The organism is Labrys okinawensis, from assembly GCF_047345005.1.
Classification (GTDB): Bacteria; Pseudomonadota; Alphaproteobacteria; order Rhizobiales; family Labraceae; genus Labrys; species Labrys okinawensis.
Map to the genome: position 1 here is coordinate 450,907 of NZ_CP178864.1, position 55,304 is coordinate 506,210.

The 55,304-nt window shown below is 65.3% G+C and carries 54 protein-coding genes (2 of these 54 only partly in view); 27 read left to right on the top strand and 27 right to left on the bottom strand.

Features of this window, described 5'->3' with window-relative positions:
* Positions 1-383: the 3' portion of a hypothetical protein gene (locus tag ACMDCR_RS02170; protein ID WP_413990944.1), read on the top strand. Its footprint begins 34 nt before the window's first position; only the last 383 of its 417 coding nucleotides appear in the window; its start codon lies beyond the left edge, outside the window; the stop codon is at positions 381-383.
* 155 nt (positions 384-538) lie between these two features.
* A complete protein-coding gene (locus ACMDCR_RS02175; protein WP_413990945.1) occupies positions 539-1,177 on the top strand; it encodes an AcvB/VirJ family lysyl-phosphatidylglycerol hydrolase in 639 nt (212 codons plus the stop codon).
* 35 nt (positions 1,178-1,212) lie between these two features.
* On the opposite strand, the gene hemW is transcribed toward ACMDCR_RS02175, so the two are convergent.
* From hemW to yghX, 3 genes are all read right to left on the bottom strand, one after another.
* Complete coding sequence (hemW, locus tag ACMDCR_RS02180) at positions 1,213-2,373, bottom strand: radical SAM family heme chaperone HemW (protein ID WP_413990946.1); 1,161 nt, start codon at positions 2,371-2,373, stop codon at positions 1,213-1,215.
* Between the two features lie 129 nt (positions 2,374-2,502).
* The gene (gene nadE / locus ACMDCR_RS02185; RefSeq protein ID WP_413990947.1) at positions 2,503-3,324 is read right to left on the bottom strand and encodes an ammonia-dependent NAD(+) synthetase; all 822 of its coding nucleotides are present in this window, start codon (positions 3,322-3,324) and stop codon (positions 2,503-2,505) included.
* A gap of 98 nt (positions 3,325-3,422) precedes the next feature.
* The gene (gene yghX / locus ACMDCR_RS02190) at positions 3,423-4,313 is read right to left on the bottom strand and encodes a YghX family hydrolase (protein WP_413990948.1); all 891 of its coding nucleotides are present in this window, start codon (positions 4,311-4,313) and stop codon (positions 3,423-3,425) included.
* 220 nt (positions 4,314-4,533) lie between these two features.
* Here yghX and mutS point away from each other — a divergent pair, with 220 nt between their 5' ends.
* Both mutS and ACMDCR_RS02200 read left to right on the top strand, forming a co-directional pair.
* Entirely contained in the window at positions 4,534-7,239 is a 2,706-nt protein-coding gene (gene mutS, locus ACMDCR_RS02195; protein ID WP_413990949.1) for a DNA mismatch repair protein MutS, read from the top strand.
* Positions 7,240-7,382: 143 nt separating this feature from the next.
* A complete protein-coding gene (locus ACMDCR_RS02200; protein ID WP_413990950.1) occupies positions 7,383-10,154 on the top strand; it encodes a [protein-PII] uridylyltransferase in 2,772 nt (923 codons plus the stop codon).
* Positions 10,155-10,288: 134 nt separating this feature from the next.
* On the opposite strand, the gene ACMDCR_RS02205 is transcribed toward ACMDCR_RS02200, so the two are convergent.
* From ACMDCR_RS02205 to ACMDCR_RS02215, 3 genes are read right to left on the bottom strand one after another with little or no spacing between them, the layout of a single operon-like run.
* A complete protein-coding gene (locus ACMDCR_RS02205) occupies positions 10,289-11,719 on the bottom strand; it encodes a hypothetical protein (protein ID WP_413990951.1) in 1,431 nt (476 codons plus the stop codon).
* On the bottom strand, positions 11,716-13,062 hold the full coding sequence (locus tag ACMDCR_RS02210; RefSeq protein WP_413990952.1) for a hypothetical protein: 1,347 nt from the start codon (positions 13,060-13,062) through the stop codon (positions 11,716-11,718). Before ACMDCR_RS02210 ends, ACMDCR_RS02205 begins: the two co-directional genes overlap by 4 nt.
* A gap of 2 nt (positions 13,063-13,064) precedes the next feature.
* Complete coding sequence (locus ACMDCR_RS02215) at positions 13,065-14,201, bottom strand: trypsin-like serine peptidase (RefSeq protein WP_413990953.1); 1,137 nt, start codon at positions 14,199-14,201, stop codon at positions 13,065-13,067.
* 299 nt (positions 14,202-14,500) lie between these two features.
* Here ACMDCR_RS02215 and ACMDCR_RS02220 point away from each other — a divergent pair, with 299 nt between their 5' ends.
* Positions 14,501-15,946, top strand: a complete 1,446-nt coding sequence (locus ACMDCR_RS02220; RefSeq protein WP_413990954.1) for an MDR family MFS transporter — start codon at positions 14,501-14,503, stop codon at positions 15,944-15,946.
* Between the two features lie 190 nt (positions 15,947-16,136).
* Positions 16,137-16,652, top strand: coding sequence for a lipocalin-like domain-containing protein (locus ACMDCR_RS02225; protein ID WP_413990955.1), 516 nt, complete (start codon positions 16,137-16,139; stop codon positions 16,650-16,652).
* Positions 16,653-16,750: 98 nt separating this feature from the next.
* Here the strand turns inward: ACMDCR_RS02225 and ACMDCR_RS02230 are convergent, their stop codons facing one another.
* Complete coding sequence (locus ACMDCR_RS02230; RefSeq protein WP_413990956.1) at positions 16,751-17,587, bottom strand: glucose 1-dehydrogenase; 837 nt, start codon at positions 17,585-17,587, stop codon at positions 16,751-16,753.
* A gap of 194 nt (positions 17,588-17,781) precedes the next feature.
* Between ACMDCR_RS02230 and ACMDCR_RS02235 the strand changes: the two genes are divergently transcribed.
* From ACMDCR_RS02235 to ACMDCR_RS02245, 3 genes are all read left to right on the top strand, one after another.
* Positions 17,782-18,804, top strand: a complete 1,023-nt coding sequence (locus ACMDCR_RS02235; RefSeq protein ID WP_413990957.1) for a sterol desaturase family protein — start codon at positions 17,782-17,784, stop codon at positions 18,802-18,804.
* Positions 18,805-18,892: 88 nt separating this feature from the next.
* Positions 18,893-19,150: a type II toxin-antitoxin system Phd/YefM family antitoxin gene (locus ACMDCR_RS02240; RefSeq protein ID WP_413990958.1), complete on the top strand. Its 258-nt coding sequence runs from the start codon at positions 18,893-18,895 to the stop codon at positions 19,148-19,150.
* Between the two features lie 4 nt (positions 19,151-19,154).
* Positions 19,155-19,556 carry a type II toxin-antitoxin system VapC family toxin gene (locus ACMDCR_RS02245; protein WP_413990959.1) on the top strand — a complete coding sequence of 134 codons (402 nt, stop codon included), beginning with the start codon at positions 19,155-19,157 and terminating at the stop codon, positions 19,554-19,556.
* Positions 19,557-19,601: 45 nt separating this feature from the next.
* On the opposite strand, the gene ACMDCR_RS02250 is transcribed toward ACMDCR_RS02245, so the two are convergent.
* The 8 genes from ACMDCR_RS02250 to ACMDCR_RS02285 form a co-directional block, all read right to left on the bottom strand.
* The gene (locus ACMDCR_RS02250; RefSeq protein WP_413990960.1) at positions 19,602-20,630 is read right to left on the bottom strand and encodes an ABC transporter permease subunit; all 1,029 of its coding nucleotides are present in this window, start codon (positions 20,628-20,630) and stop codon (positions 19,602-19,604) included.
* Between the two features lie 48 nt (positions 20,631-20,678).
* Positions 20,679-22,223 carry a sugar ABC transporter ATP-binding protein gene (locus ACMDCR_RS02255; RefSeq protein ID WP_413990961.1) on the bottom strand — a complete coding sequence of 515 codons (1,545 nt, stop codon included), beginning with the start codon at positions 22,221-22,223 and terminating at the stop codon, positions 20,679-20,681.
* A 44-nt stretch (positions 22,224-22,267) separates the two neighbouring features.
* Positions 22,268-23,743 (bottom strand): mannitol dehydrogenase family protein, encoded by a 1,476-nt coding sequence (locus tag ACMDCR_RS02260; RefSeq protein WP_413990962.1) that lies wholly within the window; start codon positions 23,741-23,743, stop codon positions 22,268-22,270.
* A gap of 379 nt (positions 23,744-24,122) precedes the next feature.
* On the bottom strand, positions 24,123-25,082 hold the full coding sequence (locus tag ACMDCR_RS02265) for an ABC transporter substrate-binding protein (RefSeq protein WP_413990963.1): 960 nt from the start codon (positions 25,080-25,082) through the stop codon (positions 24,123-24,125).
* Between the two features lie 97 nt (positions 25,083-25,179).
* On the bottom strand, positions 25,180-26,274 hold the full coding sequence (locus ACMDCR_RS02270; protein WP_413990964.1) for a LacI family DNA-binding transcriptional regulator: 1,095 nt from the start codon (positions 26,272-26,274) through the stop codon (positions 25,180-25,182).
* Between the two features lie 9 nt (positions 26,275-26,283).
* Positions 26,284-27,210 carry a PfkB family carbohydrate kinase gene (locus tag ACMDCR_RS02275; RefSeq protein ID WP_413990965.1) on the bottom strand — a complete coding sequence of 309 codons (927 nt, stop codon included), beginning with the start codon at positions 27,208-27,210 and terminating at the stop codon, positions 26,284-26,286.
* Positions 27,211-27,216: 6 nt separating this feature from the next.
* Positions 27,217-27,765, bottom strand: a complete 549-nt coding sequence (gene hxlB, locus ACMDCR_RS02280; RefSeq protein ID WP_413990966.1) for a 6-phospho-3-hexuloisomerase — start codon at positions 27,763-27,765, stop codon at positions 27,217-27,219.
* Entirely contained in the window at positions 27,708-28,367 is a 660-nt protein-coding gene (locus tag ACMDCR_RS02285; RefSeq protein WP_413990967.1) for an orotidine 5'-phosphate decarboxylase / HUMPS family protein, read from the bottom strand. The genes hxlB and ACMDCR_RS02285 overlap by 58 nt, the downstream gene beginning before the upstream one ends.
* Positions 28,368-28,585: 218 nt before the next feature.
* Here ACMDCR_RS02285 and ACMDCR_RS02290 point away from each other — a divergent pair, with 218 nt between their 5' ends.
* On the top strand, positions 28,586-28,816 hold the full coding sequence (locus ACMDCR_RS02290) for a hypothetical protein (protein ID WP_413990968.1): 231 nt from the start codon (positions 28,586-28,588) through the stop codon (positions 28,814-28,816).
* Between the two features lie 177 nt (positions 28,817-28,993).
* On the opposite strand, the gene ACMDCR_RS02295 is transcribed toward ACMDCR_RS02290, so the two are convergent.
* The 8 genes from ACMDCR_RS02295 to mdcA form a co-directional block, all read right to left on the bottom strand.
* Positions 28,994-29,770, bottom strand: coding sequence for an alpha/beta fold hydrolase (locus tag ACMDCR_RS02295; RefSeq protein ID WP_413990969.1), 777 nt, complete (start codon positions 29,768-29,770; stop codon positions 28,994-28,996).
* A 96-nt stretch (positions 29,771-29,866) separates the two neighbouring features.
* Positions 29,867-30,796, bottom strand: a complete 930-nt coding sequence (locus ACMDCR_RS02300) for an acyltransferase domain-containing protein (protein ID WP_413990970.1) — start codon at positions 30,794-30,796, stop codon at positions 29,867-29,869.
* A complete protein-coding gene (gene mdcB / locus ACMDCR_RS02305) occupies positions 30,796-31,635 on the bottom strand; it encodes a triphosphoribosyl-dephospho-CoA synthase MdcB (RefSeq protein ID WP_413990971.1) in 840 nt (279 codons plus the stop codon). Before mdcB ends, ACMDCR_RS02300 begins: the two co-directional genes overlap by 1 nt.
* Positions 31,632-32,276 carry a malonate decarboxylase holo-[acyl-carrier-protein] synthase gene (gene mdcG / locus ACMDCR_RS02310; protein WP_413990972.1) on the bottom strand — a complete coding sequence of 215 codons (645 nt, stop codon included), beginning with the start codon at positions 32,274-32,276 and terminating at the stop codon, positions 31,632-31,634. The genes mdcB and mdcG overlap by 4 nt, the downstream gene beginning before the upstream one ends.
* Positions 32,269-32,988 (bottom strand): biotin-independent malonate decarboxylase subunit gamma, encoded by a 720-nt coding sequence (locus tag ACMDCR_RS02315; protein WP_413990973.1) that lies wholly within the window; start codon positions 32,986-32,988, stop codon positions 32,269-32,271. Before ACMDCR_RS02315 ends, mdcG begins: the two co-directional genes overlap by 8 nt.
* Positions 32,975-33,883 (bottom strand): biotin-independent malonate decarboxylase subunit beta, encoded by a 909-nt coding sequence (locus ACMDCR_RS02320; protein ID WP_413990974.1) that lies wholly within the window; start codon positions 33,881-33,883, stop codon positions 32,975-32,977. The genes ACMDCR_RS02315 and ACMDCR_RS02320 overlap by 14 nt, the downstream gene beginning before the upstream one ends.
* Entirely contained in the window at positions 33,880-34,197 is a 318-nt protein-coding gene (mdcC, locus tag ACMDCR_RS02325; protein ID WP_413990975.1) for a malonate decarboxylase acyl carrier protein, read from the bottom strand. The genes ACMDCR_RS02320 and mdcC overlap by 4 nt, the downstream gene beginning before the upstream one ends.
* 15 nt (positions 34,198-34,212) lie before the next feature.
* The gene (gene mdcA, locus ACMDCR_RS02330; protein WP_413990976.1) at positions 34,213-35,859 is read right to left on the bottom strand and encodes a malonate decarboxylase subunit alpha; all 1,647 of its coding nucleotides are present in this window, start codon (positions 35,857-35,859) and stop codon (positions 34,213-34,215) included.
* Between the two features lie 215 nt (positions 35,860-36,074).
* Here mdcA and ACMDCR_RS02335 point away from each other — a divergent pair, with 215 nt between their 5' ends.
* The 10 genes from ACMDCR_RS02335 to ACMDCR_RS02380 all read left to right on the top strand — a co-directional run bounded on the left by ACMDCR_RS02335 (position 36,075) and on the right by ACMDCR_RS02380 (position 43,067).
* Complete coding sequence (locus tag ACMDCR_RS02335) at positions 36,075-36,776, top strand: GntR family transcriptional regulator (protein WP_413993806.1); 702 nt, start codon at positions 36,075-36,077, stop codon at positions 36,774-36,776.
* Between the two features lie 103 nt (positions 36,777-36,879).
* Entirely contained in the window at positions 36,880-37,347 is a 468-nt protein-coding gene (locus ACMDCR_RS02340; RefSeq protein ID WP_413990977.1) for an EF-hand domain-containing protein, read from the top strand.
* Between the two features lie 41 nt (positions 37,348-37,388).
* Positions 37,389-37,931 carry an RNA polymerase sigma factor gene (locus ACMDCR_RS02345; protein ID WP_413990978.1) on the top strand — a complete coding sequence of 181 codons (543 nt, stop codon included), beginning with the start codon at positions 37,389-37,391 and terminating at the stop codon, positions 37,929-37,931.
* Positions 37,924-38,256, top strand: coding sequence for a hypothetical protein (locus ACMDCR_RS02350; RefSeq protein WP_413990979.1), 333 nt, complete (start codon positions 37,924-37,926; stop codon positions 38,254-38,256). Before ACMDCR_RS02345 ends, ACMDCR_RS02350 begins: the two co-directional genes overlap by 8 nt.
* Positions 38,249-38,692: a hypothetical protein gene (locus tag ACMDCR_RS02355; protein WP_413990980.1), complete on the top strand. Its 444-nt coding sequence runs from the start codon at positions 38,249-38,251 to the stop codon at positions 38,690-38,692. The genes ACMDCR_RS02350 and ACMDCR_RS02355 overlap by 8 nt, the downstream gene beginning before the upstream one ends.
* Positions 38,693-38,694: 2 nt before the next feature.
* Entirely contained in the window at positions 38,695-39,135 is a 441-nt protein-coding gene (locus tag ACMDCR_RS02360; RefSeq protein ID WP_413990981.1) for a periplasmic heavy metal sensor, read from the top strand.
* Between the two features lie 134 nt (positions 39,136-39,269).
* A complete protein-coding gene (locus ACMDCR_RS02365) occupies positions 39,270-39,497 on the top strand; it encodes a GCG_CRPN prefix-to-repeats domain-containing protein (protein WP_413993807.1) in 228 nt (75 codons plus the stop codon).
* 264 nt (positions 39,498-39,761) lie between these two features.
* Positions 39,762-41,249 (top strand): DUF1800 domain-containing protein, encoded by a 1,488-nt coding sequence (locus tag ACMDCR_RS02370; protein ID WP_413990982.1) that lies wholly within the window; start codon positions 39,762-39,764, stop codon positions 41,247-41,249.
* Positions 41,250-41,254: 5 nt separating this feature from the next.
* Positions 41,255-42,487 carry a DUF1501 domain-containing protein gene (locus ACMDCR_RS02375; protein WP_413990983.1) on the top strand — a complete coding sequence of 411 codons (1,233 nt, stop codon included), beginning with the start codon at positions 41,255-41,257 and terminating at the stop codon, positions 42,485-42,487.
* A gap of 208 nt (positions 42,488-42,695) precedes the next feature.
* On the top strand, positions 42,696-43,067 hold the full coding sequence (locus ACMDCR_RS02380) for a hypothetical protein (protein ID WP_413990984.1): 372 nt from the start codon (positions 42,696-42,698) through the stop codon (positions 43,065-43,067).
* A gap of 144 nt (positions 43,068-43,211) precedes the next feature.
* Here ACMDCR_RS02380 and ACMDCR_RS02385 read toward each other — a convergent pair whose 3' ends face one another.
* Complete coding sequence (locus ACMDCR_RS02385) at positions 43,212-43,775, bottom strand: NifU family protein (protein ID WP_413990985.1); 564 nt, start codon at positions 43,773-43,775, stop codon at positions 43,212-43,214.
* A gap of 52 nt (positions 43,776-43,827) precedes the next feature.
* A complete protein-coding gene (locus tag ACMDCR_RS02390; RefSeq protein ID WP_413990986.1) occupies positions 43,828-44,613 on the bottom strand; it encodes an alpha/beta hydrolase in 786 nt (261 codons plus the stop codon).
* A gap of 116 nt (positions 44,614-44,729) precedes the next feature.
* Here ACMDCR_RS02390 and ACMDCR_RS02395 point away from each other — a divergent pair, with 116 nt between their 5' ends.
* From ACMDCR_RS02395 to cysK, 7 genes are all read left to right on the top strand, one after another.
* Positions 44,730-45,992, top strand: a complete 1,263-nt coding sequence (locus tag ACMDCR_RS02395; protein ID WP_413990987.1) for a glycosyltransferase family 4 protein — start codon at positions 44,730-44,732, stop codon at positions 45,990-45,992.
* 147 nt (positions 45,993-46,139) lie between these two features.
* Positions 46,140-46,679 carry a translation initiation factor IF-3 gene (infC, locus tag ACMDCR_RS02400; protein WP_413993808.1) on the top strand — a complete coding sequence of 180 codons (540 nt, stop codon included), beginning with the start codon at positions 46,140-46,142 and terminating at the stop codon, positions 46,677-46,679.
* 165 nt (positions 46,680-46,844) lie between these two features.
* The gene (locus ACMDCR_RS02405) at positions 46,845-47,660 is read left to right on the top strand and encodes an AcvB/VirJ family lysyl-phosphatidylglycerol hydrolase (protein ID WP_413990988.1); all 816 of its coding nucleotides are present in this window, start codon (positions 46,845-46,847) and stop codon (positions 47,658-47,660) included.
* Between the two features lie 161 nt (positions 47,661-47,821).
* The gene (coaBC, locus tag ACMDCR_RS02410; protein ID WP_413990989.1) at positions 47,822-49,084 is read left to right on the top strand and encodes a bifunctional phosphopantothenoylcysteine decarboxylase/phosphopantothenate--cysteine ligase CoaBC; all 1,263 of its coding nucleotides are present in this window, start codon (positions 47,822-47,824) and stop codon (positions 49,082-49,084) included.
* 220 nt (positions 49,085-49,304) lie between these two features.
* Positions 49,305-49,775 (top strand): dUTP diphosphatase, encoded by a 471-nt coding sequence (gene dut / locus ACMDCR_RS02415; RefSeq protein WP_413990990.1) that lies wholly within the window; start codon positions 49,305-49,307, stop codon positions 49,773-49,775.
* A gap of 124 nt (positions 49,776-49,899) precedes the next feature.
* Positions 49,900-50,346, top strand: a complete 447-nt coding sequence (locus ACMDCR_RS02420; RefSeq protein ID WP_413990991.1) for an RrF2 family transcriptional regulator — start codon at positions 49,900-49,902, stop codon at positions 50,344-50,346.
* 94 nt (positions 50,347-50,440) lie between these two features.
* Positions 50,441-51,400: a cysteine synthase A gene (gene cysK, locus ACMDCR_RS02425; RefSeq protein WP_413990992.1), complete on the top strand. Its 960-nt coding sequence runs from the start codon at positions 50,441-50,443 to the stop codon at positions 51,398-51,400.
* 167 nt (positions 51,401-51,567) lie between these two features.
* On the opposite strand, the gene ACMDCR_RS02430 is transcribed toward cysK, so the two are convergent.
* Positions 51,568-52,272, bottom strand: a complete 705-nt coding sequence (locus ACMDCR_RS02430) for a DUF2076 domain-containing protein (protein ID WP_413990993.1) — start codon at positions 52,270-52,272, stop codon at positions 51,568-51,570.
* A gap of 240 nt (positions 52,273-52,512) precedes the next feature.
* Positions 52,513-55,304, bottom strand: partial view of a DNA polymerase I gene (gene polA / locus ACMDCR_RS02435; protein WP_413990994.1) — the 3' portion only. It continues 187 nt past the right edge of the window; 2,792 of the gene's 2,979 nt are visible here — the last part of the coding sequence; the start codon falls outside the window, past its right edge; it ends in the stop codon at positions 52,513-52,515.

Consider the following 55,304-nt stretch of genomic DNA (forward strand, 5'->3'; position numbering starts at 1 on the left):
TTCATCTCTTCGGCCTTGCTGATGAGGATGCCGCCGACGAACTCCTCGACGACATCGAGGAATTCGCCGACGGCATGACCTGGCCGCTCGGCCAGCCGGATGCCTACAAATACCTGGAGGATGAGGCGGATGATGTTGTCAAATGCGCCGTCGAATTCAAAGTGAGGGCAGCTATCGCCGGGAGTGCCATCGAGGCGGAGAAGCGCGACTTCGAGGCGGCCATGGCGCTGATCGAGTATCTGCGCCAGCTCTCGCTCAGTCATTCCCTCGATATCGAGGTCGACTTCGACGACGAAACGATCGGCTCGATCGACAAGGGCATGTTCAGTGCCTCCCTTCATGCAGGGTTGATCGAACCCTGGGCCGCGGCGCTCGCCTCGTGAGGGCTTTCGCAGGTTCAAATGAAGGGCGCGCGCCGGTGGGCCGATTTCCAGATCGGCCCCGGTCCTTTCCCTCTGGAGGGCGTTTCCAAAAGGGGCCACCCACCAGGGCGCTCCTTACTATCCTCCTCCTCGCCTTCGCCCTGCTCGCGTCCGCTATGGCTTGTGCCGAGGGGGGCCCTCTGGGCCTGCCTCTGGAGCTCTACAAGGCGGCCAGGCCGGACGGCAGGCTCATGCTCCTGCTCTCCGGCGACACCGGCTGGGGCGATCTCGAGGAAGCAGTGGCTGAGCGCGCCAGCCAGGCCGGCGTCAGCGTAATCGGGCTGGATTCCCGTCGTTATTTCTTCTCTGGCAGAACGCCCGGGAAACTTGCCCTGGATCTGCAGCGCATCCTCGGCTTCTACGGCCGGGCCTGGCATGCCCCTCGTTTCGTGCTGGCCGGTTATTCCTTCGGTGCGGACGCGTTGCCCTTTGCCTGGAAGCACCTGCCGGCCACGACCCGCCGCCGGACCTCGCTCATCGTCCTGATCGGCCTGCAGCCGGCCGCCAATTTCAGCATCTCGATCTGGGAGATGCTGGACTTTCCGGCGCCCGACGACGTGCCGGTGGATATCGCCATCAAGGACCTGCCCAAGCACAAGGTGCTCTGCATCTACGGCGTGGACGACGGCGAGGCCTGCGGCCTGCCGGTCCTCGATCGCGCCATGCGGGTGCCGCGTCCGGGCGGCCATGATTTCGGCGGCGATTATGCGGCCGTGGTGGACGCCATCCTGAAGCGGTCGCGCGCCGCACGGTAGCATCAGGCGCGAACGCCGCCCCATTCCCAAGCCTTTTAGGCCGCGAGCTCGCCGATGACTGCATCGAGCAGAGGAAAGCCCGCCCTTGTGACGCGGATATGCGAGCCGCGCCGTTCGATCATGCCACTGGAACCGAGGGCGGCCAGGGTGGCCTCGGGCACGCCGCGCCCGCGCAAGCCGGCTAGTCGGCCGATATCGATGCCCTCGGCCAGGCGCAGGCCCATCAGCAGCATCTCATCGCCCTGCTCGTTCGCCGTAAGAGACTGGTCGTCGACGAGGCCATGGCCGTTTGCCCTGACACCGGCGAGCCATTTCTCCGGGTTGCGTTCGGTGGAGAGCGCGCGGCGCCGGCCGTTGGCGTCGACGAGGCGGCCATGCGCGCCAGGGCCGATGCCGGCATATTCGCCATAGCGCCAATAGACGAGATTGTGCCGGCACTCGGCGCCGGGCCGGGCGTGGTTCGAGATCTCATAGGCCGGCAAACCGCGCTTTTCACAGGTCTCACGCGTGATATCGAAGAGCACGCGAGCCTCCTCGTCCGGCATCGGGATGAGCTTGCCGGCGGCCACCAGGCGTTCATACATCGTATCGGGCTCGATGGTGAGCTGGTAGAGCGATAGATGCTCGGCCGCCCGGTCTATCGCCTCGTCGAGCTCGCGCTGCCAGTCGTCGGGCCGCTGATCCGGCCTGGCATAGATGAGGTCGAAGGAATAGCGTTCGAAGTGCCTGGCCGCGATCTCGACCGCCGCCATGGCCTCCGCCACCGAATGCATGCGGCCGAGGCGCTTGAGGTCGGCGTCGTTCATCGCCTGCACGCCGAGCGAGACGCGGTTGACGCCGGCGGCGCGATAGCCGGCGAAACGCGTGGCGTCGACGCTGGTGGGATTGGCCTCGAGCGAGATCTCGACATCAGGCGCAACCGTCCAGGCCGCGCCGATCGCGTCGAGAATGGCGCCCACCGTCGCCGGCTCCATCAGCGAAGGCGTGCCGCCGCCGAAGAAGATGGAGTCGACGGTCCGCCCCGGCGCAATCGCCGCCATGTGGGCGATCTCACGTCGATAGGCATCGAGATAGCCGGTCTGGTCGACGCCACCCTGGCGCACATGGGAGTTGAAGTCGCAATAGGGACATTTGGCCAGGCAGAACGGCCAGTGCACATAGACGCCGAAGCCGGGCTCTTGGAGGGAGGAGGTCATGGCGCTCAAGTGGCACCGCGAGGAAGCCGCGTCAATGGCCGCCTCCGGGTGCATGGGCATCTTGCCCGTTCTTCCCTGGTTGCCGAGCGCTTCATCGCGAAGAACCGGCAAGATGCCCATGCGCCCGGATTACGCCACGAAATCGTCCGGCGTCACCGGCAAGGCGCGTTTGTGCATGGTGGCGCGATGGGTCGCAAGGATGCGTTCGCGGCCGGCCGGTGTGATCGTCTTGCCTTCCAGGAAATCGTCGATCTCTTCATAGCTCACGCCATAGACATCCTCGTCCGGCTTCAACGGAGCGTCGGATTCGAGATCGGCTGTCGGCACCTTGAACACAAGCTCCTTTGGTGCGCCGAGATGACTGGCCACGGCGCGCACCCGGCGCTTGTTGAGGCCCGAGAGCGGCAGGATGTCGGCGGCGCCGTCTCCGAATTTAGTGAAGAAGCCCATCACGGCCTCGGCGGCATGGTCGGTGCCGATGACGAGGCCGCGCACCGCACCGGCGAGGCCATATTGGGCGATCATGCGCTGGCGGGCCTTGATGTTGCCGAGATGGAAATCCGCGCGCTCGCGTTCGAACAGGTCGCCGGCATCGCGGATAAGCTCGGTCATCATCGCATCGGCCGCCGGCTTGATGTTGACGGTCGCCACGCGGTCCGGGCGAATGAAGGCTATGGAGGCCTGCGCATCGCTCTCATCGGCCTGCACGCCATAGGGCAGGCGCATGGCGATGAACCGCGCTTCGTAGCCCTCCCCGCGCAGCCGCTCGACGGCAGCCTGGGCCAAGAAGCCGGCGGTCATCGAATCGACACCACCGCTGATGCCGAGCACATAGGTGCGGCAGCCCGAGGCCCTGAGGTAGCCGGCAAGAAACGCGATGCGTCGCTCGGCTTCGACGGCTGCATCGAAAACGGCGGAAACGCTCATGTCCGAACTGATGTGCTGATCCATTCCCGTTCTCGTTTTTCAGACGCCTGCACGATTCAATCATGACGTAGGGGATTAGGCGAAACAGTAGATCTCAATGGATCAGCGACCCCCTCGCGCAATCAACTCGCCAGATAGCGGTTGAACCAGGCGATGGTGCGCTCCCAGGCGAGCTTGGCTGCCGCCTCGTCGTAGCGCGGCGTCGAATCATTGTGGAAGCCGTGATTGACGTTGGGATAGATGTAGGCCTCATAGACCTTGTTGTTGGCCTTCAGGGCCGCCTCATAGGCCGGCCAGCCATCGGTGATGCCCTTGTCGAGGCCGGCATAATGGAGGAGCAGTGGGGCCTTGATGCGCGGCACGTCCTCGGCCTTGGGCTGCCGGCCATAAAAGGGCACCGCCGCAGCGAGTTCGGGATAGGCGACGGCCGCGGCGTTGCAGACGCCGCCGCCATAGCAGAAGCCGACGATGCCGACCTTGCCGGAGGTCTGATCGGGCTGCATCAGGAATTCGACGCCAGCGAAGAAATCATTCATCAGCTTGACGGGATCGACCGTCTTCTGCAGCTCCACCCCCTTCTCGTCATTGCCGGGATAGCCGCCGACGGAGGTGAGGCCGTCCGGAGCGAGCGCGACGAAGCCAGCCTTGGCCACAAGCCGGGCGACGTCCTCGATATAGGGGTTGAGACCGCGGTTCTCGTGCACGACCACCACACCGCCGACCTTGCCGGTCGCCTTGGCGGGCTTGACGCGATAGCCGCGGACCGTACCGTTGCCGTGAGGCGAGGGGTAGGTGATATATTCGGGCACGATATCGGGATCGGTAAACTCGACCTGCTGGGCCAGCGCATAGTTCGGGCTCATCGAGGCGAGGATTGTCGCCGCCGTCAGGCCGCCGACGGCGTATTTGGCCGCACGGTCGAGGAACTCGCGCTTGCTGATCCGGCCATGCGCGTAGAAATCATAGAGTTCGAGCAGTTCCTGAGGAAAATCCTTCGCGGTCAGACGTGTCACGGCTCGGCGTCCTTTCTGCGTTCTTCCTGGGAGAGGGACTATAGGCAGGTGCGGGCGAGGGGGCCATAAGGGCAACGATGACAAATTGGAGAGGTCGGTCGGGCCTCGGTGATTTGTGCAGGAAGGCGCGACCCGAAGCGGCGTCCCTGTTAACCCGCTATCCACAACCCTGCGCCCCGCCTACCGTGCCTCCTGCCTCGCATTCTGCTAGCCTCACGCCATGACCACCTCGCCCCAGAAGATCGAACCGGCGGACGCGCAGAACGTCACGCCGATGATGGCGCAATATCTCGAGATCAAGGCAGGCCATCCCAATGCCCTGCTGTTCTATCGCATGGGCGATTTCTACGAATTGTTCTTCGAGGATGCCGAGGTTGCCTCCAAGACGCTCGGTATCGTGCTCACCAAGCGTGGCAAGCATCAGGGCGAGGATATCGCCATGTGCGGCGTGCCGGTGGTGCGCGCTGATGAATATCTGCAGCGCCTGATCGCCTACGGCCACCGCGTCGCCGTCTGCGAGCAGATGGAGGATCCGGCCGAAGCGAAGAAGCGTGGTTCGAAATCGGTGGTCAAACGCGGTGTGGTGCGCCTCGTCACGCCTGGCACAATCACCGAGGAAACGCTGCTGGAGCCGACGCGCGCCAACCTCCTCCTGGCGGTGGCGCGGCTGCGCATCTCGGACGACGAGGCGCGCTTCGGTCTCGCCTTTGCCGATATCTCCACCGGCGAGTTCGGCTTATCCGAATGTGATGTTTCGGGTTTGGCCGCCGAAATCGCCCGGCTCGACCCCTCCGAGATCGTGCTGGCCGAGAGCGTGCATGAGGGTGGCGAGCTTGCAGCGCTCTGGCGCGAGCTGCGCGCGGCGGTGACCCCGGTCGGCCGCGACGTCTTCGACGGAGCGCAGGCCGAGCGGCGCCTTGCCGCCTTCTACAATGTCGGCACCATCGACGGTTTCGGTGCCTTCTCGCGCGCCGAGCTGGTCGCCGCGTCCGGCCTCGTCACCTATATCCTGCGCACGCAGGTTGGCCAGAGGCCGGCGCTCGATCCGCCTAGACGCGACCGGGCCAGCGCCCATATGGCGATCGATGCCGCCACCCGCACCAATCTCGAACTGTTGCGCACCACGAGTGGCGAGCGCGCGGGATCGCTGTTCGATGCCATCGATCGCACGGTGACGGCTGGTGGCGGGCGCCTGCTGGCGCAATGGCTGGCGAGCCCGTTGGTAAAGCCCGAGGCGATCATGCCGCGCCAGGATGCGGTGGCCTTCTTCGCCGAACAGGCGCTGCTGCGAGGCCAGATTCGGGCCCGGCTGAAATCGGCGCCCGACATCGCCCGCTCGATGGCGCGCCTCGCCCTCGACCGCGCCGGCCCGCGCGACCTTGCCGCCCTGCGCGAAGGGCTTGCCGGCATCGCCCTCCTCGAGGGCCTGCTGCACCGTCAGGCCGATCTGCCGCCGGTCGTCGCCGGGATCCTCACGGCGCTTGCGCGGCCCGACCAGAGCCTGGCACCGCGCCTCACTGCCGCCCTGCAGGACGACCTGCCGCTGCTCAAGCGCGATGGCGGTTTCGTGCGAACAGGCTTCAGCGCCGAGCTCGACGAGACCAGGGCGTTGCGCGACGAGAGCCGGCGCGTCATCGCCGGGTTGCAGGCGCGCTATGCCGAGGAGAGCGAGGTCCGCCAGCTCAAGATCAAGCACAACAACATGATCGGCTATTTCGTCGAGGTACCGCAGCAGGCGGGCGAGGCATTCCTGCAGCCGGGGCTGCGCGAGACCTATGTGCATCGCCAGACCATGGCCGGCGCCATGCGCTTTTCCACGGCCGAGCTCTCGACCCTCGAATCGCGCATCGCTTCGGCGGCCGACCGCTCCCTGGCGGTGGAATTGCAGGTCTTCGCAGATCTTGCGCAGGCCCTTCTTGCCGATGGCGCCGCCATCCGCGCCGCCACCGAGGCGCTGGCGCTGCTCGACGTCATCGTGGCGCTCGCCGTGCTGGCGGAAGAGGAAAATTACGTCCGTCCGCTGGTCAACACCTCGCTCGCCTTCGCCGTCGAGGGTGGCCGCCACCCGGTGGTGGAGCAGGCGCTCAAGCGTGAAGGCAAGCCCTTCGTCGCCAATGACTGTGATCTCACCGGCGAGAAATCTGGTGCGATCTGGCTGCTTACCGGCCCCAACATGGCCGGTAAGTCGACCTTCCTGCGCCAGAACGCCCTCATCGCCGTGCTCGCGCAGATCGGCTCCTTCGTGCCCGCGAGGAAAGCCCATATCGGTGCTGTCGATGCGCTGTTCTCGCGCGTGGGGGCGGCGGATGACCTTGCCCGGGGCCGCTCGACCTTCATGGTCGAGATGGTCGAGACGGCGGCGATCCTGAACCAGGCCGGCCCGCATGCCCTCGTCATCCTCGATGAGATAGGCCGCGGCACCGCCACCTTCGATGGCCTCTCCATCGCCTGGGCGGCAATCGAGAACCTCTCCGCCATCAATCGCTGCCGGGCGCTGTTCGCCACGCATTATCACGAGCTCACGCAGCTGACGAAGAAGCTGCCGCGCCTTGCCAACGCCACCATGCGCGTCACCGAATGGCATGGCGACGTCGTGTTCCTGCATGAGGTGGTGCCGGGCGCCGCCGACCGCTCCTACGGCATCCAGGTCGCCAAGCTCGCCGGCATGCCGGCGGCGGTGGTGGAGCGCGCCCGCACCGTGCTGGCGCAACTCGAGGCAACGGACCGCCAGGCGCCGGCCGCCAGGCTGGTCGACGACCTGCCACTCTTCGCCGCCGCGCCGCGCCCGGCGCCGCAGCTGGCTGCGAAGCAGAGGGACGAACTCGGCGAGGCGCTCGATGCGCTCGATCCCAACGATATGAGCCCGCGCCAGGCCCTCGACGCCTTGTTTTCCTTGAAAGCCAAACGAGATACAGCGAAGAAGTAGCTGGGAGCGCGGACGTCTCGTCCGCTCTTGAACCGCAACCCAGGCAGAATTCAGTGCGTCGTCGCCGCCGCGCCTTGTTCTTCGGTGGCAAGGTTCAAGAGCGGACGAGACGTCCGCGCTCCCAGCAGTTCCCAGGACACCCCATGCTCGACAAGCCCGACCGCGAATTCAATCTCGTCATCGACCGCATGGCGCTCGAAGCCGAGATCGATGCGCTGGCCCTCGAGCATGAGGGCAATGCCGACGCCCTGCGCCAGGCCGTGGTCAGCCTGCTCAAATCCGCGCTGAAGGATGGGCGCGACAAGGTCTATCGGTGGTTCAAGGAGGACCGGCTCGGCACGGCCTGCGCCCAGCGCCTGTCCTGGCTGGAGGACGAGATCATCCGCGCCACCTATGCCTATGTGACGCGCTACGTCTATATCTCGCACAACCCCAGCGCCGGCGAGCGCATGGCCATCATCGCGGTCGGCGGCTATGGCCGCGGCACGCTGGCCCCCGGCTCGGACATCGACCTGCTCTTCCTGCTGCCGGCCAAGCAGACGGCCTGGGGCGAGAGCGTCACCGAGGCGATCCTCTACGTGCTCTGGGACCTCGGCCAGAAAGTCGGCCACGCCACCCGCTCGATCGACGACTGCCTGCGCCTCGCCCGCTCCGACATGACCATCCGCACCACCATCCTGGAGGCGCGGCCGATCCTCGGCGACGTGGCGCTCGCCCATGACCTCGCGACGCGCTTCGACAAGGAACTGGTGCAGTCGACCGCTGCCGAATTCGTCGCCGCCAAGCTTGCCGAGCGCGATGACCGCGTGGTCAAGGCCGGCAATTCCCGCTACCGCGTCGAGCCCAATGTCAAGGAAGGCAAGGGGGGGCTACGCGACCTCAACACGCTCTACTGGATCGCCAAATATGTCTACCGCGTGAATGATTCCGCCGCCCTCGTCGAGGCCGGCCTCTTCACGCGGCGGGAATATCGCCAGTTCGTGCTGGCCGAGGATTTCCTCTGGGCGACGCGCTGCGCCATCCATTTCCTCACCGGGCGCCCGGACGACCGGCTGACCTTCGACCTGCAGCGCGACATCGCCAGCTTCCTGGGTTACGCCGATCGCGGAGGCCTTCGCGGCGTCGAGCGCTTCATGAAGCACTACTTCCTGGTGGCCAAGGATGTCGGCGATCTCACCGCCATCGTCTGCGCCGCGCTGGAGGAACGCCAGGCCAAGCCCAAGGCGATGCTGGACCGCTTCATCGCGCCCTTTCGCCGCTCACAGCGCCAGGCGCTCACTGGAACCAGGGATTTCGTCATCGAGACCGGCCGGCTCAACGTCGCCAATGACGAGGTGTTCGCGCGCGACCCCGTCAACCTGATCCGCCTGTTCCATCTCGCCGATCTTCATAGCCTCGCCTTCCATCCGGATGCGATGCGCCTCGTCACCCGCTCGCTGAAGCTCATCAATGCGGGTCTGCGCGAGAACAAGGAGGCCAACCGCCTCTTCCTCGAGATCCTCACCTCCCGCAACGCGCCGGAAACCGTGCTCCGGCGCATGAACGAGACCGGCGTGCTCGGCCGCTTCATCCCGGATTTCGGCAAGGTCGTGGCGATGATGCAGTTCAACATGTATCACCGCTACACGGTCGACGAGCATCTCCTGCGCTCGGTGGGCGAGCTTGCCGATATCGACCGTGGCGACGGCGCGGATGAGCATCCGCTCTCCAACGAGATCATGCCGACGATCCAGAACCGCACGGCGCTCTATGTCGCCACCTTCCTTCACGACATCGCCAAGGGACGGCCGGAGGACCATTCGATCGCCGGCGCCAAGATCGCCAAGAAGCTCGGCCCGCGCTTCGGCCTGACGCCGGCGCAGACCGATACGGTTTCCTGGCTGATCGAGCAGCATCTCGTGATGTCGATGACGGCGCAATCCCGCGATCTATCGGACCGCAAGACCATCGAGACCTTCGCCGGCGCGGTGCAGACCCTGGAGCGCCTGAAGCTCCTGCTCATCCTTACGGTCGCCGATATCCGCGCGGTCGGCCCCGGCGTGTGGAATGGCTGGAAGGGCCAGTTGCTGCGCTCGCTGTTCTGGGAGACCGAACTGGTGCTCGCCGGCGGCCATTCCAATGCCGACCGGCGCGCCAGCGTGCGCCAGTCGCAGGAGGAACTGCGCGCCGGCCTGACGGACTGGACCAGCGAGGAGATCGAGGCCTATATCGCCAAGCATTACGCACCCTATTGGTTGAGGGTCGACCTGCCGCGCCGCCTGCGCCATGCGCGCTTCGTGCGCTCCATGCTTGAGCGCGGCGAGAGTCTGGGCACCGAGGTCGATACCGATGCCTTCCGCGGTGTGACCGAGCTGACGATCCTTGCGCCCGACCATCCAAGGCTCCTCTCGATCATCACAGGAGCTTGCGCCGCCTCGGGCGCCAATATCGTCGACGCCCAGATCAACACCACCACGGACGGCCTGGCGCTCGACACCATCTTCGTCTCACGCGAATTCCCCCGTGACGAGGACGAACTGCGCCGCGCCGGGCGCATTGCCAAGGCGATGGAACAGGCCCTGCAGGGCACCATCCGCCTGCCGGATGCCGTGGCCAAGCGTAGCGCCATCTCGGTCAAGCCGCGCCACAAGGCCTTCCAGGTGGCGCCTGAAGTGGTGGTGGACAATGAATGGTCCAACCGCCACACGGTGGTGGAGGTTTCCGGACTCGACCGTCCGGGCCTCCTCTACGACCTCACCACCGCGCTCTCGCAGCTCAACCTCAACATTGCCTCGGCTCACATCGCGACCTTCGGTGAGAAGGCCGTGGACGTGTTCTACGTCACCGACCTGACCGGCGCGAAGATCATCTCGTCCGAGCGCCAGGACAGCATCCGCAGCAGCCTTTTGGAGGCGTTCAGGACGGAGGGGAAGTAGTGGGGCTGGAGGGATAGTCGATTAGGAACTGGTGGCAGAGAGTGCTTCTGTCATCCCCGGCCGAAGCACTCTTGAGCGAAGCGAGGGAGGCGAGGAGAAGGGGATCCAGGGACCGTAGGGCCTGCCTGCGGCCGCTATCCCGCGCCGGGGGCGCAGCGGGCCGTCGTGCTGCCCGCCAGCCAGACCTCGAGTGTCCCGGCCGGGATGCCCGGCTTCATCGGCGCCGGTGTGATCTCGAAACCGCACTTGCGCAGATCGGCGGCCAGCAGCGTAGCCTGGGCCGCGTCCTTCGGCGTCCCATAGCGAACCTCGCTGGCCGGCATGTCGGGTGCGGGTTCGGGCGCGGCCTGCACCTGCCACGCCAGGTTCTTCAGGCCCTGCGTCACATCCGCGGCATTGGCCTTCGCGGTGTCCGCGAAATGGAGGGAAACGCGCCCGGTGGGGGGCGGCGTGAGGCCAATGTTCCTCTTGAGCGTATCGAACAGCGCTTGCGCCTGCTCGTTCAGGGAGAAGTCGTCTTCTCCGGCCGCCAGGAGCCATGCCGCGGCCCTTCGTGCCCCGGCGCGGGCATCGTTCCAGGCCGGGTTCGCCCATTGGCTCGGGGAGATCGCCGAGAGAACCGAGAGCAGATTCTCGACCCCCGAAGGCGTGAGGCCGTCGACGGAGGGATGCATCAGATTGCCGACCAGCGCGTCGCAGACCCGGATCTGCACCCCCTGGGGTTCGGCTCCAGGCTTCAGCGCACCGACAAGGGTTTTGCGAACCGCTTCGAGCTGCTGGGCCCGTGGCGGATCGATCAGGGCAACCTGGCCCAGCAGGGATTGTACGGCACTGGTGTCACCCTGCGAGCTGATCTCGATATTCTCAGCCGCCCTGGTCGCGATCTTGTAGTAGCGCCGGTAGTTCAGGTCCGCTTGCTTGCGGCTGATTTCGGTCCGATAGAACTGATAGCCGCCGAAGGCGAGTACGGCGAGCGTACAGATCGCCGTTACGCCCACTCGCCAGATCCGGCGCCTCTTGCGCTCGCGCACCCGGCGTTCGCTGGCGGCGACGAAGGCCTCGATCTCCGGATCGTTCTGACGAAAGGCCGCGGCCCGGGACAACGCCGCCCCAGAGAGGAGATAGCTCGCCACCCGGTTCGACTGGCGCCATTGCCGTGCCAGGGCGCTGAGGCGCAGCTGCTCGCTCGCTTCGATATTCTTCCTGATGTCCTTGCTGTCGAAAGCGGCTTCCGGCTTCGGTTCGGACGGCGGTGCGGCAGCCACGGCCGGACTGCCGACATCCGGCTGGAAGGGCGCGAGCTGCAGGTCGAGCTGCGGCGCGCCGCCGCCGTCTGTGATAGAGAGGAGCTGAGCGTCCCAATAGTCCAGGAAATCCTGTGCCGTCTCGCGATCCGCCTCATCGCTCAGCACGGCGCCGGTTGCAGCAATCCGCCTGCGAAAGGCGACGATCACCTCGGCATCCGCACCTTCCGACCGGCGCCAGGAGCGCAGCATGCCCAGATGTTCGGCACGCAATTGCGCGAGCGAGCCATAGGCAAGCTCGTCGGCGGCTTCCTCAATCATTGCAGGCCTCCGAGGGTCATGCCCAGGCGCTCGCTGATTCGGAAGATACTATCGAAATCCGCCTTCAATTTGCAGTCGATCTCGAAGAACTGCACATTGGCCTTGCGCTGGAAGCTGGCAAGCGCCTGCTGCAGGGACTTCACCGAGATTGCGGTCCTCGGATCGAAATCGGGCTGGTTCTGCGCCTGCTCGACCTGCAGCAGGATGCCGTCCACCTTATCGCCATAGATATCGATGGCGTTCGTGGCGGGCTCCAGGCCATAGCTGCTCACGGTCAGGACAGCCGTGCGTGTCTCCGGCCACAGATCGGTCATCTCCGAGAGGATCTGGTCGTTCGGGTTGTCGAGGCAGCCGGCCAGCAGGGAAAGGTTCTCCTGGGCGGCCTGCAGCCTGTTATGGGTGGCAACGCGGCCCATCAGGCTGCGCTGCAGGTCGCCGATGGCCGCGATGGCGGGCCGCAGGGAAGGTTCGATATCCCGGTCGGTCTCGCCGATGGCCGACAGGGCGCCCGCGAGGTCTGCCAGGGGCAGCTTGGTGGCGGCGTTGAAAATGCCCTTGTTCAGCAGGGTCGACTGGCTGTCGGCGATACCGGCGATGCGTTTGACGGCATTGCGCACAGCCCCGGTCTGGGCGGTGTCGAGACCGTCCTGGCAGCGCAGCGCCACGGCCCGCATCTCGTTGATCCAGCTCAGGTCGAAGCCCGCGATCACCGCGATGGCATCGGCATTCGCCACCAGGGTCTGGGCCGCCGAGACCGTGTGGAAGACATTGTCGATATGCGCCTGGACGACTTCGAGGTCGGCGGGATCGCGGGCCGCGGATGCCGCGGCCTGGAGCAGGGTGCGCGTCTGCGTGATCTGCAGCCGGTGCAGATTGTCATGCAGGCCCTTGTAGACAGCCAGGAGGTTGATGCGCTGACGCACATCGGCAAGATTCTGGCGCGACTTGTCCAGCTGTTGACGGACATGGTCCTTGTTGAGATGGGCATTGAGCTGGTCGAGACCGGAAATCACGGTGTCGACACCGGAGAGCACACTAGGCGGGGCGGCGAGCGCGGCGGGGATAACCTGCTCAACCAGGGCCTTGAAGGCCGCGAAGCGCTGATCCTCGCTCTTGGCGCGGAGCACGATGGCAACAAAGTTCTCCAGGATGCCGCATTTCAGCGCCCAATCCACGCATTCGCGAGCGATCTGGTGGCGCGGCTGCTGCTCGTAGGAGATGGCGAAGATGGATTCGCCGTAACAGATGCCGATGAGGTCGCGCAGTTCAGCGAAGTCGCACATCTCGCCGATGGCGCGGGACAAAGCGAAGATGTTCTCGCCAGGCAGGTCGGTGCGCCCCATGGCTAGCCTCCGGCTTCGATGGCGCCGCCGTGGCCTGCGGCGATGATATCAGCCCGGATGAGACCGGCAGGAATGCCTTGGTTGAAGCGCGGTGCGGCCCAGATCGGGTCGCCATAATGGTGCAGAGCGACGAGCTGCCAGTCCATGGTGAAGCAGGGCGAGCCGGACGAGCCGGCGTCGGTGTTGGTGGCATAGCGCAGGCGCGGCCGCTCCGGCGCGCCGGGCGTCGGCAGCACTGCCTCCGTGTCGATCGCCAGCTTGATCGGACCGCCAAGCGGATGCTGCACGATGATCAGGGGAGACTTCTCAGGTAGGACCTCGTCGCGCGCGGGCAGGGAGAGCCAGCCTCGCGCCTTTCCGACTGGCGTGGCCAGAAGCAGCAAGGCGAAGTCGAGCTCGCTGGCAAGCGGCGGCGGCTGGTCCGGCGTGCCGGATACCTCGGCTGGTGCATAGGGGCGATGATGCAGCAGGCCGCCGTCGGCCAGCGCGATCTCCTCGCCCGCATCGAAGCCGCCGCCGGGCAGCTTGGCATAGCCAAAACGGCATGAGATGGACGCCTGCTTGCCAAGTCTGACGGCTTCCTCGATAACGTGCCAGTTCGTCAGCACGGCAGTGGGGCCGACGAGAAAACCCGTGCCCGCCGGGCTTCCGGCGATGTCGACGCGGCAGACCTGTCGGCCTGTCGCAGCCATGCCGGTCGCCCACAGGCGCAGATCGAGCATGTTCAGGTTGGGCTTGATGTTGCGCTGCAGACCGGGCGCCAGGGTTTCCGCGGCGGGTTGCGTGCCACGATGCGCGCTATCCTGCACGACGAAATCGAAGGAATTGCGTAACTCGTCGACGGCGGCTTCCGGCGCCAGGCTGGCGATGAGGTCGCGAATATCCTGCCGGCGCGGGCGCTTGGCATAGACGGTCTTGAGGAAAGCGACGGTCTGCCCGTCCTCCTCGAGCCGGACCAGGAGCTCGCGCAGCACGACCACCAGCGGATTGGCCGTGTTGGCCCAATAGCCGTCGAGCGGGTCGCCGGTGGCGATATGGACGAACTCCCTGACGTCGTTGAGATTGAGTGTCTTCATCAACGATCGCGAAAGCTGCGATATCTGCTCGCCCGTTAGTTCCTGCACGCTGCCCTCCCTCATGACGTGCTGCGATGGTACAGTGGGCAGCTTAGAGCGAACTAGATCCCCTGCGCTGTACGTTTTCGCTCATGCTTGCCGACCCTGCTTGATCTCGACGGCCCGCCGGCAGGTCGAAATGCCGAACAACTGCTCGCAAAAAGGGCAAATACTTCAGGCCAGTGAACATCCAGACTCTAGAAAAAGCACGTGAAATCTGCGTGAATCACATGAATACAGCTCTGGAGCGCTCTTTCCGACGCCGATGACTTCTCACGCTTAAGTTGGTTGTCGCTCCCGTACCCTTCCGCTAAATCGCCTGCATGCTTGAAAACCGGCGCCCTGCTTCGATTTCGGAAGAATTCGCGACGCAGCACGATCCTCGCCTCAGGCTGCTTATTCCGCTGGTGGTCGGTATCGCCTTCCTGATGGAACAGCTCGATTCCACCATCATCGCCACCGCCATTCCCCAGATGGCCGACGGCCTTGCCACCACGCCCGTGCGGCTCAACCTCGCCATTACCGCTTATGTGCTGGCGCTGGCCGTGTTCATACCCGTCAGCGGCTGGTTCGCCGATCGCTTCGGGGCGCGGCAGGTCTTCGTGCTGGCGCTCTCCATCTTCACGGTGAGCTCCGCCTTCTGCGGCATCGCCCAGAATTTCGAGACGCTGCTGGCGATGCGCGTCCTGCAGGGCCTGGGCGGGGCGATGATGACGCCTGTGGGCCGGCTGATCCTGTTGCGCAGCTTTCCGCGCAAGGAACTCGTCACCGCCATGACCTATACGACGCTGCCCGCCATCATCGGTCCAGTGATCGGGCCGCTGCTCGGTGGTCTCCTGACCCATTATCTGTCCTGGCGCTGGATCTTCTATGTCAATCTCCCCTTTGGCGTGCTCGGCATCATCCTGGCGCTGCGCCATGTCGGCGACATCCACGGCAGCCGCGACGTCAAGTTCGACTTCCTCGGCTTCCTGACCGTCGGCGCCGCGTGCGCCCTCCTGCAATTGGGCATCGAAAATGTCGGTCGGCCGATGATTGCCATTCCCTGGGTTGTCACGGTGCTTGCCGCCTCCGTGCTCCTCCTGCTCGCCTTCGGCTGGTATGCGCGACGCGTGCCCGATCCTGCCGTCGATCTCACGCTCTTTCGCCTGCGATCCTTCAGCGTCGGCACGCTGGCCGGCGGCATCTGCCGCGTGGGCCTGAACGGCGTGCCCTTCGTGCTGCCGCTGATGCTGCAGGTGGGTTTCGGCATGAGCGCCATCGAGTCGGGCTCGATCACCTTCGTCAGCGCCCTCAGCGCGCTCCTGGTGCGGCCGATCTCCAAGCACATGCTGCGCTTGTTCGGTTTCGGCTCCGTGCTGTTGTGGAGCGCCGTCATCGGCTCCGCCCTCGTTGCAGGCTTTGCGCTGATGCAGGCCGATACGCCGCGCCTTGTGATCGCCGGTTACGTCTTCCTGTTCGGCCTGGCGCGCGCCTCGCAGTTCATGACCTCGAACACATTGTCCTATGCCGACATGCCCTCGGCCCAGCTCAGCAGCGCCACCAGCCTTGGCGGCGTGCTGCAGCAGCTCAGCGTCAGCTTCGGCGTGTCGCTCGGCGCCATGTTCCTCGGCATCGTCACCTGGGACGGCTCTGCGCTGACCCCCGAGCATTTCCACCAGGTCTTCCTCCTGATGGCGATCATCCCCCTCGTCTCTCTGCCTGGCTTCTTCTTCCTGCGCCCGGAGGATGGCGTCGAGGTCAGCCAGCACAAGCGCAAACCGCGCTGAGAGGATGGCGGCGTGTCGGGTCGCCGCTCTCCGCCTGCGCAAAGCCCGTGTAGATCGCAAAGCGCTTCAGGTGCTTGATCCCGGGGCTTGATGGATTAAGCTCAGCTTGGCTGCCCCGCCCTCATGCTGCCAAATCGGTTTTGTTTCAGGCCGTGCCTGTTATACAACTATAGCGGGAAAATTACATGCAATGCCCGAAACTGTCACAACCTCAGAGGTGGGTGTCATGTCGCAACTGGGAAGTTTGCTGCTCGGGTCGTGGAGAATGATTTCATGGACCTATGAGGTCCTGGAAACCGGTGAAGTGAAGGACGCGTTGGGGAAGAACCCTCGTGGCATCATCAGCTATGGCTCGGATGGCAGAATGACGGTCTTCGTCTTTCACCCTGAACGCATCACGCCCAGGGATCTCGTGCCCACTGCAGAAGAAAAGATCGATCTTTACGACACCATGTTTGCCTATACGGGGACATACACAGTCGAGGATGATCGAGTTATCCACCACATCGATATGAGTTGGAATAAGGCGTGGGAGGGTACCGAGCAAATCCGTTTCATCGAAACAGACGGCCGAGAGCTTGCGTACAGATCGGCCCCGGCAAAAAACCCCTTTGACGGGCGTGATTGCGTCCACATCGTCAGGTTCGAGAAGACACCTTTGCCTCAGAATTCACCACGCGACGCCAGTGCGTCCGCGACAGCCTAGAGCAAAATGCGTTCAGGTAGGAGCGAATTTCGGAATTAACTGACTGGTATCAAAAGCATTTTGCGATTCTTGGTGATTCCGCGTAAAGACAGAGCGCTCTAGCGCAGGGCCTCTAACGCAGATCCAAGCTGGGTCCAACCTGCCATGGCGGCCGACCAGCGGCGGCCGAGGGTCAGGCCGCCATCGATGGCGATGGCCTGGCCGGTAACGAAACTCGCCTCATCGCTGGCAAGCCAGAGTGCGGCTTGGGCAACATCCTCCGGCAGGCCGGCCCGAGGGATCGGCTGGTTGGTGGCGAGCACCGTCTTCATCAGCTCGACGCTGCGGTCGGCCGCCTCGATGTCCAGGCCCACCGCCCTGCCGAAGAGCGGTGTTGCGGTGCCGCCCGGGCAGAGGCAATTGACGCGGATGTTGTCCTCCCCCAACTCGTTGGCCACCATCCTGGTGAGATGGATCACGGCTGCCTTCGCCGTGCTGTAGATGTGGGAGGCGTGCCCGGCGCCGACGCCGGCAATCGAGGCCGTGGAGAGGATGGAGCCGCTCTTGCGTACCTGCATCACGGGGGCGGCATGTTTCATGCCCAGGAAGACGCTTCGCAGCAAGACGGCCAGGCCGGCGTCGAAATCGGCGGCCGAGATGTCGGCGATCGGGCCGCCCGGGGCGGGCGCGCCGGCATTGTTGAACAGCACGTCGAGCTGGCCGTGCCGATGGACGGCATGAGCGACAAGGGCGGCGATATCGTCCTCGACGGTGACGTCGGCATGGCGATAGTCCACCGCGGGGCCGAGCCGCTCGGCCAGCCTCTCGCCCTTGCCGTCCTGGAGGTCGGCGATGACCAGGCGGGCGCCCTCCCGGACGAACAGCTCCGCCGTGGCGAGCCCGATACCACTCGCGGCGCCCGTGATGACGGCGACTTTCCCGCTCAATCGGCCCATGGCTGCCTCTCCTATGCCCGATGCCAGCCATCGGAAATGCGGACTGCGCGTCTTCGACCTTACCAGAAATCGGCTGTGGGCCGTGCTCCTCCGGTCACCTTCGGAGAAGGGTGCGACAACACCCTGTATTCTCCGCTCCTTGCGGGATAACCTGCCATGCAAGACGGTCGGCGGCAGGCTCCGGGATTACAGGGATGGATGACACGCTCCATGGCAAGCGCGACAAGCGCGGGGACTGGAAGCCTTTCAAGTTCCTCGAATATCCGCCCGTCTTCGTCTGGCCGGCCCAGCCCAGGCGCTTCCTCCGCTGGTTCTTCGGCTATCCCGGCTACATCCTGCCCTGGAATCTCGGCTATGCCGCGCTGAGCCTGGTGGTCTGGCTCTATCTGACGCCGCCAATGACCGAAATGGAGAGCTTTGCGCCAGGCTGGATCCTCTTCCTTCTCATCCGCAACGCCCTCATCGTGCTGGCGGTGTTCGGCGCCTTCCATCTCAGGCTCTACTGGCTGCGCAGGCAAGGCACCGCCTTCAAATACAATGCCAAATGGCCCGCGACCGGCAACCCCGTCTTCCTGTTCGGCAACCAGACCGTCGACAACATGATCTGGACGCTTGGCAGCGGTGTGCCCGTGTGGACGGCCTATGAGGTCTTGACGCTCTGGGCGTTCGCCAATGGCGTCATCCCCTATGTAAGCTTTGCCGAGCACCCGATCTACTGCACGGTGGTCCTGCTGCTGGTCCCGTTCTTCCGGGAGGTGCATTTCTATGTCGTGCACCGGATGATCCACTGGCCGCCGCTCTATCATTCGGTGCACAAGCTGCACCACAACAACGTCAATCCGGGGCCGTGGTCAGGACTCGCGATGCATCCGGTTGAGCACCTGCTCTATTTCTCGGGCGTGTTCATCCACTGGATCGTGCCCTCGCACCCCTTCCACGCCATCTTCCATCTCCAGCATCTCGGCCTGGTGCCGGCGCAGGGCCACGCCGGTTTCGACAAGATCGTGGTGGGCGAGCGTTCGGCCATCGACACCCACGCCTATGAGCACTACCTCCACCACAAATATTTCGAGTGCAATTACACGGACGGCGCCATCCCGATCGACAAGTGGCTCGGCACCTTCCATGACGGCTCGCCGGAGGCGCAGGAGCGCATGGACAAGCGCTTCATGGAAAGAGCAGCGAAGCAGGCAGCCAAGAGGGCGAGGAAGGGCTGACCTTAAAGACGAATTTCTCCTTGCGTCTTGACGACAGGCAACAGATGACTAGTTATATGACTAGTTAGAATGTCGGAGGATGTCTGTTATGAAGGCTTGGCCTGTACAGGATGCAAAAGCGCACTTCAGCGAGCTGCTCGACAGCTGCCTAAGTGAAGGGCCGCAGCTGGTAACCCGGCGCGGTGCCGATATGGCTGTACTTGTGCCCGTTGCAGAATGGCAGCGCCTGACCAGGGCTGCCCGGCCCACGCTCAAGGAATTGCTGCTCGCTCCTTCGCCGCGTTTCGACATTCCCGTACCTCCCCGGGGACGGCGGGCACGGCGCACTCCGACGGAACTTGGTTAGACGGATGTTCTTGCTGGATACCAATGTAGTTTCGGAACTGCGTCGTCTGCGGCCCCATGGCGCTGTACTGGCTTGGCTTGCACGGACGTCAGATGCGGATTTGCATATCTCGGCTGTCACCATCGGCGAGATTCAGGCAGGGGTCGAAATTACAAGAGAGCAGGATACGATCAAGGCCGGCGAAATAGAGCATTGGCTTGAGGCAGTTTGCCTGACTTATAACATCCTTCCCATGGACACCGCGGTCTTCCGCCAATGGGCGCGTCTCTTGCATCGGCGTTCGGATGATCTCATTGAGGATGCCATGATCGCGGCGACGGCCATGGTTCACGGATTGACGGTCGTGACGCGCAACACCATCGATTTCGATGCCTTTGGTATGAAGACCTTGAACCCGTTCGTTTGACCGCAAAGGCGCAAATTGGGTGCCGACCTGGGGGTCGGCACCCCCTCAGGTCCGCGTTGCGCCGCTCGACATCCTGATCCGATCCAGCGCCACGGCGCCGATGATCACCAGGCCCTTGATGATATATTGCCAGATGTCGGAGATGCCGATCAGCACCAGGCCGTTGGAGAGCACGGCGATGATGAGGGCACCGATCAGCGTGCCCCAGATCGAGCCGACACCGCCCACGAAGGAGGTGCCGCCGAGGATGACGGCGGTGATGGCGTCGAGCTCGTAGGTGAGGCCGAGCTGCAGGCCGTTGGCGGCATAGAGGCGGGCTGCCGACATCGCGCCGCCGAGGCCCGCGCACAGGCCGGACATGCCGTAGACGAACAGCAGGATGAACCAGACCTTGATGCCCGACAGGCGCGCCGCCTCGGCATTGCCGCCGACGGCATAGATGCGCACGCCCAGCACCGTGCGGCGCAGGATGAGCCAGGAGACGATCACGGTGGCGCAGGCGATCACCATCAGCCAGGGAATGCCGAACAGCGAGCCGTTGCCGATGAAGTCGAAGGGCAGGCTAGAGTTGAAGATCGTCTTGTCCTCGCCAAGCAGACGGGCGAGGCCGCGCACCGCGGTCATCGAGCCGAGCGTGACGATGAAGGGCGGCAGACGCAGGAAGGCGATCAGCGCACCGTTGATCAGGCCGAGGATGCCGCCTGTCACCAGTGCGGCGACCAGGCCCATCATGCCCCAGTTGGGGATGAGGGAGACGATCAACGCCACCATGGCCGCGGCGGCCAGCACCGCGCCGACCGACAGATCGATGCCGCCCGTGAGGATCACGAAGGTCATGCCGGCGGCGAGCACCGTGTTGATCGAGGCCTGCTGCGCCACGATCGACAGGTTGTTCCAGGACATGAAGCGACCCGCGCTCCATGACAGGCCGCCCGTTTCGACATAGGCCGAGAGCAGCTGGAAGAGGATCGCGATCAGGAGGAGGGCCGGCAGCATGCCGAGCGCCCGGAAGGTGCCGGCAAGAACCACCTTGCGGCGCTGGGCGTCCGTGGCGGACGTGTTGGTTGAGGTCATCGCACTGTCCTGTCTGGTATCGGTTGTCGCCCGGCTGTCGAACCGGCCTCAAGCTGCTTCCCTGTTCGTTGCCGCCGAGGTGGCGATTGCCATGATGTTCTCCTGGCTGATCGGCTGCGACCCAGGGGTGCCCCCCAGCTCCCCGGCTATATGGCCTTCGCGCATCACCACCACGCGGTCGCAGATGCCGACGATCTCCGGCAGTTCGGAGGAGATCACGGCGACGCCGACGCCTTCGCGCGCGAGCTTGTCGATCAGGCGATAGATTTCCGACTTGGCGCCGATGTCGACGCCGCGTGTCGGTTCGTCGAGGATCAGCACGCGCGGCTTGGTTTCGAGCAGGCGGGAGAGCAGCACCTTCTGCTGATTGCCGCCGGAAAGCCCTCCAACCGTTGCATCGGGTGTGGGCGTGCGGATACCGGTGGCCTGAATCGCCGCCAGAGCGCGTTTCCTGGCCTTGCCAAGGTTGAGCAGGCCGCCGGGCAGGGAATCCCGGGCGATCACGCCCAGATTTATGTTCTCGGAGACCGTCATGTCGAGCATCAGGCCGAGCAGCTTGCGGTCCTCGGTGAGGTAGGCGATGCCGGCATCCAGAGCGTCGAGCGGGGTCTTGATGAAGACTTGCTTGCCGTCGACCGCAACCGTACCCGACACCTTGGGATCGGCGCCGTAGACGAGGCGGGCGAGTTCGGTGCGGCCGGCGCCGACCAGGCCGGCGATGCCGAGCACTTCGCCCTCGTGGATCTCGAAGGAGCAAGGCTGGATGCGTCCGCCATCGCTGATGTTCTTGACGGAGAGGATGGCCCGGCCGCGACATTGATCGGCGTCATGCTCCTTCTTGTAGAAGGAGGAGAGGTCTCGCCCGACCATCATGCGCACGACGGCTGCGGGGGTGATGTCGGCATGGTCGAGCGTGCCGACATAGGTGCCGTCACGCAGCACCGAGACACGGTCGGAAAGCTCGTAGACCTCCTTCATGCGGTGGCTGATATAGACGATGGCGAGCCCCTCGCCTCGCAGCTGCCGCACCAGAGCGAACAAGCGTTCGGTTTCGCGCTCGGAGAGGGTGGTGGTCGGCTCGTCCATGATCAGCACGCGCGAGTGGGCATGCACGGCGCGTGCGATCTCGACAAGCTGCCGCTCGGCGATCGACAGATCCTGGACATTCTCGCGGGCCGTGAAGGTGGCTCCGAGCCTCTGCAGCAAGCCCTCGATGCCTGCATTCATGGTGCCGCGGTCGATGAAGCCAGCCTTGCTCAGCTCGCGGCCGAGGTAGATGTTCTCGGCGACGGTGAGGTTCGGGGAGAGGGCTAGTTCCTGGTAGATGATGGCGATGCCGAGCTGCTTGGCGGCCATCGGGCCGTTGATCACCACTTTCTGGCCATCGATCAGGATCTCCGAACCCTCGTCCGGCACATAGGCGCCCGAGAGGACCTTCATCAGGGTCGACTTGCCAGCGCCGTTCTCACCCATCAGGGCATGAATCTCACCCAACCGCACGTCCAGGGAGACGTTCCTGAGAGCCTGTACCCGGCCGAACGTCTTGGAAACATTGCGCATTTCCAGAAAAGGGTGCGTGTCAGCAGCGTTCATCCACCTCTCCCTTCCCATCGCTCTTGACGGCAAGTTCCGATTGGTCAGACCAGAATTGCGTCCAGTGTCGCAGCAGTTCCCCGTTCTGCCAATAGTTTCGACAGGGACTGGTAAATCTCGACGAAGGCCGGACTCTCTCTCAAGCCGAGGCCCCGGAAGGCGGTGATGTCGAGCACTGCCATCGGGCCGCCGGCGCGCACTTTCTGCCAGTCCTCCGCGCCGATCTGCGGCTCGAAGATCTCGTAGGCCACACCCTTGTCGTCGACACCGCCGAGATAGCGCGCGAAGCAGGCGATCAGGAAGGCTTCGCGCGTCAGATCGGCCTTTTCGGCGATCAGCTCACCGATGGTTTTTCCGTGGAAGACGTTGATCTTGGAAGCGCCGTCACCTGCCACGCGCAAGAGCGTGTCCTTGATGGCGGGATTGGCGAAGCGCTCGATGACCTTGTCGGTGAAACCTTCGACATCGTATCCCGCGGGCGGTTCGACCAGGCGGCGGGAATCGAGGTCCCAGAAATTCTTGAGAAGGCGGGAGATGCGCCCGTCCCGCATGCCTTCGTCGACGTAGCGTGCTCCCATGAGTAGCGAGGGGTAGCACATCAGCATATGGGCAGCATTGGAGAGCCGGCCCTTCACCGCGACATAGGCGCCGACCTGGTCACTGAACACCACGTCGCCAAGTTCCAATTGTGGACGGCCGGCGCTGAAACGGTCCTCGACCACCCATTTGGTATAGGTCTCGCAGGTGGCGGCGAGAAGATCATCGACACCGGTCGCGGCAACGATGCGCTTGCGCTCTTCCTCCGAGATCTGCGGCGCGATGCGATCGACCATCGAGTTGGGGAAAGCGCCGTTCGCCTCGATCCAGACGGCGAGGCCGGGATCATAGGCACGGGCAAAGCCCAGCACCGCCCTGCGGCTGGTATCGCCATTGCGCTGGAGATTGTCGCAGGACATCACCGTGAAGGGTGGCAGGCCAGCGGCGCGGCGGCGCGCAAGGCCGGCAACGATATAGCCGAACGCAGTCATCGGCGGATAGCCGGCAAGGTCACCAGCGACATCCGGCGTGTCGAGGCGGAACTCGCCGGTGACCTCGTCGATATTGTAGCCGCCCTCGGTGATGGTGAGCGAGACGATGCGCGTGAGAGGATCGGCAAGGCGTCGGAGCACGGCTTCAGGATCGGCCGGAGCGTGGAGATATTCGACCATGGCGCCGACGATCTGCGTCTGGCTCGGCGTCGGCGACGTCAGCTCGGTGACAGAATAGAGATTGTCCTGGCGCCGGTAGGCCTCGGCTTTCGCCCGTGACGATGCGCTGTCGAGCAGGCCGACGCCCGAGATCGCCCAGTCCTCATGGCCGGGGTGATGCAGGCAGGTCTCGACGACGAGAGCCTGGTGCACGCGGTGGAAATTGCCGACGCCGAAATGCACGATGCCCGGTTTCAGGCGGCTGCGATCATAGGTCGGCCTTGCGACATTGGAGCCGAAGGAGGCGAGCGTCTCGCTGCGAAGTTCGGTCACGGAGAGTTCTTCCTCTAAGGCGCCTTGTGATCTGAAGGCACTGTCGCCAATCGCAAAAGCGCGTCGAAACAAGGAGTTATGGCAAAGCAGATTTGCGCGTAAGTGAGTTTTGCTCCAGGAAGCTCGCGCCTTTCCCCGGATGAGAATCCGGCAGGATAGGCGCCCCAATCGAGATGGACGGCATCCCGTCAGAAGGTCAGCCAGCACTATCCCAACCGCTCGGGGGCCAATCTCCGTAGGAACCCGGCCGAAATCCGAAGTAACCTCGACTTTTGTCATTGCCGGGCTTGTCCCGGCAATCCAGGGAAGCGCCAACCTCGGAAAGCGCTGCAACTGGATGCCCGGGACAAGCCCCGGGCATGACAAAATCTATGCCCTTTCAGTCGTCGTGCTTGGTGTTCCAGCCCTTGTATTCGTTGACGTTCTCTCGCGTCACCAGCGAGGAGGGAATGAGCGTCAGCGTGTTCTCGGGCTTCTTGCCATTGATGAGATTGAGGCCGATCTCAACGGCGGTCTTGGGAATGGCGTAGAAGTCCTGGCTGGCCGAGGCCTTGATCATGTCGAGGCCGGGATCCTTCAGCGCCGCCTCGATATCCGGCGAACCATCCACCGAGGTGATGAAGAATTCGCTGCGGCCGGCCTGCTTGGCGGCGAGCGCCGTGCCGATGGCCTGCGGATCATTGATGGTGAAGATGGCGTCGATCTTCGGGAAGCGGGTCAGGTAGCCCTGGGCCGTGGCGAGGCCGCCGTCACGCGAGCCCTTGCCGTCCTGATCGTCCGAGAGGACCTTAAGGTCGGGGTATTTGGCAAAGACCTCCTTGCAGCCGACCACGCGGTCGACCACGGCGGAGACCTGCGGGCCATTCTCGATGATGACATTGCCTTTGCCGTTCAGCTTGTCGGCGATGTACTGGCAGGAAATGCGTCCGGCCATGACGTTGTCGGTTGTGATGGCGGCGTCCGCGCCATCAGCCACGGTATCGAAGGCGACGACCGGTATGCCGGCGGCCTGGGCCTTCTTGATGGCGGGGGTGATCGCCTTGGGATCGCCGGGGTTGAGGAGGATGAAGTCGACGCCTGCGGCGATGAAATTGTCGATCTGGTTGAACTGCTTGCCGAGGTCGTAGTCATAGCCGACGGCGGTGACCTGGGCGTTCGGATTGGCCTTCTTGATCAGATGCGTCGCGGTGTTGGCGATGATCACGAATCCGGGATTGCCCATCGAACCGACGGAAATGCCCACGGCCTTCACGTCCTTGGCGAGGCCCGCGGCGCTGGCGGCCAGGGCGATGGCCGTGCCTGTCAGAGCCACGGCAGCAAGATGCTTGACGGTCTTCATTGTAACCTCCCTTTTGTGAGATCGATCTCATATTATTTTGTAGTGTCTCACCACAAACTTTGTCCCCGATTGTCGCGGGGTTGTCAACGATAAAGGCCTATCCCTTCAGGTCGAACACGGACTCGCGATCCACCAGCACGGTCGGCAACTCGATGGCCTGCGGTCCGACACCGCCCTGGATCTGGCGCACCAGCGTGGTGACGGCCGCCCGCCCCATCTCATAGATCGGGCGCTGCACCACTGATATCGCCGGGTTCAGGACCCGGGACCAGGGCGATTCATCGAAGCTGATCAAAGCGATATCCCTGCCGATAGTGAGGCCGAGCTCACGGCAGGCCGCCATGACGCCGAGCGCCATCTCCTCGCAGGTCGCCAGGATCGCGGTCGGGCGCGGCTCGGTGGCAAGGATGGCGATCGCCGCCTGCGTGACGATCGGCAGGTCGTTGCGGCTGAAGCGCACCCAAGCGTTGGGCAAGTCGAGCCCCGCCTGGCGTAGAGCCGCTTTTGCGCCGGCCAGGCGGTCGCGCACAGTGGAGACGGCTTGGTGGGGCAATGTCGCGCTATGGGAGCTTGTGGCGACGGTGGAAACCAGGAGGCCGATGCGGGTATGACCGCGCGCGATGAAGAGCTCGATGGCGTCGCGGGCCCCTCCGCGGTCATCCGTGGTCACCGTGCTCGCCGCCATGTCGGCGATGCGACGGTCGAGCAGCACGAGGCGGCTTGAGAGTTCTCCGGAGTTCCGCAGATGGACGTTGTGATCGGGTGAGGAGGGCACCACGATCAGGCCGTCCACGCGCTTTTCGGCCAGCACGCGCACCGCCTCGACCTCGCGTCTGATGTCGTCGTCCGTATTGAGGATGAGGGCCTGGTAGCCATGCTCGGCGCAGGTATCGATGATGGCCCGCGCCGCGGCAGCGAAGAAGGAATTGCTGATGTCGGCGATGACCACGCCGATCGCGAGGGTCTTGCCGGCGCGCATGGCGCGGGCGACTTCGTTGAGGCGATAGTTCAGCTTTCGCGCGGCGGCGGTTACGCGCTCGCGCGTCTCGTCGCCCACGAAGCCATACCCGCCGAGGGCGCGGGCGGCGGTGGCGCGCGAGACCTTGGCGAGGCGGGCGACGTCGATCAGGCGGGCGGGCCGGCCGCCCTCTTCCCCGCCACGCTCATCGCTCGCTGTCGTATCGCTGGCCATGTTTCGTTCCTAAAGTCTCGCGCCCATGCCTGCCAGCTCGTCGCCCGCCGTATTTTTGGGCAGCGCCAGCTCGCCGCCCTCGCTGCGGCAGGTGGCGGCGGCAACCTGCATGGCGCGTTCGAGGCAGGCGCCCCAGCCTTCGGCATCGCGGGGCATGCCCCGCTCCAGGCAGGACGCGATCAGGCTGGCGAGGGTGGCATCGCCCGCACCCATGGTGTCGACGACCGGCTGGTCGCACTGGCTCACCGGTACCTTGACCATCAAGCCGCTGCGGGAGAACAGGGTGGCGCCCTTGCGGCCCTGGGTGAGGACGATGGTATCGACGCTCCAGCCGAACAGGGCGTTCACTGCCTCTCGTCCCGTCGTGCCGAAGATCAGCGTCGCGTCCTCCTCGCTCAGCTTGACGAGATCGGCATGGCCGACGACTTCCGCGATGCCTTCGCGCACCGGCCGGATATCGTTGATCAGGTCCAGCCGCGGATTGGGATCGATGAAAACCAGGCCCGGCGCGGCGGCCAGCCTTGCCGCGAGATCGGCGGCATGGGCAGCATTCTCGAAGGGATAGGAATTGACGGCGACGGCCGCTGCCTGGTCCAGCACCGCCCGCGCCTCGGGACCTATGATGTAGCGCCGCCGGCGCAGGTCGCCGGAAAAAATATATGAGGGCTCACCATGCACGCGCCGCGAGGTGGCGCTGCCGGTAGAATCGACATTGGGCGTGTTGATGAGCCGGACATGCCGGTCCCGGAGGTAACGCAGCAGGCGATAGCCCCATCGGTCAGCCCCGACCCGGCTGAGCAGGGCCGAATCCAGGCCAAGACGGGCAAGGCCGACGGCGAGATTGAGCCCGGCGCCCCCGGCATAGGTCCGGAACGAGCCATCCGGCTGCTCGACTGCGTCGATGATGGCATCGCCGATGGTCAATACCTTCTTCATCGCGGCTCACTGCATGTTGGTGTGCCGGTGCCACATCAGCTTGTGGGCGTCGGGAATGCGGGAAGCGAGGTCGAGGATCACCGCGTCGAGCAGGATCAGGCAGGTCTGTTCGAACAGGCTGCCGCCGAACTGCGCCGTTGTCTCAACTGGCACGGGCAGCACGACGTCGGCAATGCCCGCAAGCTTGCTCTGGGGCTTGTGGGTGAGCGCGATCACCTCGGCTCCCTCGGACTTGGCGATCTCGGCAAAGCCGACGCTCACCGGCGTCGTGCCGGAGCCGGAGATGATCAGGAGCCCGTCGCCCGCGCGCACGGAAGGCGCAGTGACTTCGCCGAGGAAATGCACCCGATGGCCGATATGCATGAAGCGCATCGCCGCCATCTGAGCCGACAGGCCCGAACGGCCCTGGCCCGAGAAGAACCAGCGCCGGCCTTGTCGCTCGAAAGCCTGCACCACACGCTCGAAGGCGGCGGGATCTATGCGTTCGAGCAGGCGTGCTATTTCCTGTCCCACGGCCAGCCAAGGCCTCGATGGGGGAGTCTCGAGCGGATCCATTGGGCGACCTCCTCGGGTTTTTCGGCTTCGGTGATGGCACTGCCGACCACGACGATCTCGGGCGCGGCGGCAATGACGGCCTCTAGCGTCGCCGGGCCGATGCCACCGGCGAGCGAGACGCGGAAGCCACGCTGGTGCATCTGGTGCACGGCATCGATATGGGCGGTGGAGACATCGCCCGCAAGCCGCCTGTCCGTGGGCGAATGCACGGCGACATAAGCGAAGCTCGGCGGAAAACGGGCTTCCGGCGGCAGCAGCTCGGCCTGTCCCGATTGGGTGATGGTGTCGACGACCACGCTGGCGCCGAAATGCTCGGCCCGCCGGCCCACGACCTCATGCGTGGCGGGCGCGGCGCAGGAAAGCACCGTCATCAGGGCCGCGCCGGCACTGAAAACCATGTCGGCCTCGAACTGGCCGCCATCGACAGTCTTGGTGTCGGCGAGCACGGGGATGTCGGGGCAGAGCTCGCGGGCCGTGGCGATAGCGCCGATGCCGAAGCGCTTGAGCAGCGGCGTGCCGATCTCGATGATGTCGGCGAAGGGCTTCAGCCGCGGCAGCCAGGCAAGGTGCTCGGGCTTGTCGAGTGCAATCTGCAGCAGCAAGGACGTTCCTCCCGAAGCAGACGGCCCTATGTGTGGCCTTGTCCCGCTTCACCTCGTGCGATCCGGTATGAGATCGATCTCAGCACACGCATCGCAGGGCCGGTGGCGGATGTCAATCACCGGCTGCCGGTGGCGTGAGCCGGAACAGGATTGCCGCGCAGACGTTTCCCTCATGTGGCTTGTCATCGGGATCGGACACCAGCAGGAAAGGGGAGCAGATGGTCAGGGAACGCAAGGTCACCCGGCTTCAAAGCGCCATCCAGATCAAGGGCGTCAAGGCAAGGCGGGAACAGAGTCAGCCCTACGCTTCCGAGATCGAGGATTATGCCTCCGATGCCGTCAAGGCGCCGGAGGCCGATCCACGGCGCCAGCCCCTCGAAACAACCCATGGCGACGCGGCTGATCGTCTCCGCCCGCTGGAGCCCAACCGGCGGCGCAAGCTGCATTAGATTTGGATCGTAGTCCTTCAGGCGCAGACGCGGTGTCATTCCGGGCTCCTGAAAGAAGACCCGGAATCCATGAACGCAGTCCTTCCAAGGCGATGTTCCAGTCATTCCGGCGCTTTGGCCGGAATGACTGGAGCGGGGTCTGTACCAAGTTGGCAGGGACGGGCGCGCGCCACGCTATCAGGCCTGTCCGGCAGCTTCGAGGATCAGCTTTGTGATCTCCTCGGGGTGGGAAATCAGGGCAAGGTGGCTGGCTTTCACTTCGATGGTCTTCGCGCCCATCCGCTTGGCCATGAAGCGTTCGAGGTCTGGGTTGATGGTGCGGTCTTCCGTCGAAACGGCATAGAAGCTGGGCTTGGAACGCCATGCCGCGTTGGTGGTCTTGCCGGCGAGCAGCGCCTTGTGGAAGGGCTCCTGCACGGCATAGAGCACCTTGGCCTTGGCCTCCGGCAGGTCGCCCGCGAAATCGCGAAGGAATGCTTCCTCGCTCAGGCGCCCCTCGTCGCCGTCGAAGACGATGCCGGCGGAGGCGGGCGGCGTCGGATAGGTCTTCGCCAGTGCCGTGTAGTCCTCGCCCGCGTCCGGCGCCCGTGCCGCCACATAGACCAGGGCGGAGACCTTGGGATGCACGCCGGCTTCGGTGACGATCATGCCGGAGAAGGAATGGCCGACGAACACCGTGGGACCGTCCTGTCGGTCGAGCACGCGCTGGGCCGAGGCGACGGCTTCGGGCAAGGTCGTGAGGGGGTTCTGCACGGCGGTCGCATTGAGGCCGGCGGCTTGCAGCCGCGCGATCACCTCGGACCAGCAGGAGCCATCGGCGAAGAGCCCATGCACGAGCACGACATTGCGTGCCTTCACCGGCGCCGGTATGGCGGCCATGCCGCGGGTGGAAAACAGCGAGGCGGCGGCGCCGGCCAGCAGGGCAGTCGAAAAAGTACGTCTGTTCATCAACATGATCTTATTCCTTCGGGAATGAATGGGTTGTCGAATGCAATGAGGCACGATGGAAAGGCAGCGCGCCGAAGAGCGGTAGTGGGAAACGCGTCGTCTTCACCCCCTTCCGGCTGTTGCAAGCCAGTCGCGCAGGCCCGCGAGACTGTGGAAGCCGTCGGCGGCATAGCTGCGCACGTGGGGAAGTGCGGTGCGCGCCATATCGGCAAGTGCATGGCCCGGGCCAAGATCGAGCATACGGTCGACCCCGAATTCGCCGAGGGCCTCCAGGGTGGTGGCCCAGTCGATGGTTTTGGCGACCTGCGCGGCGAGCTGCGGGACGGCATGCGCAGCCTTGAAGACGCGGCTGCCATCGCCGCCTGCCAGAAGCAAACGCCCGGGTTTGGGATCGGCGGCGGCGCTTGCCTCGAGCGCCTCGCGGAGGACTACCACGGCTTGCGAAAGACGGGGTGTATGAGAAGCGACATGCACGTCGAGCAGGGCCGCCCTCGCCGCCCCCGCGCTTTCCGCCTCGTGGCATAGCGCGGTGACATCGGCGCGCACGCCGCCCACGACAAAGAGCCCGTCCGGATTGATGATGGCGATGGCACAACCATGGCGACTGGCCAGCGCCTCGACGGCCTGCCGTGCCAGCCCACGCACATAGCCGAGTTGGCCATCCCCGCTGCCGGCCTCGTCCATAGCGCGGGCGCGCTGATCGGTCAGCTGCAGGGCAGTCTCGGCGCTCCAGGCGCCAGCGATGCTCCAGGCCGCCATCTCGCCGACGCTGTAGCCAGTCACGGCAAAGGCGGGCGGCAGTGCAGCGGCGATGCAGGCATGAAGGGCGAGCGCCGCCGAGACGGAGAGGATCTGGCTGGCACGGTTGGCGTGCAGCAGGGGCTCGTCCCGCTCTCGCACCAGGACGCGCGGATCGCGGCCGAGCAGCGCCTGCGCCGCGGCGAAGACAGGCTCGGCCTCCGGCTGGCCGGACGTGAGATCGAACATCGCAGGCGACAGCAAGCCCTGTCCGCCGCACAGGAGGGCGAGCATCAGGCCTCCTCCTTGTCGACGAACAGCGTCATGGCAAGGAGATCCGCGCAGCCGCCGGGGCTGAGATTGCGGGCAACAAATGCGCCGTGGATGGCGGCGGCGCGTGCCTGCCAGTCCGGTTGGCCGACGCCGCCGGCCGCCATGAACATGCGCGCCTCCCTCTGGGCGAAGGCAAGCCCGGCAGTCCCGCCGCGATGCAGGAGATTGGTATCGGCGACGACGGCGATCAGGGCCATGCAGCCATTCACGCGGGCGGCCTCCTCGTCGCCAGTTGCGGCGCGTCCAGCACGCAGGGCCGGCAAAGCGATATCGTAGACGGAAGGTTGGCCTTGCGCCGCCTCCAGCCTTGCGCCGCCGACGCCATGACGGCGGCAGGCCTCGGCGCCGTGGCTGCGCAGCGGTACCGGGCCGGACAGGATCGCTTCGCCCCAACGCTCGGCGATGATCCGCCCAAGCGGAAGGGGAATGGCATAGGCCTGCCGGAAGCCGGCGGCGGCGCAGAGCAGACCGAGCCCGAAGATGGCGCCGCGATGGGTATTCACGCCGCCGGTGACGGCCAGCATGGCACGCTCGCCCTCGATGCCGATGGCGCGCAGGCGGTCCATGCCGGCGCCGACAGCACCAGCCGCAGCGAGATCGTCGAACCAGGTCTCCAGCGTCTCGGCGCTGCGGACCAGCAGGGCAAAATCCATATCACGGTGGGCGCCATTGTCGACATGGCTCACCAGCCCGGGCTTGGGATAAGTCGCCGCTTCCAGCTTCAGGCAATCGACGGCCAGGCTGCCGATGCTGACGAGGCGGGAGGCTGGCGCGCTCCTGTGCTGCCGGAGAGCAGTCATGGCTGTTCTCCCGCCAGGAACTGCGCGCGCGAGATCAGGTGCGCTTTGGAGCAGCTCTTGACGAGGATCTCTTCGCCCTCCTGCCGCAACTCCCGCCAATTGGCTCCCCGCGCCCCGGCGAGGATCTCGCCATCGATCCGCATGGGGGCACGCCGTTCAATTGCAGCGATGCCATCGAGCAGGGGGTCAAGACCGTCGCCCTCCGGCAGGTCCCACAAAAGATCGAGATCCGAGCTGTCGCTGATATAGGCAAGGCCCGTCAGATGCTGCCAGGCAAGACTGCCGAAGCAGCGGCTGGAGGGAGCGAGCCGCAGCAGTGCGGCGATCGAGGCCTGCCACGCCGCGGGCGCGGCGCCGGCGGCGTCGCGCAGGAGGGGAGGGCGGGCCGAGCCGACAATGTCGCGCGGTTTGAGGCCGACAGCGATGCGTTGCTTGCCCTGGGCCGGCGGCAGCGGCAGGCCGAGCGGGATGGTGTCGGCGGGATCGCCACAGGTCGGCCGGCGAGCCACCAGCGGATAGCCGGCGCTGGCCCAGCGTGCGAGAAGCGGTTCCCTTGCAAGGTCCGGCCGTGCAGCCAGCAGGGCGGCCCAGGCTGCAGGCGCTGGCGCCACCATGGTGTGGCGGGGCAGTCTCTCAATCATGACCCACCTCGGCGATCACGCGCTCGGCGATGGCGGCTGCCTTGGGCCGTCCGGCGCGTCCGGCGCCGAGCCGGTCGCGATGGTCCCCCTCGACCAGCGTCGCCAGGAGATCGGCAAGCTGGCCGGCGAGGGGTATTGCCGGATCCCATACCGCATGAATGGCTCCCGTCTTGGCGAGATTGTCCAGGCCGGGCGCGAAGACAGGCGTCGTTTCGGCTTTCGCCTTCAGGACATCGAGGGACAGTTTGGTCACGCGCGCCATCGAAGGCAGGTCCATCACCGCTGGATGAGCGCCGGGCAGCGCGACCAGCGTGCCAGTGGCGAGCGCCGTGGCGATGAAGGCGCCGGCAGCGCTGCCGCCATAGAGCAGGCCGATGGTGCGATGGCCCCGTGTCTCGGCCAGGAGGAGAGTCTTGGCGAGATGGGCGAGATATTCGCTGAGGCCCAGCAGTTCGTCATGCCGGCTCATGCGCTGGCTTGCGGAGTCGATCAGCATCAGGAGGGGGGCACCATCGCCTTTACCGGCGACGTCGAGCACATGGCCCGCAAGGGTGAGCGCGCCTTCGACGCCGAGCGGGGTCTCGTCGGCGATGCCGAGTACATGCAGAGTGCCGCCACCGGGCAAGGGCGCTTCGCCACTGATCAGGCCATCCGCGACGGCCACACTATGCCCCGCGGGAAACAGCGAAGTGAGGATGTCAGCGAGCGTCATCGGCCATCTCCCTCCGGTCTGTGGTGGTGCGCAGGAAATCCCGTGTGCCGAGGCCAGGAATATCCGCAGGGACCGCAATGCCGAGGCGCGACCAGACCTCGATGCCGTCGCGGGCCGTGGCGAAGCGCTGCAGGCGTCGTTTGAGCCTTTGCTGCTCGGCGCCGAGCACCGCGAGGTCGAGCCGGGCTGGCCGGTCGAGAGCCGTCAGCGCCGCCTGCCGAAAGGCGCCCGCCTCGTCGTCGACGAAGATGTCGGCGCCGCCGATCAAATAGCGATGCTTGCCGCCCATGCTGCGCCAGACGAAGGCACGGTCGCGCGAGTCGAATTCCTCGACGCCCCTGTTGGTCTCGATCACCTCGGGGCCGCTGACGGAGATGCGCCCCTGTTCGGAGATGATCAGGGTGGAACAGCACCCGGCGATCAACCCGCCGCCGCCGTAACAGCCGGCGCGGCCGCCGACCAAGCCGATCACCCGGCCACCGGCAATGCGGGTCTCGACGAGGGCGCGCATGATTTCGGCGATGGCGAGCTCGCCGGCATTGGCTTCCTGGAGCCTCACACCACCGGTGTCGAAGAGGATCAGTACGTCCCGCTTCAAGGCGGTGGCGGCGCGCAGCAGGCCGGTGAGCTTGGCGCCATGCACCTCGCCGAAGGCCCCGCCCATGAAGCGGCCTTCCTGGGCGGCCACTAGAACGGGCGTGCCGCCGAGCTTGGCGCGGCCGATGATCATGCCGTCGTCGAACTGCTCGGGCAGGTCGAACAAGGCAAGATGCGGGCTGATCTCGCGCTGCTCCGGACCGACGATTTCGGCAAAGCTTCCGGGGTCTGTGAGAGCGGCAAGGCGCTGGCGGGCGCTGGCCTCGAACCAGCTCAGGGGATGGGTGGAAGCGGTCATGCTTCGGGTTCCTCGATCAGGCGGACGGCCTGGGAGAGCCGCAGGGCCACCGTGTCTGGCCGTGCTCCGCCGTCATTGACGGAAAGACGCAAGCCCCCCGCCGCGCGGCGGAGGGCGAAATCAGTGACCACGGCCTGCCACACCGGCCCGAAGCCGTGGGCGGCGGTAGCGATGTCGACGGTGCACGTGTCGGCGGGAAGGATGCGCTCGGCCAGGACTTCAAGATTGCCGGAAGCGACGACCCCGGTAAGGACTTGTCGGCGGGTGCCGCCGGCGGGCCTCGCGGCCCTCACGGTAAAACTGAGCTTTTCCATGGTTTTGGCCTCCACCTACCAGTTGCGGAACCGGCTCGGCGGCCGGTAGAGCCCGTCGGAGGCGAGCATGAGATCCTTGATCGAACGGGCGGCGAGCAGGGAGCGGTCGGCGTCGAGCGGATCGATGCCGAGGTCCTCGGGCCGGCGGATCACACCGCGCTCGCGCAGGCGCTCCACCATGCCGGCATCGCGCGCGCGGCCGATCTCGGTATAGCCGGCAACGCCGCGGATGGCCTGCTCGCGCTCGTCCTTGTCGCGGCAGAGCAGCAGGTTGGCGATGCCTTCCTCGGTGACGATGTGGGTGACGTCGTCGCCATAAACCATCACCGGTGCGAGATCGAGCTTGAGCTTGTCGGCAAGCTCCAGCGCATCGAGGCGCTCGACGAAAAGCGAGGCATTGCCCTCGCCGAAGGTCTCGCCGATCTGCACCACCAGCTTGCGGCCGCGCCTCAAGGCCGGTGAGCTCTCTGGATCGGCCTCGGCGCCCGCCTTCAGCCAGGGTTCGCTGGGGTGGCGCCGCCCGCGTGGGTCCGAGCCCATGTTCGGCGCGCCGCCGAAGCCGGCGATGCGGCTGGTGGTGACGGTAGAGCTGTGGCCTTCCAGGTCGATCTGCAGGGTAGAGCCGATGAACAGGTCGCAGGCATAGAGCCCGGCCGTCTGTGAAAAGGCCCGGTTGGAGCGCAGCGAGCCGTCGGGACCGGTGAAGAACACGTCGGAGCGGGCGGCGACATAATCCTCCATGCCCACTTCCGAGCCGAAGCAATGCACCTGCTTGACCCAGCCCGCCTCGATGGCGGGGATGAGGGTAGGATGCGGGTTGAGAGCGAAATGCGTGCAGATCTCGCCCCTGAGCCCAAGTCTCTCGCCGAATGTCGGCAGAAGGAGTTCGATGGCGGCGGTGTTGAAGCCGATGCCGTGGTTGAGGCGGCGCACGCCATAGGGCGCGTAGAGCCCCTTGATGGTGAGCATGGCGGTGAGGATCTGCGTCTCGGTGATCGCCGCCGGGTCGCGCGTGAAGAGAGGCTCGACGTAGAAGGGCTTCTCGGCCTCGACGACGAAATGCACGAGGTCGCCGGGGATATCGACGCGCGGCAGCCTGTCGACGATCTCGGCTACCTGCGCAATGACGAGGCCGCTCTTGTAGCTGGTCGCCTCGACCACCGTCGGCGTGTCCTCGGTGTTGGGGCCGGTATACAGATTGCCCTCGCGATCGGCACTCACCGCGGCGATCAGGGCGACCTGCGGCGTGAGATCGATGAAATAGCGGGCGAAGAGTTCGAGATAGGTATGGACGGCACCAAGCGCGATCTTGCCGCCAAACAGCATGCGAGCGATGCGTGCCGATTGCGGGCCTGAATAGGAGTAATCGAGCCGGCTGGCGATGCCCTTGTCGAAGAGGTCGAGATGCTCGGGAAGCACCACGCCTGACTGCACCATATGCAGGTCATGCACCCGGGAAGGATCGACGCCAGCGAGCGCCACGGCCAGCACATCCGCCTGCTTCTGGTTGTCGCCCTCGATGCAGACCCGGTCGCCGGAACGCAGCACGGCTTCGAGGAAGGCGGGCAGTGCTTCCGGCGTGACGGCCTTCCCCTTTGCATGGGCGCGTCCCGCAGCGAGGCGCTCGGCCAGCATGGCCTTCTGCGTACTCCAGTCGGCCATTTGGCGCTCCTTGTATGCAGTGTTTCGATTTGTGGTTCATCTTGTGTGCAGAAAGGCTGGCGATGTCAATCCTGGGATGCGTAACAGCTTCGTGAGTGACCTTGTGTATGCGTGTGGATGGATAATTGGGGAATCTGTATACAAAGGCGTGGATGACGGCGTAAATCCCTCTATTGTGCTTCCTTCCACGACGATGATAGCGAGGGCGGGCGATGATGCAGGCATTCGACGGCGATGGCGAGATTGGCGATGGCCGCGGCCTGCTCTCCGACCGCATTCGCAACGCACTGACGGACGAGATCGCCTCGGGCCTCCTGGAGGCGGGGGCGGCGCTCGACGAGCAGCAACTCGCCGCCCGCTTCGGCGCCTCGCGCACGCCCGTGCGCGAGGCGCTGCGCCAGTTGGCGGTCAGTGGCTTGGTGGAAATGCGCCCGCGCCGCGGGGTCGTAGTCGCCCGCCTTACGCCCGAGCGCATCATGGACATGTTCGAGACCATGGCGGAGATCGAGGCGATGTGCGTCAGGCTTGCCACCTACCGCATGACTCCGCTGGAGCGCAGCCGCCTCATCGAGTTGCACGAATCCTCGCGCGTCATGGTCGCCAGCGGCGATTTCGATGCCTATGATGGCTTCAACCGCGCCTTCCATGAGTGCATATACCATGCGACCCACAACGCCGTCCTCGCCGAGCAGGCGATCGCGTTGCGGGCACGGCTGAGCGCTTTCCGGCGCACGCAGCTGCGCCAAGCCGAAAGGTTGAATCGCTCCGCCGACGAGCACGAAGCGATCATGCAGGCGATCGCCGAGGGGGACGGGGAGACGGCCTCGCGTCGCATGCGGGCTCACATGCTGAACGCCGCCACGGCGCTACGCCTCTATATCGAGGGCCATGAAGTGGCGTCTTCGCCGGGCAGCTGAATTTCTTTGCGCAGGATCGACGGAATCGCCCGCTGGGCGCGTTGAAGGGCAGGACCTCAGCCCGCACCCAGCCCGGGAGCGCGCCAACCGCGAAGAGACAATCATGATCCGTCCCCTGCTGCTTGCCCTTGTCTTGACCACGGCCGCCGGCCCTGCCCTTGCGCAGAGCACGCCGGCGCCCGCCCCGGCCCCTGGTTCGTCCACGCCGGCCACGCCCGCGGCGCCTGCGCCGGCCACTCCGGATGCTTCCGCCACGCCGGCCGGAAAACGCGGGCTCACGCTTGCACAGTTCCAGGCAAGGCGGGAAAAGGCCTATATGGTCGCCGATACCAATGGTGACGGCAAGATCAGCCAGGCCGAATGGACGGCCTTCGCCGCCAAACGTAACGCGAAGGGCGATCCGGCCAAGCTTTTTGCCCGCATTGACACCAATCACGACGGCTTCATCGATCATGACGAACTCGACGCCTTCCTCGCCAAGCGCTTTGCCCGGCTGGACAAGAACCATGACGGCCTCCTGACGCCGGACGAACTGCCCGGTCACAAATCCGCTGCCAAGCAGGGGCAGTGATGCGGGGACAGACGCCATGATCATTGGGGGTTCGCCAGCCCATGGCTCCCGATCCGGACGAGGAGTTGGTTCGCCGCATCGGTGCGGGCGACGAGGCGGCCATGCGGGCCCTCGTCGCCCGCAAGCTGCCGCGTCTGCTGGCGCTCGCCAGGCGCATGCTGGGCGACGCGGCGGAGGCCGAGGACGTCGCCCAGGAGACTTTCGTGCGGATATGGCGTCACGCCGCCGGCTGGCGCACCGAGCGGGCGCGTTTCGACACCTGGGTTCATCGGGTAGCGCTCAATCTCTGCTACGACCGGTTGCGGCGCCGGCGCGAATGGACGAGCGAGGACATGCCGGAGATCGTCGATGGCGCCCATACCGAAGCCCAGCAGCATGAGGATGACAGCCTCAGGGTCGAGCGGGCGCTGAAGGCAATCGCCCCGCGCCAGCGCGAGGCGATCGTGCTGACCTACTACCAGACGATGTCCAATGCCGAAGCGGCTGCGGTGATGGATGTCAGTACCGACGCGCTGGAAAGTCTGCTCGCGCGCGGCCGGCGCTCGCTGCAGACGATTCTGATGGGGGACGAGAAAGATGGATGAGGGGCTCGAAATGATGACGGCGGACCGTTTTGCTGCCCTTGCCGCCGCCTATGGCAGCGAGTTGCAGAATTGGCCGCCGCTGGAGCGCGTCGACGGCGACCAGTTCGCCACGCAGGCACAGGGGCGCGCTATCCTCGCCATGGCGCGCCGGCTCGATATCGCGCTGGGCAGCATCGTTGAGCGTTGGGGTCCGACGTGGAGCAACAGCCGACAGGCCCGGCAGGGGGCCTTCGAGCGCGGCGGGCGAAAGCTGGTCCCTGCGCCGCCGCGGGGCCAATCCCGCAAGGCGCACGCCTTGCCGAGGGGAGGTGACAGCCATGGCTGAGTTGGCGCGACGAATGGATGCGGGGCAATTCGAGGCCCTCGCGTCGGCCTATGGCGGGCAATTGCAGCGCTGGCCACAGAAGGAGCGGACGCTGGCGCAAGCCTTCGCCCTCACGGAGGAGGGCCAGGCCATTCTCGCACGGGCGGGCCGCCTCGATGCGCTGCTTGACGGCTATGCCGTGCCGGCGCCAGCCGCTGGCCTGCATGCCCGCATCCTGGAGGATGGAAAGGCGGGCCTGGCTCGGCGGCGGCGCGTATGGCTGTGGTGGTCGGGCTTCGGTCTCGCCGGTGTTGGCGTCGCTGGGGCGCTGGCGGGCGCCGTGCTGGTGACGGTGCTCGCTCCGGTGGTCCAGCCCGAGCATGCCGTCTTCGATGCCAACACCACGGCCTTCGGGGATGTGGGCTCCGGGCGGCCGGCAACGGACGAGGATCTCTGATCGTGGCCCGCTCGCGTCTTCCCCTGATCGTTTCGGTCGTGCTCAACGTCTTCCTGCTGGGATGCCTGGCGGGCGGGGCGGTCTGGATCTACATGCACACGCCGCTGCCCGGCGGGTCCCTCCAGGCTGCCGCCCAGGAATTGCCGCCGGCCGAGCGCGACGCCTTTCGCGAAGTCCTGCGCACCGTGCGGCAGGAGAATCACCAGACGATCCTCGAGGGCCAGCAGGCCCGACGCGATGCTGCGGAGCTTCTGAAGCAGCCCACCGTCGATGCAGCCGCGCTTTCGGCCGCACTCGAGCGCGCCCGCACCGCGGATGTCGCCGTGCGGACCAAGGTGGAGCAGCGCATCGCCGAATTCGCGGCGGCAAGCTCGCCGGGGGTGCGGCTCCTGCTGGCCGAAGGATTGGTACGCCATCTGCCACCTCCAAAAAAATCGCCCTGACCAGCGACGGGTCGGGTCAAGCGCTGCGTTGAAGGAATGAAGGAGGCGATACCCGCCTCCCCCCTTTCATCAACGGATGGAGTAGTGCGTTGATCAGATCTCTGAGCCTTGCCGCCGCGGCTTTTGGCGGCCTGATGGTGACGGCCGGTGCGGCCTCAGCCATGCCGCTTGCGCCCGCCGCACCTGCAGGTCCCGCCATCGTGCAGGATGTCAGCTGGGGCTGCGGTCCGGGCTGGCATCCCAATCCCTGGGGCCGCTGCGTCCCGAACGCGCCGGTCTATTACGGCTGGGGTTGGCGCCACCCCGTCGGTTACGGCTGGGGCTGGCACAGGCACTATGGCTATTACGGCCATTGGCACTGATAGGCCAAAATTGGGCCGGGTGATCCCATGGAAACGCCCGGCTGTCACTTCCGCTAAAACAAGATGCGTTCAGGTCGCCAAGTTAGCGCATTGGCGTCAAGAGCATTTGGCGCTTCTTGGTGATTCGATTTGAAGGTTAGACGCACTGGATCGAGACGCGTTCAAGCATAAGGACTGTTCTGGTCTTGCTCTTTGTTTGAATGCGTTTTTGCGATTTTTGCCGATTCCACCAAGTCATCAGCGCATCAGCAATCGAGGTCCAACGTGGCAATATCTGCTTCCAGTCCCGATGCGGCCCTGGTCGCCTTCAACCGCTTCGGCCTCGGCGCCCGCCCGGGCGATCTCGGCAAGCCGGGCAACGATCCGCGCGGATTCCTCAGGTCGGAGCTTGCGACACAGGACATTGCCCTGATCACGGCTGGCCTTCCCGGGAGCGGGGATCTGCCCGGCAGCACGCCGGCCATCCAGGCGAGCATGGCCGAGGCCATGGAACGAAAGATGGAGCGCGATCGCATGGCCGTTACGGCGGCCGATGCCGGTGCCGCCATGCCGGCGCTCGCCATGAGCCCGGAAAGCGCGCAGGCCATGCCAAGCCAGGCCATGCCAGGCAACGACAAGCCCAAGCCGCTCCGGCCTTCGGTGGAACAGAAGCTGTTCCGCGCCGAAGCGCAGGCCCGCCTCGACAAGGCGCTGGGGGCCGAGATCGGTTTCGCCGAGCGCCTCGTCGCCTTCTGGTCGAACCATTTCTGCGTGTCGATCGCGAAAGATAATATCGTTCGCGCTTCGGCCGGGGCCTTCGAGCGCGAGGCCATTCGTCCCTTCGTGCTCGGGCGCTTCGCCGACATGCTGCTCGCAGTCGAGCATCACCCTGCCATGCTGTTCTATCTCGACAACCAGCAGTCGATCGGCCCGGATTCGCGGGCCGGCAAGAACCGCAATCGCGGGCTCAACGAGAACCTCGCCCGCGAGATTCTGGAACTGCACACGCTTGGCGTGGGCAGTGGCTACACCCAGGCCGACGTCACCGCTTTCGCCCGCATCCTCACCGGTTGGATGATGGTCGGGCGCGAGGGCCGCCTGGGCGAACCCGGCACCTTCGTGTTCAATGCCAACACCCATGAGCCGGGCGACGAGGTTTTCATGGGCAAGACCTATCCGGCTGGCGGCATGGGCCAGGCCGAGGCAGTTCTCAACGATGTCGCTCGCCATCCTGCCACGGCCCAGCACATCGCCACCGAACTCGCGCGCCATTTCATCGCGGACGATCCGCCACCCTCGGCCGTGGCCCAGCTTGCGAAGGTCTTCACCGACCATGATGGCGACCTCAGGGCGGTCGCGGTCACGCTGATCAACCTGCCGGAGGCCTGGTCGCAGCCCCTGACCAAAATGCGCTCGCCCCTCGACTACGTCTTGGCCATCCGTCGCGCTGTCGGCTCCGCAGCAGGCGCCGATCCCGGACAGACGCTCAATTGGCTCAACATGCTGGGCGAGCCGTTGTGGCAGCCGCCAGGACCGAACGGTTTCCCCGACACGGCCGACGCCCATGCTTCGCCCGCCGGCATGAAGATGCGGCTCGACATCGCCTGGCAGGCGGCGCGCCAGATCAAGGACATCGGCGAACCCAGCGATATGCTCGAGGCGGTAGTCGGTTCCTCCGCCTCGCCCGAGACGCGCCAGGCCATCGCCAGGGCCGAGTCGCGCCAGCAGGCCGTGGCGCTGCTGCTCATGGCACCCGAATTCCAGCGGAGATAGCTATCATGGCCCTGCTTTGCGAAACGCCCCATCCCTCCCGTCGCGCCGTGCTGATAGGTGGCGGCACCCTGTTCGCCTGGGCTTACCTGCCGCGCTTTGCCCGCGCCGCTGATGGCCGCGATCCCCGCCTCGTCGTGATTGTGTTGCGCGGGGCGCTTGACGGCCTCTCGACGGTGGGCCCGGTGGGCGACCCCGACTATACCGGCCTGCATGGCGATATCGCCCTGGCGTTGAACGGCCCGCATCCGGCCCTGCCGCTCGACGGCTTCTTCGCCGTCAACCCGGCGATGCCGAATTTCGCCCGTCTGTTCCAGGCCAGGCAGGCGGCTGTCGTGCATGCCGCCGCCACCGGCTACCGCGATCGCTCGCATTTCGATGGGCAGGACGTGCTCGAGAGCGGTTATCCCGGTCCGGGCCACATCGCCACCGGCTGGCTCAACCGCGCGCTGTCGGCCCTGCCGAGCGGTGATAGGGTGGGCCTCAAGGGCGGCCTTGCCGTCGGCCCGTCGACGCCGCTGGTCATGCGCGGCGCCGCCCCGGTGCTCGGCTGGGCGCCGCAGACCCTGCCCGATCCGAGCGACGACCTCGCCGACCGCGTGCTCGACCTCTATAATCACCGCGATCCCGTGCTGGCTTCGGCCTTGCAGCACGGGCTGGAGGCGGGGCGCATGGCGGCCGGGGACGGCATGGCCGGCATGGGCCGCAAGGGGGGCCTCGACAATGCCGCCGGCATGCGCCAGGCGGCGGAGGGCGCGGCCCGGCTGATCGCCGCCGATGACGGGCCACGCGTCGCCGCGCTCGCCTTCGACGGTTGGGACACCCATGTCAACGAGGGCGGCGCCACCGGCCGGCTCGCCATGCTGCTGGGTGGTCTCGACGGGGCTTTCGCGGCCTTGGAGACCGGGCTCGGGGCGCGCTGGAAGGATACGGCAGTGGTCGCCATCACCGAGTTCGGCCGCACGGCGCGCATCAACGGCACGATCGGCACCGATCATGGCACCGGCACGGTGGTGCTGCTGGCCGGCGGTGCCATCAAGGGCGGGCGGGTGATCGCCGACTGGCCCGGCCTGAAGGAGGCACAGCTCTATCAGGGCCGCGACCTTGCTCCTACCTCCGATGTGCGCGGCGTGCTGAAGGGGCTGCTCGCCGACCAGTTCGGTCTCTCGGCGACCGTTCTTGGCGACAAGGTCTTCCCGGACTCCGGATCCGTGAAACCGATGCAAGGGTTGATCGCCTGAGCGTGGTTAATCGACGGAAAGGCAGTATGGCGTCAATGTGGCAAATGTTGACGTCGCTGCCTTTAATGTAAACGTTATGTCTATGGCCGAATTGATTAGTAGATACGATAGTGTCACAATTTACATTGATAAGACTACTATTCATGAAGCATTAAGTTGCACCGAGTAGGGTAGCTTCATCGCTGGGGCGCGTGTGTAGGAGTTTCCCTTGAGCGTTATGATGCGATTTTCCTTTCCCGTAGCCGCCCTGTGCGTATGTGCCGCCCTTGCGGGCACCCCGGCCTCTGCTGAGGACGGCCGTACCGGCGCATTTGTCGGCGGTGCCGCGCTTGGCGCCGTCGGCGGCGTGCTGATCGGCCAGGCCCTCGCCAACCGGCCGCCGCCTCCACCCCCGGTCGTGCGTCCGGCCCCGGTGATCTACGATCTCTATTTCAGCCAGCTCGACCGCCTGCATGCGGATTGCGACGCCGGCAGCCGCCGCGCCTGCATCGCCTTCGGCGAGTTCATCGGCGAGCATCGCGAGCGCGAAGCGGAGTGGCGCCGCGAGCATCCGGACCTGTTTCACTGGAATGATTATTGAGGGGTAGGCTCAGCGTTTGATCGGAGCCCCCGCTCTAAAATGTTACGCAGCCCCTCACCTCCATCCTCGACCTGTAAACGGGGCAAGGATGGAGGTGAGGGGCTGCACAACTTTAAACCACATAAGTTCTTGTAGCCGCGCCTCTCACGCCGCGCGGACTTCCTGCACTTCCGGCACGAAGTGGCGCAGAAGGTTCTGGATGCCGTTGCGCAGCGTCGCGGTGGAGGAGGGGCAGCCGGAGCAGGCGCCCTTCATGTCGAGATAGACGACGCCCTCGCGGAAGCCGCGGAACGTGATGTCGCCGCCGTCGGCCGCAACGGCCGGGCGCACCCGGGTGTCGAGCAGGTCCTTGATCGTCTCGACCGTTTCCTCATCCGCCTCGTCGAAGAATTCCTCGCCCATGGCGCCGTTGGTCACCGCATGCTCGCGCAGGATCGAGGCACCGGAGAGGTAGTGCTCCATGATGGCGCCCAGGACGGCTGGCTTGAGGTGCTGCCATTCCACCTGGGATTTGGTGATGGTGATGAAATCCGAGCCGAAGAACACGCCGGCCACGCCCTCGATCGAGAACAGTTTCTCGGCCAGTGGCGACTGCGCGCCCTCGGCGGCATTGGTCATGTGCAGGGTGCTGCCCTCGGGCAGGACTTCGCGGCCAGGCAGGAACTTGAGGGTCGACGGGTTCGGCGTCGCCTCGGTCTGAATGAACATTTCTCTCTCCGCTCCAACGACCGGGTCAAGGCCGGCCAGGATGATCCGGCGATTATAGAAGCAGCTGCGATTTGGGCGCAACGCTTTCCACTGCCTCGATCAGCTTCTCCAGATCCTGCGGCCGCGACAGGCGGTGGTCGCCATCCTTGATCAGCGTCACCGTGACATCGTCTTCGGCCAGGCGCTCCACCAGTGTCATGGCATGCTGCCATGGCACGTCGGGATCTTCCATCCCCTGCAATATGTGCACGGGACAGCCGGTTTTCACCATGCCGCCGAGAATAAGATGGTTGCGGCCTTCCTCGATCAGGGCACGGGTGATCGGATAGGGCTCGGGCGAGTAGGCCGAGGGGCGCAACCAGGCGCCTTTCTCCAGGATGTCGCGCTTCACGGCCTCGGGAAACTGGTCCCACATCAGCGTCTGCGTGAAGTCGGCGGCGGGGGCGATGAGCACCAGGCCGGTAGGCGCCAACGACGTGCCGGCGAGGCGCTGGGCGGCGAGCAGCGCGATCCATCCGCCCATGGAAGAACCGACCAGGATTGGCGGCGTCTTCACCACCCTGGTGATGACCGCGAGCGCATCCTCGAGCCACTGGCCGATGGTGCCGTCCTCGAAGCGGCCGCCCGATTCGCCGTGGCCGGAATAATCGAAGCGTGTCACGGCGCGGTGGTGCCTGGTGCCCCATTCGGCCAGATGCGTCGCCTTGGTCGCCAGCATGTCGGAACGGAAGCCGCCGAGCCAGACCACGTCCGGCCCACGCCCGGGCTGGTGGCGCCAGGCAATTTTCCGGGCCGAGGTGTCCTGGCCGAGCTCGATCATGCCGGGATCGCTAATCATGCAGTCACTTCCTTCTGATATCCCGCAAAAGCTGCTGCAAAAAACCTCTCAGCAACCTGGCTTTGGCCACTGCAACATCTTTCATTCGTTAAGAATGACGCTCTATAAGCAGAACTATGCCGCAACAGCCAGCGTCCCCTCCCGATTTTCTGCGCAGCTCCCGCCCGCCGGCCCGCCGGCCGAAGGAGGAGCGTTTTGCCGGCATCACGGTGCTGCAGATTATCCCGGCACTCGATGCGGGCGGGGCGGAGCGCACCACCATCGACATCGCCGATGCATTGACCCGGGCTGGGGCCCGCGCCCTGGTCGCGACGGAAGGCGGGCGCCTGGTGGGTGAATTGCAGGCGCGCGGCGGCCTATGGATTCCCTTCAACGCCTCCACCAAGAATCCCCTGCGCATCTGGGGAAACGCCAAGCGGTTGGAGCGGCTGGTGCGTGAGGAGAAGATCGACCTCATCCATGCCCGCTCGCGGGCGCCGGCCTGGTCCGCGCGGCTCGCCACCAAGCGGTTGGAGCTGCCCTTCGTCACCACCTATCACGGTGCCTATTCGGCTTCGAGCGCCTGGAAGAAGCGCTACAATGGCGTGATGGCCGAGGCCGACATCGTCATCGCCAACTCCAATTTCACTGCCGCCACCATCAAGGAGAATTGGCCGGAGGCGGCCGAGCGCCTGCGCGTCATCCACCGTGGCACGGACCTGACGGCCTTCACGCCCGCCTCCGTCTCCTTCGAGCGCGTCGAAGCGCTGCGCAAGGCCTGGAACGTCGCGCCGCATCAGCGCATCGTGCTGTTGCCCGGCCGCCTCACCGCCTGGAAGGGCCAGCGCGTGCTGATTGATGCCGCCGCCATCATGAAGCAGAAGGGCCTGGAGGATACCGTGTTCGTGCTGGCGGGCGACGCCCAGGGACGTGACGGCTATGTCAGCGACCTCAAGGCCCGCATTGCCGAGCGTGGCCTCAAGGGTCTGGTCCTGCTGGTCGGCCATTGCAGCGACATGCCGGCAGCCTATCTTTCCGCCGCCGCGGTCGCCATACCCTCTACCAGCCCGGAAGCCTTTGGCCGCACGGCGGTGGAGGCGCAGGCGATGGGCTGCCCCGTCGTGGTTTCCGACCATGGCGCGACATCCGAGACCGTGCTGGCTCCGCCGGAAATCGTCGGCAACCTGCGTACCGGATGGCGCACCCCGGTGGGCGACGCCGATGCCCTCGCCGAGGCACTGATGGAGGCGCTCACCTTGGGCGCTTCGGCGCGCGACGGATTGGCCGCGCGCGCCCGAGCGCACGTCGAGGCGCATTTCTCGCTGGACGTGATGTGTAATGCCACGCTCGATGCCTATGCAGAATTGCTGATCGCGAGCCGAAAGCTCAGGGAAGAGTAACGGGCCATCGCGAGAAAATCGCTGCAAATGCAATCAAAGCGTTGACTTCCGACCGCTTCGGCAACATCTTCCCGCATCCGGGCGAGGGGTTCGACGCGAACCTGTCTGCTTGCCCAAATTACATCAACGGTAGAGGAGTTTACCGCCATTCGTCGCCCTATGAGGACAAACGCGCCGGTCACTAAGGATGGGCCGCGCATCAATGAGGAGATTCGTAACCGCGAAGTCATGCTGATCGATCAGGACGGCCAGAATCGCGGCGTCACCGATACGAGAGCTGCCATCGCCATGGCCTTCGAGGCCGGGCTTGATCTGGTCGAGGTGGCCGCCAATGCCGAGCCTCCGGTCTGCAAGATCATGGACTACGGCAAGTTCAAGTTCAACGAGCAGAAGAAGGCCGCCGAGGCCCGCAAGAATCAGAAGACGGTGGAAATCAAGGAGATCAAGCTCCGCCCGGCCATTGACGATCATGACTACGACGTCAAGATGAAGGCGATGAGGCGCTTCTTCGAGGAAGGCGACAAGGTCAAGGTCACGCTGCGCTTCCGCGGCCGCGAGATGGCCCACCAGGAAATCGGCTACCGCCTGCTCAACCGCGTCAAGGATGATACCGGCCTGATCGCGAAGGTGGAATCGGACGCCGCGCTTGAGGGACGCCAGATGGTCATGGTCCTCGCTCCGCGCTGAGGACCTGCCGGGGCCGTCCCCATCGCGGAGAGGGCCATTATGCCCGGATCATCACCGATATTTGTATGAAACGACGCCTGGCTGGCGCGGACGAGCAGTGCTGCGCCTTGGTCGCGCCATGATCGCGGAACACAACGCAACATACTCGTTTTGCGTGCCGTCGCCATGATCCGGAGCCTTACCCTTCGCCACCTTGGCGCCATCCTGCTCGCGCTGGTCGCCAGCCTTTATTTCACCGACCGGGTGCTGCCACGCTGGTTCCCGAGCGCCTTCGGCAACGTCTGGGGTGCGCTCGGCGCGCCGGACAATTCCAACGTTCCGGCGGCGCTGCGCGACCTCCCCCTAGTCCTCATCGACGGTAAGAACGAGGGCGGGCCGATCGCGGTGATGCTCTCGGGCAATGGCGGCTGGTGGGGCATCGATGACGGCATCACCAACGGGCTCGCCCGTGCCGGGGTGACCACCATCGGTCTCAACAGCCTGGCCTATTTCATCCACAGGCGCACGCCCGAGGAGGTGGCCGGGACCATCCAGCGCATGGTGGCCCCGTTCCGGGCCGACAGGCCGATCATCCTGGTTGGCTATTCCTTCGGCGCGGATGTCGCCGCCACCGTCTATGCGCATCTGCCGGACGATCTGCGCACGCGCGTCAGCGAGATCTCTCTGCTCGGCCTGTCGCGCGAAGCCGATTATGCCGTGGGCTTCATGAAGGTCACCGGCGGGCGCCAGGCGACCATCCCCGCCGTCGCCGCCATCAGCGGCCCGCATGTGCAGTGCTTCCGTGGCATGGAGGAGGGAGAGCGTTCCGGCTGCAACGATGTCGATCCGCAGAAGGTGGAGGTGATCGCCGTGCCGGGCGGCCATCATTTCAATGGCGACTACGATGCCATCGCCCGGCTGATCCTCAACAGCCTGCCCGATCCGAGGGGTGGTGATCCCGTCCGTTATGCCGGGAACCCGGACGTCCACGTTCGCTCTTGAACCATCCCGGTCTCAGAAAGAGCACTGCGGATTCCGTTCGTTGCACTTCACTCCAGGACGGCGGCAGTTCAAGAGCGAAGGAGGACGTCCGCGCTCCCGGCGATTGAATCCCCTTCTTCCCCTGTCTATGTGTGGGATCTCGGCTTCACGCGGATCCTGCCATGTCTTCCATTCTCGCTGGCAAGCGTATTCTCCTCATCATCGGCGGTGGCATTGCGGCCTATAAGGGGCTGGAGCTGATTCGCCGGCTGCGCGAGAGGGGCGCCGATGTGCGCGCCATCCTCACCAAGGCGGGCGAGGCTTTCGTAACGCCGCTCTCGGTCTCCGCGCTTACCGGCGACAAGGTCTACACGGACCTGTTCTCGCTCACCGACGAGGCGGAGATGGGTCATATCGAGATGTCGCGCGATGCCGACCTCCTGGTCGTCGCTCCCGCCACGGCGGACCTTATGGCCAAGATGGTGCAGGGCGTTGCCAATGACCTTGCCTCCACCACGCTGCTTGCCACCGACAAGAAGGTCCTGGCTGCGCCCGCCATGAATGTGCGCATGTGGCTGCATCCGGCCACCCAGCGCAATATCGCCCAGCTGCAACAGGACGGGGTTGCCTTTGTCGGGCCCAATGATGGGGAGATGGCCTGCGGCGAATATGGGCCGGGCCGGCTGTCCGAGCCGCTGGAGATCGTGGCGGCGATCGAGATGATGCTGGCGGGCCCGACCTTCATCCCGCTGCCGGTCAGCGTGAGGCATGATACGCCCCTGCTTCCCGCCTTGCCGCTCGCCGGCAAGCATGTGCTTGTCACTGCGGGACCCACGCATGAGCCGATCGACCCGGTGCGCTATATCGCCAACCGTTCCTCCGGCAAGCAGGGCTATGCCATCGCCGCCGCCGCGCTGACGGCCGGGGCCCGGGTGACGCTGGTCTCCGGCCCCGTTGCCCTGCTCGCCCCGCCCGGCGTCAACATGGTCCCGGTCGAGACGGCGCGCGAGATGCTGGAAGCGGTAGAGATGGCCCTGCCGGCCGACATCGCCATCTTCAGCGCCGCCGTGGCCGACTGGCGCGTCGCCGATGCCGGGGCGCAGAAGATCAAGAAGGGCGAGGCCGGCACGCCGAGCTTTTCGCTGGTCGAGAACCCCGACATCCTCGCCACCATCGCGCATGACACCGCCCGCCGCCCGGCGTTCGTCGTCGGCTTTGCGGCAGAGACCGAGAATGTCGTCGAGCACGCCAAGGCCAAGCTCGCGCGCAAGGGCTGTGATCTCATCGTCGCCAACGACGTCTCGCCCGAGAGCGGTGTGATGGGCGGTGACCGCAACCGCGTGCATCTCATTTCCGCCAGGGGCGTGGAAACCTGGCCCGACATGGACAAGGACGCGGTGGCGCGGGCGCTGGTGGCGTATATCGCAAAGCTTGCCGGGCCATGATGCTCGGGTGCGCCCAGAACCTGGCCGAGAAATTCGCGTAACCTCGACTTTTTGTCATCACCGGGCTTGTCCCGGTGATCCAGTCTGGCGCAGACGTTGGCAGGCATGGCGCTGGATGCCCGGAACAAGCCCGGGCATGACAAAATCTGCGCCTTTTTCGGCTATCTCACGACTTCTTGGGCAGGTCAAAGGACTCCCGCCCCCCAATAACAGGATTGCCATGACTTCGCCTCTTTCCATCCCCGTCCTCAAGCTTCCACATGCCGCCGACCTGCCTCTGCCGAGTTATCAGAGCGAGGGCGCCGCCGGGCTCGATCTGATGGCGGCTCTTGCGCCCGGTGAAACGCTTATTCTTCAACCGATGATGCGTGCCCTGGTGCCGACCGGGCTGGTGTTCCAAATTCCACAAGGTTATGAAGGACAAGTGCGCCCTCGTTCCGGATTGGCTGTGAAAAGCGGAATTACCGTTTTGAACGCACCCGGCACGGTGGACGCCGACTATCGCGGTGAGGTCAAGGTCGCGCTGATCAACCTGGGTGTGGAATCCTTCGCCGTCACGTATGGCATGCGGATTGCACAGCTGGTCATCGCACCGGTGACGTTGTCCGTCCTGGTCGAGACGGCTGAGGTCGATTCGACCGCCAGGGGCAGCGGGGGCTTCGGTTCAACCGGCGCCGTGACGGTGAAGTAGGCTTGGCGTTTTTCGATCTGGCAGCATCGCCGGGAATCACAAAAACGCATCGAAACAAAGAGCTGGAGCTGGGCAGCGTTTCCTCGAAACGCGCTTTGCTACAGAGTTTGAGAGGTTTTCGGTTATGCAGCTGCTTTCGCGTCGTTCCCTGCTCGGTCTTGCCGCCGTGGTCGATATCGCCCACCACTCCAGGCCGACGCCGGTCGCCGCCAAGGCTCTTGCCACGCGCCATGCGCTGCCCCCGCGCCATCTCGAAACCCTGCTGCAGGCGCTGGTGCGCCACAATATCCTCAAGGGCGTGCGCGGCCCTCGCGGGGGTTATGAACTCGCCCGCGAGCGCCGCCGCATCACCGCCGGCGACATCGTGCGTGCGGCCATGACCGACTCGAGCGACGACGAGCTCTCGCCGGTCTCCAGCCTGGTCGATCAGGTCATCGCGCCGGCGGTGGACCAGGCCGCACAATCCTTCCTGGCGGAGCTTGACGAGATCACGGTGGAGGATCTTTGCCGCGAGGCGGAGCGCAAGCAAGTTTTCGGTGGAACGGCCACCAATATCGATTTCGCAATCTAATTAACTCATCAAAATTGTGGTTCAATATTAATCTCGACAAATAAATGGATTAATGTTGAATACCGCCCAATTTCTCAGCAAGGGAAGAAATCCCATGGCGAATGCCCATGTGCCCGGCCGCGGCCGCATCTATCAGTCGATCACGGAGACCATAGGCGACACGCCGCTCGTGCAGCTCAACCGCCTCGCCAAGGCCAAGAACGTCAAGGCACGCATCCTCGCCAAGCTCGAGTTCTTCAATCCGATCGCCAGCGTGAAGGATCGTATCGGTGTCAGCATGGTTGATGCCCTCGAGAAGAGCGGCCACCTCAAGCCCGACACGGTGCTGGTCGAGCCGACCTCCGGCAATACCGGCATCGCGCTGGCCTTCGTCGCCGCCGCTCGCGGCTACCGCCTGATCCTGGTGATGCCGGAGTCGATGTCGATTGAGCGCCGCAAGATGCTGGCGCTGCTTGGGGCTGAACTCGTGCTTACCCCGGCCGCGCAAGGCATGCGCGGCGCCGTGGCCAAGGCCGAGGAGATCGTCAAGGAATTGCCCAGCGCCGTCATTCCCCAGCAGTTCCGCAATCCCGCCAATCCCGAGATCCATCGCCTCACCACGGCGGAGGAGATCTGGAACGACACCAAGGGCGACATCGACTATTTCGTTTCGGGCGTCGGCACCGGCGGCACCATCACCGGCGTCGGCCAGGTGCTGAAGCCGCGCAAGCCGGACCTGAAGATCGTGGCAGTGGAGCCTGAGGATTCTCCGGTGCTCTCCGGTGGCCAGCCCGGTCCGCACAAGATCCAGGGCATCGGCGCCGGCTTCGTGCCCGACGTGCTCGACCGCTCGGTGATCGACGACATCATCACGGTGGGCAACCAGACCTCGTTCGACACCGCCCGCCTGCTGGCCCGCATCGAAGGCATTCCGGCCGGCATTTCCTCGGGTGCTGCCGTCGCTGCCGCCCTGGAACTCGCGGCGCGCCCGGGGATGGACAACAAGACCATCGTGGTGGTGGTGCCTTCTTTCGCCGAGCGCTACATCTCGAGCGCGCTGTTCGAAGGGCTGTGAGCCAGGTGTGCCGATCTCGAGCCACTTCCGAGGGTAAAACGCGCGAACTCTGATAAAAAAGCTCCGGCCATCGCTGACCGGAGCTTTTTGGGAAGAGAACAGTTCCGCGAGGCGGACACCGCCACAACCGTCAAAGATGGTTGTGGTCGGGATGTCCGCGCTCCCGGCTAGACCCAGCTGTCGTCGTCCGAGCCATCCGGTCCGTCGTCAAAGCTGTCATCGTCCGCATCATAGCTGGCGTCCTGGACATTGTCGTCGTCGCGATCGTTATTGTCCCGGTTATCGCTGGCGTCGCGGGTGTTGTCGTCGCGGTCCTTGTCCGAGCCTTCATTGATGATGGTCTCGTTGACGGTTGTGCCGCCACCACCCCAGGGGCTGCTGCCACCGCCGAGCAGGCCGCCGCCACCACCGCCGAACATCGAGCGCACGCCCTCAAAGAGCAGTGCGCCGCCTGCAACGCCTGCAGCCGTCTGCAGGGCACCAGAGAGAAAGCCGCCGCCCTGACGGGCCTGGGGCTGTTCGGGCGCCTGTGCCTGCTGGAAGGTCGGGCGATCGCGCTGGCCGCCAAAGCCCCCAAGGGCCGAACCGGCACGCTCCAGGAAGGATTGCGGCCGCTGGGGCTGCTCCGGCTGTTGGGGAGCTTGCTGGGCCGCCTCACGCGCCGCCGTTTCGGCCGCCTGGACCCGGTCATGGGCCTCGTGCAGAGCCTGGTCCTGGACCAGTACCGTCTGCACCAGGGCATAGGCCGCGCCGGGGGAGCGAGCCATCTCGGCCGCGATGGCGCTCTCGGCCTCGGCATCGCGGCCGCTGGGAGCGGCGGTGCGCAACCGGTTGAACAGATCCTCGATGAGGGTTTTCTCGTTCGGGGTCATCCTGAAATCTCCTTCGCGGCCATTGCCCGGAGACGGGCCGCAACGCCTCCCATGTGGGAGCATCGGTGGGATCGGACAAGAACCAGCCCGAATTGGGGCGGATTACAAAGGATTAATGGCAACAGAAGACGCCAATATCACGGCTGGGGAGGAGACAGTACAGGAAGAAGCGAGACTCGCCTGCCCCAGCTTCGTGGGGGAGGCATCGCCCCGCGCCCTTGGTGAACCTGGAAGCGCCCCTCAGTGCGCCTCTTCCCAATTATGAGCCGCCCGCGCGTCCACCTGCAATGGCACCTTGAGGGCCAGTGCCGGTAATGCGGCACCTTCCATCACATGCGCCACGACCGGCAACGTTGCCTCGACCTCTTCCTCCGGCGCCTCGAACACCAGTTCGTCATGCACCTGCAGCAGCATCTTGGCCGAGAGGCCGGCCTTCACCAGCGCCTGGTCCATGCGCGCCATGGCGCGGCGGATGATGTCGGCTGCCGAGCCCTGGATCGGGGCGTTGATGGCCTGGCGCTCGACGAAGGAGCGCTCGGACGGATTCTTCGATTCGATCGCCGGGAAGTTCATCTTGCGGCCGAAGATCGTCGAGACGAAACCATTGGCCCGGCATTCGGCCTTCATGCGGTCCATGTAATCGCGGATGCCGGGGAAGCGCTCGAAATACTTCTTGATATAGGCCCCCGCCTCCTCGCGCGGGATGGAGAGCTGGTTGGCGAGGCCAAAGGCCGAGATGCCGTAGATGATGCCGAAATTGATCGCCTTGGCCCGCCGACGCACCAAGGGGTCCATCCCGGCGACGGGCACGCCGAACATCTCGGAGGCTGTCATGGCGTGGATGTCGACACCCTCGTCGAAGGCCTTGGTGAGCTGGGGGATGTCGGCGACATGGGCGAGCACGCGCAGCTCGATCTGCGAATAGTCGGCCGAGATCAGCTTGCAGCCGGGCGCGGCGATGAAGGCCGAGCGGATCTTGCGGCCCTCCTCGGTGCGCACGGGGATGTTCTGCAGGTTCGGTTCTGAGGAGGACAGGCGCCCGGTGGTGGTCGCCGCCAGCGAGTAGGAGGTGTGCACCCGGCCCGATTTCGGGTTCACATAGGTGGGCAGCGCGTCCGTATAGGTCGATTTCAGCTTGGTGAGCTGTCGCCAGTTCACGATGCGGCGCGGCAGCTCCAGGCCCTGGTCGGCGAGATCCTCCAGGATCTGGGCCGAGGTCGCCCATTGGCCGGTCGCCGTCTTCTTGCCGCCGGGCAGGCTCATCTTGCCGAACAGGATGTCGCCGAGCTGCTTGGGCGAGCCGACATTGAAGGTCTCCCCTGCGAGTTCATGGATCTCGGCCTCCAGCCTCGCGGCGCTCTGGGCAAATTCGCCGGAGAGGCGCGCCAGGATCTGGCGGTCGATCATGATGCCGCGTGATTCCATATTGGCGAGCACCGTGACCAGCGGACGTTCCAGCGTCTCGTAGATGGTGGTCATGCCCTCCGCCACCACCCGGGCCTTGAACAGCAGCCACAGGCGCAGGGTCACGTCGGCATCCTCGGCCGCATAGGCGGTGGCCCGCTCGATCGGCACCTGGTCGAAGCCGATCAGCGACTTGCCGGAGCCGCAGACCTCGGAAAAGGCGATCGGCTTGTGGCCGAGATGGCGCACGGAAAGCTCGTCCATGCCGTGATTGCCGCGGCCGCCATCGACCACATAGGACATCAGCATGGTGTCGTCATAGGGCGCCACTTTCACGGCCTGCTCGCCCATCACCAGCGTGTCGTATTTGAGGTTCTGGCCGATCTTGAGGATGGAGGGATCCTCCAGGATCAGCTTCAGCCGCTTCACCGCCTCGGCCGCATCGACCTGGCCGGGCATGGTGCCGCCGCCGAAGAGATCGGCCTTGTCGCGATGACGCAACGGTACATAGCAAGCGTGTCCCGGCTCCAGCGCCAGCGAGAAGCCGACGAGGTCGGCCTGCAGGGCATCGAGCGAGGTGGTCTCGGTGTCGAACGCGACATAGCCCTGCTCGCGCGCCCTCGCCACCCAGCCATCGAGCGCCTCCAGGCTGCCGACCGTTTCGTAGGAATCGGTCTTGAAGGGTATGGCGACGAGCCCGGCCTTGACGCTTTCGACCAGGGCAGCGGGCGTGCCGGCATCGGCCGGGCCGGCGGGGACGGGCAGGCCGGTGGTGTCGACAACGGCCTTTGCCGCCGGACGCGCCGGCGCCACCGAGAAGTCGCTGTCCGGAATCCGAAGCTTCTCGTCGGCGGGGATGTCGTCGAGATTGAGCCCGCCATCCTCGGCGATGCGGCGGGTGAGGGTGGAGAACTCCATGGCCTTGAGGAAGGCGATGGCGCCCTTCGCGTCGAGGCCGGGGGCGACCAAGTCCTCGATCGGCGTCTCCAGCTTCACGTCGGTGACGAGCTTGACGAGATCGCGCGAGATGCGGGCAAGCCCGGCATGCTGGATCAGGTTCTCGCGGCGCTTTTCCTGCTTGATCTCGCCGGCGCGGGTGAGGAGGCTGTCGAGATCACCGAACTCGTTGATGAGCTGTGCCGCCGTCTTCACGCCGATGCCGGGCACGCCGGGCACGTTGTCAGTGGAATCGCCGGCCAGCGCCTGCACGTCCACCACCTTGTCGGGCGTGACGCCGAACTTCTCGAACACCTCCGCCTCGCCGATCAGGCGCTCGGGCCGCGAGCCCTTGGCCTTCTGGTCGCCGGAGGCGGGATCGAACATCACCACGCCCGGTTGGATGAGCTGCATCAGGTCCTTGTCGGCCGAAACGATGGTGACGTCGGCTCCTGCCTTGACCGACATCACGCAATAGGTGGCGATGAGGTCATCGGCCTCGTAGCGGATCTGCTCCACGGGCCTCAGGCCGAAGGCACGCACCGCATCGCGCATCAGCGGGAATTGCGGCACCAGCTCTTCGGGGGGTGGTGGACGGTGGCCCTTGTAGTCGGGATAGATCTCCTTGCGGAAGGAATCCTCGGATTTGTCGAAGATGATGCCGAGATGGGTGGGCTTCTTGCCCATCACCC

Excerpts from the sequence above, each read along its gene's own strand:
- ACMDCR_RS02175 (WP_413990945.1), top strand. The coding sequence starts at position 539 with ATGGCTTGTGCCGAGGGGGGCCCTCTGGGCCTGCCTCTGGAGCTCTAC.
- hemW (WP_413990946.1), bottom strand. The coding sequence starts at position 2,373 with ATGACCTCCTCCCTCCAAGAGCCCGGCTTCGGCGTCTATGTGCACTGG.
- nadE (WP_413990947.1), bottom strand. The coding sequence starts at position 3,324 with ATGGATCAGCACATCAGTTCGGACATGAGCGTTTCCGCCGTTTTCGAT.
- mutS (WP_413990949.1), top strand. The coding sequence starts at position 4,534 with ATGACCACCTCGCCCCAGAAGATCGAACCGGCGGACGCGCAGAACGTC.
- ACMDCR_RS02200 (WP_413990950.1), top strand. The coding sequence starts at position 7,383 with ATGCTCGACAAGCCCGACCGCGAATTCAATCTCGTCATCGACCGCATG.
- ACMDCR_RS02205 (WP_413990951.1), bottom strand. The coding sequence starts at position 11,719 with ATGATTGAGGAAGCCGCCGACGAGCTTGCCTATGGCTCGCTCGCGCAA.
- ACMDCR_RS02210 (WP_413990952.1), bottom strand. The coding sequence starts at position 13,062 with ATGGGGCGCACCGACCTGCCTGGCGAGAACATCTTCGCTTTGTCCCGC.
- ACMDCR_RS02215 (WP_413990953.1), bottom strand. The coding sequence starts at position 14,201 with ATGAGGGAGGGCAGCGTGCAGGAACTAACGGGCGAGCAGATATCGCAG.
- ACMDCR_RS02220 (WP_413990954.1), top strand. The coding sequence starts at position 14,501 with ATGCTTGAAAACCGGCGCCCTGCTTCGATTTCGGAAGAATTCGCGACG.
- ACMDCR_RS02225 (WP_413990955.1), top strand. The coding sequence starts at position 16,137 with ATGCCCGAAACTGTCACAACCTCAGAGGTGGGTGTCATGTCGCAACTG.
- ACMDCR_RS02230 (WP_413990956.1), bottom strand. The coding sequence starts at position 17,587 with ATGGGCCGATTGAGCGGGAAAGTCGCCGTCATCACGGGCGCCGCGAGT.
- ACMDCR_RS02235 (WP_413990957.1), top strand. The coding sequence starts at position 17,782 with ATGGATGACACGCTCCATGGCAAGCGCGACAAGCGCGGGGACTGGAAG.
- ACMDCR_RS02240 (WP_413990958.1), top strand. The coding sequence starts at position 18,893 with ATGAAGGCTTGGCCTGTACAGGATGCAAAAGCGCACTTCAGCGAGCTG.
- ACMDCR_RS02245 (WP_413990959.1), top strand. The coding sequence starts at position 19,155 with ATGTTCTTGCTGGATACCAATGTAGTTTCGGAACTGCGTCGTCTGCGG.
- ACMDCR_RS02250 (WP_413990960.1), bottom strand. The coding sequence starts at position 20,630 with ATGACCTCAACCAACACGTCCGCCACGGACGCCCAGCGCCGCAAGGTG.
- ACMDCR_RS02255 (WP_413990961.1), bottom strand. The coding sequence starts at position 22,223 with ATGAACGCTGCTGACACGCACCCTTTTCTGGAAATGCGCAATGTTTCC.
- ACMDCR_RS02265 (WP_413990963.1), bottom strand. The coding sequence starts at position 25,082 with ATGAAGACCGTCAAGCATCTTGCTGCCGTGGCTCTGACAGGCACGGCC.
- ACMDCR_RS02270 (WP_413990964.1), bottom strand. The coding sequence starts at position 26,274 with ATGGCCAGCGATACGACAGCGAGCGATGAGCGTGGCGGGGAAGAGGGC.
- ACMDCR_RS02275 (WP_413990965.1), bottom strand. The coding sequence starts at position 27,210 with ATGAAGAAGGTATTGACCATCGGCGATGCCATCATCGACGCAGTCGAG.
- hxlB (WP_413990966.1), bottom strand. The coding sequence starts at position 27,765 with ATGGATCCGCTCGAGACTCCCCCATCGAGGCCTTGGCTGGCCGTGGGA.
- ACMDCR_RS02290 (WP_413990968.1), top strand. The coding sequence starts at position 28,586 with ATGGTCAGGGAACGCAAGGTCACCCGGCTTCAAAGCGCCATCCAGATC.
- ACMDCR_RS02295 (WP_413990969.1), bottom strand. The coding sequence starts at position 29,770 with ATGTTGATGAACAGACGTACTTTTTCGACTGCCCTGCTGGCCGGCGCC.
- ACMDCR_RS02300 (WP_413990970.1), bottom strand. The coding sequence starts at position 30,796 with ATGCTCGCCCTCCTGTGCGGCGGACAGGGCTTGCTGTCGCCTGCGATG.
- mdcB (WP_413990971.1), bottom strand. The coding sequence starts at position 31,635 with ATGACTGCTCTCCGGCAGCACAGGAGCGCGCCAGCCTCCCGCCTCGTC.
- mdcG (WP_413990972.1), bottom strand. The coding sequence starts at position 32,276 with ATGATTGAGAGACTGCCCCGCCACACCATGGTGGCGCCAGCGCCTGCA.
- ACMDCR_RS02315 (WP_413990973.1), bottom strand. The coding sequence starts at position 32,988 with ATGACGCTCGCTGACATCCTCACTTCGCTGTTTCCCGCGGGGCATAGT.
- ACMDCR_RS02320 (WP_413990974.1), bottom strand. The coding sequence starts at position 33,883 with ATGACCGCTTCCACCCATCCCCTGAGCTGGTTCGAGGCCAGCGCCCGC.
- mdcC (WP_413990975.1), bottom strand. The coding sequence starts at position 34,197 with ATGGAAAAGCTCAGTTTTACCGTGAGGGCCGCGAGGCCCGCCGGCGGC.
- mdcA (WP_413990976.1), bottom strand. The coding sequence starts at position 35,859 with ATGGCCGACTGGAGTACGCAGAAGGCCATGCTGGCCGAGCGCCTCGCT.
- ACMDCR_RS02335 (WP_413993806.1), top strand. The coding sequence starts at position 36,075 with ATGCAGGCATTCGACGGCGATGGCGAGATTGGCGATGGCCGCGGCCTG.
- ACMDCR_RS02340 (WP_413990977.1), top strand. The coding sequence starts at position 36,880 with ATGATCCGTCCCCTGCTGCTTGCCCTTGTCTTGACCACGGCCGCCGGC.
- ACMDCR_RS02345 (WP_413990978.1), top strand. The coding sequence starts at position 37,389 with ATGGCTCCCGATCCGGACGAGGAGTTGGTTCGCCGCATCGGTGCGGGC.
- ACMDCR_RS02350 (WP_413990979.1), top strand. The coding sequence starts at position 37,924 with ATGGATGAGGGGCTCGAAATGATGACGGCGGACCGTTTTGCTGCCCTT.
- ACMDCR_RS02355 (WP_413990980.1), top strand. The coding sequence starts at position 38,249 with ATGGCTGAGTTGGCGCGACGAATGGATGCGGGGCAATTCGAGGCCCTC.
- ACMDCR_RS02365 (WP_413993807.1), top strand. The coding sequence starts at position 39,270 with ATGGTGACGGCCGGTGCGGCCTCAGCCATGCCGCTTGCGCCCGCCGCA.
- ACMDCR_RS02375 (WP_413990983.1), top strand. The coding sequence starts at position 41,255 with ATGGCCCTGCTTTGCGAAACGCCCCATCCCTCCCGTCGCGCCGTGCTG.
- ACMDCR_RS02385 (WP_413990985.1), bottom strand. The coding sequence starts at position 43,775 with ATGTTCATTCAGACCGAGGCGACGCCGAACCCGTCGACCCTCAAGTTC.
- ACMDCR_RS02390 (WP_413990986.1), bottom strand. The coding sequence starts at position 44,613 with ATGATTAGCGATCCCGGCATGATCGAGCTCGGCCAGGACACCTCGGCC.
- ACMDCR_RS02395 (WP_413990987.1), top strand. The coding sequence starts at position 44,730 with ATGCCGCAACAGCCAGCGTCCCCTCCCGATTTTCTGCGCAGCTCCCGC.
- ACMDCR_RS02405 (WP_413990988.1), top strand. The coding sequence starts at position 46,845 with ATGATCCGGAGCCTTACCCTTCGCCACCTTGGCGCCATCCTGCTCGCG.
- coaBC (WP_413990989.1), top strand. The coding sequence starts at position 47,822 with ATGTCTTCCATTCTCGCTGGCAAGCGTATTCTCCTCATCATCGGCGGT.
- dut (WP_413990990.1), top strand. The coding sequence starts at position 49,305 with ATGACTTCGCCTCTTTCCATCCCCGTCCTCAAGCTTCCACATGCCGCC.
- ACMDCR_RS02420 (WP_413990991.1), top strand. The coding sequence starts at position 49,900 with ATGCAGCTGCTTTCGCGTCGTTCCCTGCTCGGTCTTGCCGCCGTGGTC.
- cysK (WP_413990992.1), top strand. The coding sequence starts at position 50,441 with ATGGCGAATGCCCATGTGCCCGGCCGCGGCCGCATCTATCAGTCGATC.
- ACMDCR_RS02430 (WP_413990993.1), bottom strand. The coding sequence starts at position 52,272 with ATGACCCCGAACGAGAAAACCCTCATCGAGGATCTGTTCAACCGGTTG.